Origin of the sequence: Rhodopirellula bahusiensis (genome assembly GCF_002727185.1) — a bacterium.
Lineage (GTDB): Bacteria > Planctomycetota > Planctomycetia > Pirellulales > Pirellulaceae > Rhodopirellula > Rhodopirellula bahusiensis.
In genome coordinates, this window is the sequence record NZ_NIZW01000030.1 from 1 (window position 1) to 57671 (window position 57671).

Sequence of the window (57671 nt, forward strand, 5' to 3'; positions counted from 1 at the left end):
AAGAATCAACGCCAAAAGCTCGGACAGCAATGCTCCCGACCACGCCACCAACAAAAAACAACGAGCTCACAGGCTTGGTGAATAATGCGGGATAACGGCTCCCAATGTCCATGGAGTGATTCGTGGCGAAGGTCGGATCACAGGAAATTTCACTCAGTCAGAAGTTGACTTTTTCGTGCAAATTTTGCAGGCCGGTCAGCTGCCAGCAAAGCTCGATCCTCAACCGATCTCGGAAACCAAAACGACCGCATCTTACAACTTTCTCGATTCGCTCTGACCTTGATTCAAAGAAACGCCACGGAGGCGCATTACGAGCGTTCAGTACGGGATCACGAATGGCGGCACGCGTCTTCAATTGACGACGCTTACTTCTTTTCTTCTGACTGAGTTTCTCCTATGGAATTTCTTCCTCTCATCATTCAACTCATCACCGGTGCAGGCGGTGGCAATGCAGCCGCAAAACTGGTCAAAAAGCTCGACCTTGGTATCGTCGGGAACTCCATTGCTGGCATCATCGGCGGAGGTCTCGGTGGACAACTGCTCAGCATGCTGGGAATCACCGCCGCACCAAGCGGAGCGATGGATTTGTCAGCCATTCTTGGAAGCGTGGCGTCAGGCGGTGTCGGTGGCGGCGCCTTGTTGGCCATCATAGGTGTGATCAAGAACGCATTGGCGTCGGGACAAACGCAACAGTCCGAAAGCTGAGACGAGTTCGGATTGCACATCAATCTCTGTCGCGGCCGGCGACGACTTTCCAAGCTGGTCGCGACACTTCGCTGCCAACACTCAACGGGGCAATGAGTGTTGGCAGTTTGCGTTTTCTGTGCATGCACTCAACATGCGTCGGTCCCGTCCACGCAAACGCGTCCGGTCCAGTATGCTGCCAGCCAAGCATAATGTCCTCGCTCGGCGCTTGCTTCATTCACCGACTCGCTCGCGCTTCCTCTGACCAAAGAAAACCCCATGCCTTTGCATAGCAAAGATGACATTCGCGAAATGTTGGACGACGAAGTTTACGCTTCTTCGGATCTTTCAAAGGCCTTGCCCAAATTCAAGTTCCCGTCCGAGGAACAGTCGTCGCAGCATATCTATGCGGCCGTTCGTGACGAATTGATGCTCGATGGCAACTCGCGTCAAAACTTGGCGACGTTTTGCCAGACATGGGCGGAGCCAGAAATCCGTCAATTGATGGACGACTGCATGGACAAGAACATCGTCGACAAGGATGAGTATCCCCAGACCGCCGAGATTGAATCTCGTTGCGTTCACATGCTGGCCAACCTTTGGAACGCACCGAATTCCGCGAACACGATTGGTTGTTCGACGACCGGTTCGAGCGAAGCGGCCATGCTTGGCGGGATGGCGATGAAGCGAGCTTGGGAAAAGCGACGCAAGGAAGCCGGTAAGCCGATCGACAAACCCAATTTGGTGACTGGTCCCGTCCAGGTTTGCTGGCACAAGTTCGCCCGCTACTGGGACATCGAACTTCGCGAGATCCCGATGGAGAACGACCGGTTGATCATGACGCCAGAGGAAGTCATCCAACGCTGCGATGAAAACACGATCGGCGTTGTGCCAACTTTAGGTGTCACGTTCACGTGCCAGTACGAACCAGTGTTGGCGGTATCGGATGCTCTGGATCAGTTCGAAAAAGAGACTGGCATCGACATCCGAATTCATGTCGATGGAGCAAGTGGCGGCTTCCTGGCTCCGTTTTGTGCACCGGACTTGGTGTGGGACTTCCAGCTTCCGCGAGTGAAGTCCATCAATGCATCAGGACACAAGTTCGGCTTGGCTCCTCTGGGTGTGGGATGGGTGATCTGGCGTGAGGAAGCGGATTTGCCCGAAGAAGAAATCTTTTGGGTGAACTACTTGGGCGGAAACATGCGAGACATCGCATTGAACTTTTCACGCCCCGGTGGGCAAGTCGTATGTCAGTATTACAACTTCTTGCGATTGGGCCGGGAAGGTTATCGCCGTACGCATGCCGCTTGCTATGAAACGGCAAACTACCTCGCCAGAGAAATCGAAAAATTGGGGCCATTCGAGATGATCTATGATGGCGACATGGCATCGGGAATCCCAGCCTTGTGCTGGAAGATGAAAGACGGTGCGAATCCGGGGTTCACTCTTTATGACTTTGCGGATCGATTGCGAGCGACCGGTTGGCAGGTGCCAGCGTATTCCCTCCCCGCGAATCGCGAAGAGTTGGTGATTCAGCGGATCTTGGTTCGTGACGGTGTCAGTCGTGACCTTGGCTCAATCTTGCTCAAAGACATGAAGCGGGCCATAAAGCACTTCGAAAAGCATCCCGAGCACGCCACGATGGATTCCAGCGAGGCGTCGGGTTTCAAACATTGATCGCAAAACGGAATCGTCGCGATCCGTTTTGAGTTCGTTACGTCAACGATGTGCCCCGCTTGACGATAGAAATGCACCCGGTGGCAATGCGTCGGAGGGTCGATGCTGGAAGCTTCTCCCATACTTGCTGGATGAATGCATGCAATCGCCTGTCAATGACCACGACAAGCCGCCTCTCGAAATCGAGACTGCGGGAGCGTGGCCGTTTGTTTCGCGACGAGTGCATACCATTGACGGCAGCCGACACGTTTGGAATTCGCGACCGCACCGCAAGGGACTGACGGCGGCTGCGGTGCCTCGCCTCAGCGAGATTCCCTCGCGGCGTTTGAACACTTCGATCGGAGTCATCTTCGCGATCGGCGCGTCGTGTTTTGCCATCGCGAGTTCGTTGAGCTTGCTTCCTAGCCACGCGGAGTGGCCTGGGTTCACGCGGCAAATCAACGCACTGTACTTCGTCGGTTCGATCCCGTTCACGGCCGCAGCCGGAATGCAACTGTTTCAAGCCGCGAACGCTCAATCGCGGCTTGATGGGGAGGCTCCCGGACGACGTCCCTGGTTTGGTTGGTATCCGACGGAGATCGGCTGGCTGAGTTGCGCGTTGCAATTCGCGGGGACATTGTTGTTCAACGCCAACACCTTGGATGCGATGTCGCCGTCATTGAATTGGTTGCAAACGGACGCGCTCGTTTGGGGGCCGGATTTCATTGGTTCCATTTTGTTCTTGGCGTCGGGGTACCTGGCGTTCATTGAAAATGGTCACGCGCACTGGACCTTTCGTCCCGGTAGTCTCTCGTGGTGGATCGTCTTCATCAATTTGCTGGGCTGCGTCGGCTTCATGGCCTCGGCTTGTTTTGCGTTCGTGTTGCCGGGGGAACCAGATCCCACAGCCATCACAGTGTCGACCGCCTTTACATTGCAGGGGGCGAATTGCTTTCTAGCCGGAGCGATGTTGATGCCCTTTGAGCCACGCGACACATCAGCCCGGTGAGTTGTTCGTCGTGGTTTTCTATGCCGCTGTGCTTTCCTATGCCCGGGCCAGTGATCAATTCACAAAGACGAGGTATCGAGCTGTTCCCGCCGGTGAACATGTTCTCGATCGATGTTTTCAGATTTGTGCGAGTGGGTTGCTCGAGTTTGATGGTTCGCGTCATGGGCGTTTGAGTGCCGGTGCATGAATATCGGTGTAGGTTCCGCACCATCAACTCGGAGCAAATCACGGAGACTGCGTGCGTGTGCGTTTTCGCGACGATATGATGGCATGGGATGATGACCGGCAGACTGCCCACGTCGATCTTGTCACTTGCTTGGCAGTTGTTGGGCGGCCATCGGATTCGCTGGCGGAAGGCGGGGCCGGTTTTCGGTCTGCTTGCATGTCGTTCATTCCTTTTCGCTATTCACTGACCTTTGAGAAAGAAGCCAAAGAGATGAACAAGTTTTGCGTTCTTGTGTTTGCATTTGGCTGTGCGACAGCGTGCTTTGGGCAGGAACCACCCAAATTTGATCGGTCAGTGCCGTTTGCCGAAAACATTGAAGCTGTTATCCCGCGTCCCGAGCAGGACAAGGCCGCGGAGGAAAGACTCGCCGCACTCAAAGCGAAGACGGGTCAAAGGCCGAACATCCTTTGGCTCGTGGTCGATGACATGGGCTTTGGCGATCCCGGTTGCTATGGCGGTGGAGGCCTGGCCGGTGCCTCGACACCGAACATTGACAGATTGGCCGCAGAAGGTCTCAAGCTTACTTCGTGCTACGCTCAGCAAACCTGCACACCAACCCGTTCGGCGATTCTGACCGGACGATTGCCAATACGCACGGGACTGACACGGCCGATTCTGGCTGGCGACAAAATCACGGCCAACCCTTGGGAAGACGAAGTCAGTCTGCCGAAGCTGCTCAGTGACGCCGGCTACTTCACCCTGCTTTCAGGCAAGTGGCATATCGGCGAGTCCGAAGGCATGCGTCCGCACGACGTCGGCTTTGATGAATTCTACGGCTACTACCCGGCTCAAAAAGAGATTTCTCAGCGTGTCGACGCCCGGCGTTTCCCGGGCCTCGTTCTCAATCCAGAACGTCTTGCCGCATTCGAGGCAGTGGGACCAACGGATTTCCTCACTCACGGTTTCAAGGGCGGACGCACGGAGGAACTGCAGCAGATTTTGTCGACGGAGGACATGAGCAAGGCGGATCAGGTGCTCACCGACTTCACTGTGAAGCGGATCGAGGAACTCGCGGCCTGCGAACAGCCGTTCTTTATTGAACATTGCTTCATGAAGGTCCACTGTGACAACTTTCCTCACCCAGACTATGCCGGCAAGAGTGAAGCGAAGTACCCCTACAAGGACAGCGTTCACGAGGTGGACGCCCAGATCGGTGAAATCATGAAGGCACTGGGTGACGCCGGTGTCTTGGAAAACACCCTGGTGTTTTTCACCTCGGACAATGGCCCGCAAATGGACGGCTGGCCAGATGCAGGGTACACGCCGTTCCGTGGTGCGAAGGGGACGACGTGGGAGGGCGGCGTCCGCGTGCCAGGCATCGCTTATTGGAAGGGCATGATTGCAACTGGGCGAACGAGCGACGGGCTGTTCGACCTGATGGATCTATTTGGAGTCAGTCTGAACCTCGCCGGTGTCGGAACCGACACGTTGCCGGAGGGAAGGTTCTATGATTTTGTAGACCAGACCTCGTTCCTGCTCACCGATGAGGGGCAATCGAAGCGTGAAGCTGTCTACTATTGGTGGGGCAAGGAACTGATGGCATGTCGCATGAAGGAGTACAAAGCCCACGTGAAGGTCGTGTTGGCCCAGGCCCCGCACATGCACATCGACCTCGCGACCGTTCAGGACGTCGGGCTGGCACCTTGGTTCTTCAATCTCTACCTGGATCCGAAGGAAGAAATGACCGTTGGACATCGCTTGGACCCTTGGATGGTGACTGTGCTTGGGAAACTGAAAGCACACGGTGCGACATTCAAAAAGTACCCCGCCAAGAACATTGGGCTGTAGCAAGCATTTTCCTTTGGTGAGCGGCGTTGCCGCGACCACGGGCTACCCTCAGACATTCCTACCAAGATGAAGACAGGCACGAATCCGGAGCGTGCGTTGAAGGTCCGCCGAATCATTTCAGAGCAACTTGGCGTGCCGTACGAACACATCCATCCAGAGCAAAGCTTTGTGGACGATTTGGACTGCTGTTGACCGACCGATCGTTCCCTCGCTTTCATGTCAAAGCCCTCATGCGTTGGCAGAACGCATCCACCAACTGCACATTCCAAGACCGAGATTCAACATGATGAAATGGCGATTGGTTTTCTTCATGACGCTTGCGGTGATGCCGGTTTCTGGGCTATCGCAGGACAGCGGATTTGGGAAGCGGCAGGTCAAGCAGATGCTGGCTGATCGACCGGACATGAAGAACGTCATCGGCCGGGAACATCCCATTCACGCGTGGGTGGTGGACGGTTTTGAAGGCAGGCTCGTCGGGCAACGAGTTTACTGGAATTCCAATTCACCAAGGACAGGTCGAGCTGCAGAACACGCGATTCCTTACGCCAACTACCCTCCGTACATTTCCATTTCTGGCGGTACCGAAACAACCGCCGTGGACAAATGGGGCGCCGTCGTTTTTGAGCTTTGCAATCTGCAGAACCACGAAAAATTCACGCAATTGGCGGTGGAGGCGAGAGCAGGAAAGCTCTCAGCGGAGCAATACGCAAGAAAGTGTGTGATGCTCGAATACGATGCGCAACTGCGAACGCACGAATTGTTCGCGAAGGATCCGCTCCCCGACAGTCCACATGGTCGCGACTGGTGGTACAACACTTGGGTGAAACCAGAGTTGCCGACCAAAGAGGCCTTTGAAGCTGAATATGCGGTCCCTGGAAGCACAAGGTCCAACTTCGACTACTTCTTCAACACGTTTCAAACCCAGTTCGCTCCATTCATCCAGCCTTCCGATGGAGACGATTCCTGAGTTCTGACCGCTATTGAGAGATCTCATGCGTTTTCGTTTCATGTCATTTCTGGTGGTCGTTTTCGGTGGCATTGGTTTGCATTCGGCGACCGCCCAGGAGATGCATCATGTTCTGGACCCGACGCCTGGCCAGACTCTGACAAGGGAGGAATCATTCTCAAAGATTGAGGTGGCCGATCCGTTTGCGATTGAATTGGTCGCGGCAGAACCACTCGTGATGGACCCGGTTGACTTCGATTGGGGAGCGGATGGCCGCTTGTGGGTCGTGGAGATGGCGGACTATCCGATTGGCGTTGATGGTCGCGGTGAACCGGGAGGACGCGTGCGCGTCTTGGAGGATCGAGACGGGGACGGGACTTATGATCACTCGACTCTGTTTGCCGACCAGCTCAGTACACCGAGCGGCGTTCTTGTTTGGCGAGAAGGAGTCTTGGTGACAGCCTGTCCCGATGTTCTGTACTTGAAGGACACGACTGGCGATGGTGTTGCGGATCAGATCGAGAAACTGTATTCGGGTTTTAGCGAAGGCAATCAGCAACATCGTGTCAACGGACTTCGTTGGGGACTGGACAATTGGGTCTATCTTGCCAACGGTGACAGTGGCGGAAGAGTCGTGTCCCATCGGACCGGGAAGTCGGTCAACATCAGCGGACGCGATTTGCGAATTCGTCCGGATACAGGCGAGATTGAAACGCAATCGGGGCAGACGCAGTTCGGCCGAAACCGCGACGACTGGGGGAACTGGTTTGGCTGCAACAATCCCAATCCAATCTTCCACTACGTTTTGCAGGAAGGCTATCTGAGCCGCAATCCCCACCTCGTGCCTCCATCGGTCCGACGTGACATACGAGTGGGCGACAACCAGGTGTTTCCGATCGGTCCGATCATCAGCCACTGCGATCCCGTTCATCGCCCGATTGGTGCAACGCCGATCTTCACATCGGCTTGCGGAACAATTGTTTACCGCGACACGCTATTTGGCCTGGACTACGAGGGAGCGACGTTCACCAGCGAACCGGTTTACAACATCGTTCATGCTCGCAAGTTGGTGCCCAAGGGAGTCACGTTTGAGAGCGTGAAGATTCATGACGATGGGCAAGAATTCTTTCGATCGGCTGATCCATGGTCTCGCCCCGCTGGGATGCACGTCGGGCCGGACGGCGCACTTTACATTGCCGACATGGTCCGCGAAGTCATCGAGCACCCGGAGTGGATTGCAGATGACCTGGAAGCTCAACTGGACCTTCGATCCGGGGCGGATTTGGGACGGATCTACCGAGTGGCCCCGAGAGATCGTGGCCGGCGAGACTTCCGTCGTTTCGATCAAGCGACACCGATGGAGTTGGTTGAATGGCTGGATTCACCGAGCGGTTGGCAGCGAGATTTGGTCCAGCGGATGTTGAGATGGAAGTGGCCGGATTTGGATGAGCAGAGTCAAAGGAAGACCAGAGACAAGCTTCATCGATTGCTGAAGAAAAGCGAAAACCCACTGGCTCGACTGCACGCGTTGGCGAGTTTAGCTGGCGTGAATGAAGTGTCCGGCGCAGATTTGAGGCTGGCCCTGCAGGACTCCCACCCCGGAATACGGCGTCATGCCATTCGGATTCTCGGTGAGCAGGTCGCTGATCAGCCTGGGCAGTGGAATGAATCGGATTGGAAGGAGTTGATCGAGCGATTGGTGTCGGACGATAATCCGACGATTCAATTGCAACTCGCTTACACGCTGGGCACCTTCAAAGCCGACTGGGCAGCCGATTGCCTTGCCGCGGTCGCGTTGAAATCGGGAGAAGACGTCTACATCCGAGCGGCTTTATTCAGCAGTTTGCACGCTGGCAACGTCGGTCGGGTGCTTTCGGCTCTGATTGAAAACGGACAACGGGAACCGAAGTGGATGGGAACTCTGGCCGGGCTGGCGATCAAGTTGAATGTTCCTGATGCCGCCTCAATGGTGCTGCGTGAATTGGAATCCGAAAGCCGTCCGAGTGATCCCGTTGCCACGTGGCGAGTCCTGTTGGCTTGGTACGACTCACTTGGCAACACCGCAAATGAAGTGGACCGAATGCTTGACGCGACGTCCTTGGGAATTCTGGACCGTTTGCACCAATCCCTGCGAGACTCGTTGCAGTCGTCTGAGCTTTCGACGGACGAACGTTTGATCGGGATGCAATTGTTGGGTAAGCGGCGGACACAATCGACTGACGACATCCATTTGCTGGCACACTTTCTTTCGCCTCAGTCGCCGCTGCAGATTCAGCAGGCGGCCGCCTCGAGATTGACAGGAATGAATGCCGACGATGTGCCCGAACTGTTGCTGTCTGGTTGGGACTCCCACGGCCCAGCGTTGCGGCAGCAAATTGTGTCGGATCTGGTCAGTCGCCCGGCTTGGACAGGGAAGCTGATTGAGTTGATCGAACAGGGGACGATCTCGGCCAATGCATTGAGCGGAGCGCTGCGTCATCAGCTTACACAGCATCCCGATTCGGAACTTCGAAAGCGTGCGGAGAAAGTTTTGGGCGTCATTGATCCGGATCGCGTTCAGGTGATCGAAGCCTATCGTCCGGCGATGGACTTGCTCGCGAATGGGCGGGCGGACGTGGGACGCGGTCGTGTGGTGTTTGCCGCGAACTGTGCGACTTGTCATCGATTGGAGGGGAAGGGAACTGCGGTCGGTCCTGATTTGACAACGCTGACCAATCGTTCGCCGGAAGCACTGCTGACCGCGATCATCGATCCCAGCCGTGCTGTCGAGGCAAAGTACCAGCAATACCAAGTTTTGCTCGACGACGGGCGAGCGTACTCAGGTGTGTTGGCCGAAGAAACCGCGACCAGCTTGAAGTTGAACACCGCCGACGGCAAAAGTCATTCGTTGTTGCGAAATGAAATTGAACGCTTGCAAGGCAGTTCGGTTTCGATGATGCCCGTTGGACTGGAGAAGGAGATCGGGACGCAACAGATGGCTGATTTGCTGTTGTATATTCAGAGCCAGTCTTCGTCCAACTGAACGCTCTCTCGATTCACAGCTCTGCAATGCAACCGACAATCATCGCCAAGCACCGCGTCACGATTCCTTTTGCGACGCTCGCCTTTCCATGGCTTGCGACTTGGTTCTTCGTGGTTGGTCTCAGCGTCCTTGCTTCGTCCAATACCAATCAGTTGATGGCGGACCAAAAGCTGCCCGAAGGATTGTTCATCGAAGGCTACACCGATCAGCTCAGTTACGTCGCGGGTGAGGAGATTGTGTTTCATCTGTCTGGCACCGGCGCCGTGTCGATGCAAATAGACCGGTTGGGGGCGGAACGCCAGCGTGTTCATCACCAAGATGGGATTGCAGTTTCGGCACAGCGGATTCCTGATCGGGCGTCGTCTCATGGGTGCGAGTGGCCAGCGGCGTTTCGGTTGACGGTCCCCGACGAATGGAAGTCAGGTTACTACGAAGTGACGCTGACGACTCGCGATCAAGGTGGTGCGTTCGTCGGTCGCAACCAGCGGACTGCGGTTGGCAGGCTTTTCTTTGTCGTTCGATCCAAGACACCGGGGGCAACGGCGCCAATTCTGATTCAGTTGGCGACCAACACGTACAACGCGTACACGAACTGGGGCGGACACAGCTTGTATGGCTACCACGATCGGGATGGCGTCCAGGGCAACCGCGTTTCATTTGATCGGCCGATCCAATCGCAGTTCGCGAAATGGGAATTGCCGTTCATTCAGTGGGCGGAAAGGTCGGGGTACGAATTGGAATACGCGGTCAACAGTGACTTGGAATTTCATCCAGAGATGTTGGCCAAGTATCGGTTGGTGTTGAGCGTTGGCCATGACGAGTATTGGTCGACTCCCATGCGAGACCACTTGGAAGCGTTTATCGCGGACGGTGGAAACGTCGCGTTCTTCAGCGGGAACACCTGTTGTTGGCAAGTTCGCAGCGAAGACCATTGACGAGCACTGACTTGCTACAAGCAGTTCTACAACATGGATCCGGAATTTCGCACAACGGACCATCAGCGACTGAGCACGGCTTGGGGGCATCATCTCGTCAATCGTCCTGAAAACCAATTGACGGGCGTTGGGTTCATGTGGGGTGGTTACCATCTCAGCCACGGCCAATTCATGGATGGTTCGGGAGCTTACGACGTGCATCGACCGGAACACTGGGTGTTCGAGGGGACGAATGTGAAGCAAGGCGACCAGATCGGCGGCGCCGACACGGTCGTTGGCTATGAGTGCGACGGGTGTGAGATGGAATGGCAAGACGGTTTGCCGTTTCCAACTGGGCGCGATGGGACTCCCGATTCCTTCACGATACTGGGGACCTGTTCAGCGCGTTGGCACCCCGGTGATTCCTACTGGTACGATCGTTTTCCAGCCGATCGAATCGGTTCGTCCGTGATGGGCGTCTATGAACAGGGGGGAACGGTCTTCACGGCAGGTTCGACAGATTGGGCACACGGATTGAGAGGGAATTCCCCTGTGATTGAACAGGCGACTCGAAACATCCTGGACCGTTTGTCAGCGGATTCATCGCAACGCTCTTCGGAGCATCAGTGATGACCTTTGGGAAGGCGAACGGCCATTGTCCGGAATGCGGTGCCAAGCAATACAATCGATGCTATGGCGCCCATCTTGTGGCTTGGTGGCCAGGACGCGATGGAGTCGTCGCGTGCTCGAACTGTCAAACTGCATTGCGATTCCAGCCGAATCGTTCTCCGCACCCGCCTCTCGCTGGCATTCTGGGGCTGGTTCCCCTGCTGTACCACACCTACGTTGTTGGTGTTCGAACGCACTCGCCCTTGCCTGCGGTCGGCCTTTCAATCGGGATCGTCGTCATCGTTTCCGTGCTGCGGTCTCGCATCAAGGGAAGCGTTGAATTTGCGTCCCGAGACGAGAAGATTCCCGCCAAGTCTGGTTAGGATTGGACGCATCGCTTTCGATTCCGAGTTGCACAGACATTTGACTTCAGCAGTCCATTCCAATCCGTTTTCAGTCGCATTGCATCGTGTCAAAACCACTTGTTGCTCACTCGATATCCTGGTGGCGGATGGCGATCGTGTTGTCGTTTCTTGTTTTCTTGCAGGGACTGGGAGCCTACTTGGCTGGACTGCCCGGTTTCGTGGCAGGGTTGCTGGTCTATCTGATTCTGAGGTTCGCTCCACGAAGGAATCGTCGGATCCAGCGTGCTGCGCTGAAGCTCATGGCTGAAGAGCGATATGCTGACGCGGCAAAGGTGTTTGAAAAGGGCTATCGGTTCTTTGACGAACATCGTTGGTATGATCGGAATCGAGCGTTCACCATGCTCGACTATTCCGGGATGGACTACCGTGAAATGATGTTGGCCAATTGGGCAACGAATCTGGCCTTGGCGGGAGACAAACAAAAAGCGAGGGAACTGTATCGCCAGTGCCTTGAGCTTTATCCAGAGAGTCGACTGGCGAAACCGGCGTTGCGATTTTTGGAACCGGAAAGCTCTGACGATGGATCCAGGAGGCAGGTTTGACCAATCCTTACCAAACACCGAATGAGGTTGCTCCCGACTCTGGCCGTCATGGATGGTGGATCGCCTGGGACGCAACATTGGTTGTTGCAGGAGCTGGCCTGTTATTCATCGCCGTTGACCTCTACGCCGGCCACGACGCTGAATGGCGACAAACAGGCAATCTTCGCGAGTTCCTCGCTGGCATTGCAAACGATTGGTCGATTGTTGCCGTCCTTGGGTTGTTTCTGGTTGGTTTGTCATCCGCACCGCTGCATCGCCGGCCAGGCTGGACACGTTTGATCGCAGGTGCCGTTTGTGCGCTGTTTGCTTTCGATTTCCCTTCGCTGCAGTTCGGGCCTTCCCACTTGACTTCCGGTTTTATCGCCGCGTTTTTTTTGGCACCGTTGCTGCTATTTGGGTGTGGGTTCCCGCATGCATGCCTGGGAATCTACCGGTGGTGGAAACGCGTTTCTTTCAAACAAGTGTGATTGAACTACGTGGGCGGGAACCCCAAGGAATTCCAAGCTGCGATTGAATCCGTGTTAGAATCGTCACGCCAGTGAACGACGAAGAGGGACAAACGCCGGTCAGTGGATGCCATTTGGATTGAGACTCGTGCGTGAACCACCGAACCTGTACCAAACAACCTTTGTTTGCCAAGAGAAAACTCGGGTTGTCAGTGGGATGGGGAAGTATCTGCTTGGTGACATTGCGTTGGTGTTTGGAGTCACCGCATCCGGAATTGGTTTGTTCGTGCGATCGACGAACCGCCGCGAATTTTTGGTCGCGGCAGTTTGTCGTTGATGTGACCATCGCCTGCGGTGAGCAGAGAGCCTGCCTCAGGCTTCTAGCAGACTATTCCGCGCTCACGTCATAGCAGAGCAGCAAGTCTTGGTCGCGAATGTAGAGTTTTCCGTTCGCGACAATCGGGTGAGCCCATGCGGGAACATCGGTGCGATCGGGTTGATCGAAGCGGCCTCGTTCGATGAACTCATCCGAGGATGGTTCCAGGAGCAGAATTTCACCCTCTTCACCTCGGAGGTACAGTCGACCATCGGCAAGCAACAAGGATCCCTTGGGCCCTTCGCGATCTCGCCATAGGGTCTCGCCTGTTTGGAAATCCATGCACGTCATGATCCCGCCGCCGTTTCCGCCATTGGCTCCGTAGAGGCAGCCATCGACCACGATCATGCCGCCGTGGTGATTCTGCATGCGAGGTGTGAAATAGGCTTCCTCGGCATTGATTTTACCGCTGGGATCCTTGGTCAGTTTCACCGCGCCACCTCCGGTCCCATACGCCGAAGCAGCGAACAGCAAACCGTCTTGAAAAATGGGTGTGGAGCAGTTGATTCCCATCGCGTTGGCAGGGGCGGCGTATTGCCAAAGGACTTCGCCATCGGTGGTTGAGACACCGATCAAGGCGTTGGCGGTGAATTGCACGTATTGGCGAATGCCTTCCCATTCGATGGCAATCGCGGAAGAGTAAGCGGCGCCTGGACGAGGGCCGCCGAAGCCGCCGAATCGCCCGCGTCCGCCCGATCTGCCGGGACGTCCGCCGGAACGGTTGATGAATCCAGGGCTGGTTCCTCCGCCGGTGAATCCTTGGTCTGCCAACCAGGTGTTTCCATCGGAGTCTTTGAAGGGGTTCGACTCTCCCGCTTTGACTCGGATGGTGTTGGATTGGTCCGCATCATGGCCCTGTGGAATGATCTCGATGGCCTTGATGGCGGGGCTTTGGACTTGTTGTTTAAAGGTAATATTCAGCTCGCCATCATCGACCACGGCGGGAACCGATTCGACGATTGCTTTGCGTGGACCGCCCGCCTTCTTCCAAATGTCGAAATCGGTTGTTTCGTGACCTTCCACATCGAAGGTGAAAACGCGTTGTCCCTCATCGGTGATGCCGTTGTAGGTTTCGGCGAAGTACAGATTGACCAGGTATTTCCCATCGGGAACCGCGTGTGAGAATGCTGTCATGCCCCAATGCTCACTGACAAACAATTCAGGATTCTTCGACCCGGTGATTGTCGGTGTCGAACCCTCGTCCGATTCTCGTGGTGGCGGTCCACGGCGTGGTTCGTCGTCAGAGCGACCTGTTGGAGTGCCTTCGGGGGCGGAAGCTGCGGTTGGTTGTTTTGTTTTCCAAATGGTTTCGCCCGTGCGTTTGTCCAGTGCGACCATCAATGCATCTGCCGCACCGGGAGTGCAGATAACTTGGTCACCATCGACGAGCGGCGATTCTCGAAAACTCCACATCGGAGCGACGCCGCCAAAATCGTCGATCAAACTTCGCTGCCAAATGATTCGTCCATCGCTCGCGTCCAGGCAAGCGATGCGTCCACTCATTCCGATCACGTAGAGCTGATTGTCATCAAAGGACGGGGTGCAACCGGGGCCTTCCTTGGATTGTGGTACCCGTTGGTCCGCCGCCTCACCCAGCGAGGTGGCCCACATCTCGTCGCCGTTGTTTTCCGATCGCGCCCAAACAATTTCTTGACCGTCGCGATTGCTCATCCCAAAGAGCTTGCCGGCCGCAACGGCGGGAGCACTGTCGCCGCCCCCGAGACCGTCAACTCGCCAAGCCAGTGGAGGTCCGGCTTCAGGCCATTGTTGCAGCAGTCCCGTTTCGCCGGATTTGGCGTTTCGTTCCGGGCCTTGCCACTGGGGCCAATCCGCGGCGCACGCCATTTCAGCGGACGCAAAGATCAACAAACCTAATAGGGACCATTTCATTTGGTTGTTTCCATTTCGGGGAGGGGTGAGAATCGTGACGGCCGGAAGGCGAACTTCGGCGGAGTGAGCGGAAGGATTTGTGTTAGTAAATGGTGTCGAAAACAGACTCAACTGAGCATCGCAGAATCCAACACGATCCAACGGAATGTGACCAGCGTGCAGACCATGCAAGTCCACCAAGATGCCAGTTGGGCTCCTTTGAACTTTCGAAGGAAGAACAGCAACGCAAGGGCAGATGCCAAGCTCACCACTTTAAACGCCGTCAGCGATGCGCCTTCGAGCAAGAAATGGTTTCCCACCGGATTCATTTCTTGAAAATGAACTTCCGTTGACATCGTGGTCGTCCAAAGGAGATCGACGCAGGAAAGCAAGCCTATCAGCACGAGCGATTCAATGACCGTCCGCGTCGCAATTGGTGATGCATCGATTTGTGTCCATCGTTGGCGGCGTGGTGGGTTTGCCGTCAACAGATGGCCAAAGCTGAGAGCCGCAAGCATCATGGCAATCACCGTGAACAGATACGAACTCCACTCGGCCTGTTTGGCAGTCGAAAGTTGCACGACAACTTCTGCATCGAGTCTGTCTGCTTCCGCTTCGTAGGCGTCGAGAGTCTTTCGAAGACGAGCGATGGTTGGTTCGGAGGGGGCTGTGTCTTCCATGAGTTCCTCCTTCAGTTCACTGCCTTGCGGTTGGCCAAGAATGAACGCGTCAAATCGAGCGACCTCAACGACCGTAGCGACACCATTTTGATCTTCATCAAGCCTCGGATGAACGAAACGAAGCGAGGCTGGCAACTCTGCTTCATCCAAACGGAGGTTCACGTCCTCGTCGTGATTCATGAATATCATATTCGATTGAGTGGGGGCCCAACGGAAACCGCTGTTGCCAAAGAATCGGTTCCCTGAAATGGGTCGACCACCCATGAACCCTTGGTCAGCCAGCCATTTCCGGCCGGTCGAGTCAATCTCAGTTGCTGCCCCACCCGCATTGATTCGGATGATCTCTTTCGGCGACGTCGCTTCTTTTTGCGGAATGATTTCTATCGCCTTGATCGTTGGGAAATCGACTACTTTCGAAAAGGTTACCCAGATGATGCCGGAATTGATTTCTACCGGAACCGATTCGACGTAGACGCGATTGCTCCCACCGGCTTCTTGCCAGATGTCAAAATCATTGAATTCAATTCCATTCACTCGAAATGAGAAAACTCGCTGGCCAGGGCCTGATATTCGAGGAAACGTCTCGGCGAAGTACAGATTCACTAAGTAGTTCCCGTCGGCAACGTCCTGTGCGAACGATCGCATCCCCCAGTGTTCGCTGTTGATGAGAAAGTCATCCAGTTTTGCTGTTGAGTCCAATTCATTGTCGACGACCGAAACAGCGGTTTTTGAATCGACTTGCGTATCCGCCTGTTCTGCGTCTGGTGATTGAAGGTCCTGTCCACGGATGGTGGTCGTGGCGATCAGCACGATGCAAAGGCACAAACTGAATGGTTTCATTTTCAACTCCAATGAGTCTGTCCGAATTCTAGCTGCCGCTGACGGAAGCTCGTTCGGCGGTTGGTACGCGACCGTCTTGTTTCGAGAAATGTTCCATTGGGCAATGCGAAAACCGTTTGGAACCGGGGCCAGAGAAATTCATCTGATGGATGGGATGGCCGAAAACGAGGGGAAGGCCGAGAAACAATGATTGACGAGGAGACTGATTTACCCGTCGATCGCTGCATCCGCGAAGCCTTGGAGCTTCTGAAACCGAGGGTCTGCGGCCGGGGTGTGCCCTTTAACGACGATGCTGGCTTCGCGGTGATGGATCAGAAATTCGATCCAGTCGATCCAGGGCATGAAGGGCGAGCCCTTGGATCGCTCGATGCTTTCATCCAGCAGCCGGTCCAGGAAGGCTTGTGACTCTTCGAAGGAATTGACGGCATCTTCGGCATTGCCCATCCGATGGTGAGCGATCGCAATCAGTGGTTTTGCGATCCCACGCCCAAACCAATTCGCATCATTGGATGCTTCCAATCGTTGAAGTGCCTGTTCGTGGTTGCCCGCTTTCAGGTGAGCCCAGCCAGCAATGTACAGGTTCACTCCATAGTAGATTTTGGCGTATCGTTGACGCTTGGTGAGCGATTCCGAATTCGCGTCCGAATCAACCGTCTTCGCCAGCACTTGTTCCATTTGCTCGGCCAGTTCAGTTGCACGGTCTGACGAGACGGAACCGACCAGTTGCCCTCGAGCTGCGACCGCGAATGGAACCTCGGCGTCCGACTGCCGGAGTCTCTGCTGAAGTGTTTCGTAAGCGTTGGACCGTCCGGCATAGAGCAATACCTGAGGAACACCGTTCAGCTCGGCTTGTTCGATTGGGAAGCCAATTTCGACCGCTTTGGAAAAGTCGTCTGCGGAGGCTTCCCAGCGGCCTAATTTTGCGTTGAGTCCACCTCGTTCCAGCCAGACCAGGAAAAATCGCGGCAGGACCTGAGTGGCTTCTGAGTAGGCTTCGTAGGCATCGGGCCACCTTTGAGCATCCGCATTGGCGCGTCCGGCGGCCAGCAAGACGGTGGTTGAATTGAGTCGGTCATTGAAGTTTTCTAGTTCCGATCTGGCTGCGTTTGCGGCAACTTCAGCTTCGCGTGCTTCCGCCAGTGCCACCTCTTTTTCGTCTCGTTCCCGGATGGCTTCGCGAGCCTGCCAAAGACTGGTTGCGGTTCCGAGAATCAACGCGATCGCAACGAGAGAGAAAGTCGAGATGGCGACTTTGTTTCTTCGTGCAAAAGTCGTGAATCGATACCAACTCGATGGCGGACGAGCCTCGACTGGTTGGTCCTGCAAGAAACGCAAGATGTCTTCCGCGAGTGCACCCGCCGTGGAATAGCGTCGGTTGCGATCTTTGTGCAAGGCCTTCATCACGATCCAGTCGAGATCGCGTTTCATCGCGGTGGATGGTGTGGTTGGTGGTCCCAAACGGTTGACGTTGCTGGTTCTTGTTTCGTCATCGTTCAGAGTGCTCAACCGCGTGCTCGGACGAGGCGGTTCCTCTTCACGTATGATGCGGCGCAATTCGTCAAAGCCGGCCGTTTGCAAGCGGTCCGGTGCGAATGGTGTGGATCCGGTCAGCAGTTCGTACAGCAAAACCCCCAGCGAATAGATATCACTCCGAGTGTCCACATCATCGGTGCTCATTGCCGCCTGCTCGGGACTCATGTACGCCGGAGTGCCGACCATCGATGTGAATCGGGTGTAGATCGTTTTGACGGTCAGGCTTTGACCAATTGCTTTGGCGACTCCGAAATCGATGACTTTTGCGAGTGGATGACCATCCTGAAGTGTCACAAGAATGTTGGATGGCTTGAGGTCTCGATGAATGATTCCTTTCTGGTGAGCATGCTGAACGGCATGGCAGATGGTCACAAAAAGTTGCAGTCGCTCTGGAATGCTCAGTCGATTGCTGTTGCAGAAATCAGTCAGGGGAACACCGCGAACCAATTCCATCACAAAGTAGGGTTGGGCGGATTCGGTCACGCCGGCGTCGAAGACTCGCGCGATGTTGGGGTGGTCCATCAGTGCGATGGCTTGTCGTTCCGCTTCAAATCGGGCGATGACTTCGCGAGATTCCATTCCCGGTTTGATGATTTTGAGAGCGGCGCGGCGCTGGACTGGCGACTGCTGCTGGGCCACGAACACCCATCCAAATCCTCCTTCGCCAATTCGTTCCATCAATTGGTAGGGGCCGACCATCGCACCGGGGGAAAACCGTGGGTCGGTGAGGTCGCCTGATTCGGTTGACAGCATTGTCGGAAGAATCGCCGCAGCGACGGGCCGGTCGATCGGATTCTCTTCCCGATCGTTTTCGCGAAGCAACGCAGAGACCGCCGCATGCAGTTGAGCATCGTCCTTGCATGCTTGCTGGACGAATTTGGTTCGTTCCTCGAGGCAAACAATCTCAAGTGCTTGGAAAAAGATCGTCTTTTCAGATGCAACAGTCATCGAAGCAGATCATTCCAGTGGCAAAGGGGGCGTCGCTGGTTCGGCCGGTCAGTTCAACCGATGGGAGCATGCGTTTGATCCCACAGAATGCAATGCGAAATCGAAGGCAATTCGGGGCCACTCGATTCACCGATCTTCTTCCACGTTCAGTTCGCGACCGAGCCATGCTCGAGCAAACGCCCAGTTGCGTTTGACCGTTCGAGGCGAGATGCCGAGAGCCTTGGCAGACTCGTCCACTGACAAACCGGCGAAGTACCGCAGTTCAACGAGCTTGGCCATTTCTGGTTCGATGTCTGCGAATTTGGTGAGGGCGTCGTTCAAGTCGAGTAGTTCTTCCGCGTTGTTGAAATCGATGATCGCGTCGTCTTCAGCGATTTCATACCTTTCGCGATCTCCACCACGCTTGAGACTATGACGCCGCCGGGCGTTCTCGATGAGTATTCGCCGCATCGCCTCGGCAGCAGCGGTGAAGAAGTGACCGCGGTTGTCCCATTGCGGAACGTCCTCGGTGCCAACGAGACGCATGTAGGCTTCGTGAACGAGCGCGGTGGGTTGAAGTGTCTGCCCGGCGGCCTCGCTCTTCATTTTGTGACGCGCCAAACGTCGCATCTCTTCATACACGAGCGGCAACAAATCGGATGCGGCGGCGACATCGCCAGATTGGATCTGATTCAAAATCTGCGTTACTTTGGCCACTCGGTTGATGCCCTCGACGGATGTTCATGGTGTGGAAACGATTGGCATTGCTGTGGCGGCACCAGCAACAAAAACAAAGAGCCATTTGGGTTGGTTCGTGGAACACATCCAGCGAGCGGGGCCCATCGAATGCGAAGAATGGAATCAACGTCAATCAAACGCGACACCGGAAACGAACTTGCAGTGCACTCATCGTAGTGCGAATGCAAGTTGGAGTCGATCAAGGTGAGTCCTGATCCATTGGACTCGCCCTTTACCTTTCCCCTTAAGATCCGTCCACTGTCAACTTTTCGTGGGCAGTTCCTGCTCACCAGAATGCTGTCAGGACGACTTTTGGTTTGACGTCCTGGCAGCCATGACGCTGCTGCAGCTTTTTGTTCCAACAAAGACACATCCGACCCCCGGTCGACAAACGAACCGACCGACGGTCGCATCGAAAAGAGGCTTTGAGGGAGAATCTGCAAATGAGCTGGCAAAGAGCTCGCCAACCAGGCCAAAAGGCGGAGCGTGTCGCGACCATTCTGGATGCTGCGGCCACGCTCTTTGACGAAAAAGAGTTCGCCGACATCTCGATGCGCGACGTCGCCTCGTCGGCGGGACTCGGCAAGGCAAGCCTGTATCACTACTTCAGCACGAAGGAGGAGGTATTCATTTGCCTCTACCGCGAAGAGCTGAACGATTGGTTCCTCGACGTCGAACGCCGACTCAAGCGGCTTCGTGCTCCCACGCCGAAACGAATCGCAAAGTCGCTCACCGATGCAATCCGGGACCGAGACCGCTTCTGTCGTTTGACGGTTGTCCTGGCGTCGGTGCTCGAACGAAATTTATCGACCGAGTTCATCCGTGAATTCAAACGATCACTGCTTCCTCCGCTCGAACAATGCGCGGCTGCCTTGCAATCGGTTCAACCAGACATGTCGCCTGCTGCCGTGCATGAGTTCCTCGTCCAGCATCACGCAGTCATTTCAGGACTTTGGCCGCTCGCTCGCCCATCCGAGGAAGTTTCAGCGGTCATGCAGGAAGAGGAATTTCGCGGATACCAAGTCGACTTCTATCGCTTGTTTGAATCGACGATCCGCCAATTGATGCAAGCCAACTGACACCCATCAAACGTCATCACAGACGACATTCGCGAAACCGGAGACTGAACAATGGCCACAACCGCCAGCCCTACAACTCGCCCAGCCCCGATGAGGACAGAGCAAAGCAAGGGCAGGGCCACAAGCAATCACGCAACACAGTCGCCCGCCTCCGCCATCGACAAACAAACCTGGAAAGAGACACAAGGCTGAGAATCGATTCGGGCACCATCACACGATGCAGATGGCCTAAAACTTGTCGGTGTTATACTAAACAGGTAGGCAGGAATGATCGGACAGAATCATGTGAGCCGTTTGGACGTCAGCCCCGGTTGTACGTGGGAATAGTGGCATTTGCCACAACAGTCCAAGATCCGAAAGACTCCTGCCGACCTGCTTGGCCCGTCACAGCCGCTTACCTGAACCGAGATCATCCTGATGTTCTTGAACATAACCCTGTTGATCGCAACGCTACTCTCGTCGCTTGTCGCTGGGTTTCTATTCGCTTTTGCGGTCGTTGCGATGCCTGGGATCTCGCGACTCGGTGACCGTGAATTCGTTCGCGCATTCCAAGTGATGGATGGCGTCATCCAAGACAACCAGCCCCTGTTTCTATTCGTCTGGGTTGGTTCCGCGGTCGCGATGTTGGCGGCAACCATTGCTGGCCTCATGCAGCTCGACGGGCTGAATCGCACAATGCTCCTATCGGCAGCGGCAGCCTATTTCCTCGGGGTCCACCTGCCGACCGCAACGATCAACATCCCACTCAACAACCGACTTCAAAAGCATAAGGTCGACGAGATGAATGACGACGAAGCATCGTCAGTTCGAAAAGGGTTTGAAAGCCGGTGGAATCGGTGGAACATCGTCAGAACGCTGATCGCGTTCTCCGTCGCAGGTGCGATGCATACACTCTTGCTTCGGTTGTAAAACAGCGAATGCGACTGAGACTGATTGCCCGCGAACGGAAACGGCAACCGCCATTCGTGAGCTTTCACACAATTCAACTGTCCAGTGATGCTGGGCATTAGAAACACATGGACCAAAGAATGGCACAGCCTGATTGGGACGAACGATACTCCAGGTCGGACTTCGCATACGGGACTCAAGCCAATGCGTTTCTCGAACAGAATGCGAATCTTCTCTCTGGCTCGATCCTTTCCATCGCAGAAGGCGAGGGACGCAACGCTGTGTTTCTCGCGACCCTCGGTCACCGTGTGCACGCGGTGGATGGATCCAGTATCGGGCTCGCCAAGGCGAACGAACTGGCACAACGAAACAATGTGAGCATCACTACCGAGGTCGCGAACCTGGAAGACTACCAACCACCAGAGTCGACATTCGATGCGGTTGTCTCGATCTACGCCCATCTGAGCAGTTCGACACGCTTGAACTTGTATCCATTGCTTGTTGAAGCACTGAAGCCTGGAGGCATCTGCATCCTCGAAGCCTACTCCGAAAAGCAACGCGATCGCGATACGGGCGGGCCGCGTGACTTGGATCAACTCATGACGTGCTCCAAGATTGAACGAGAGTTCGAAGGACTTGAAACAGTCTTGCTGAAGGAAGTTGACCGAGATGTCCGCGAAGGGAAATACCACACCGGCATGGCATCCGTCGTCCAGTACATCGGAAAGAAATCGGTGTGAGAGAATCTCGCACCGGAGTCGCTTTCGTTGCGTTCGCGTCAGGATCAGGGGCGTTCCGTGGAGTCGACTCTGTAGGTCGATTGCACGAATCCGCAGTCGAAGGCCTTCGTGTTTCGATGTGTCAATCGAATGTCGCTTGGTAGAGATCCAAAGAGCGGGATGCCATCGCCGATGAGGACCGGAATGACTGTGATGACCAATTCATCGATCAGTCCCGCTCGCAGGAACCGTTGGATTGTCAAACCGCCGTCGATGTAAAGCTTCTGGGCACCTTCTTTGGACAAACGACGGTGAAGTTCGACGGGCGTTTCCGCTGAATGAGTCACCCATGCTGGCATCTCATCCGGGAACTCAATCGGGTTTCGACTCAAGACGACCACTGGCGTTTCCCCATAGGGCCAAGCTCCGAAAGTGCGAACTTTCTCGTACGTGTTGCGTCCCATGACCAGCACGTCGACCGATTTCATGAACTCCGCATACCCGCAGTCTTCTCCCGGAGGCACCAGGGCATTCGCTTCGTCGAGCCAGTCAAGATTGCCATCCGATCGAGCGATGAATTGGTCAAGGCTCGTGGCGATGAATACACATGCTCTCGCTGACATTTTGACTCTTCGTTTGGGGGAATTGGAAACGGGTTTCCGTTCGACCTGATTGACACGCGGTTTTCTTAGCGGAAGCGTATCGCCCACGAAAGGCACGAAGTACACGAAGGAGAATGCACGAAGATGGTTTTCGTCTCGTTCGTTGCTTGTTGGCGAATGATGGGTGGTGACTGAGACGTGCCGAGGCTGAACCGGGCAACCACCATTCTGTTCGGCCATCCTGCCGCAAGGATGAAGGCTGGCGATGCAACGTAGGCCGGATCCGGCGAAGCGATGTTCCGGCAGCTTGTTTTGAGGGAAAGCCAGACCGGCGTCTCTTCATTCCTTGGTCCGGCCTACGTTGCTTTTCCACTATCATTTCAATTGCAGACATTCGGGTCGATCTGAAATCCTCTTCCTTTTGAAAGCGGTACTCACGCCATGATTTTCTCTCGCTTTTGCTGTGTCTCGCTGCTCACGGTTTGTTGGCTGACGACGTTTGTACAAGCTGATGATGGAGCGAACCACTCGGCACCTGGGACCTGGCCGATCAAACGGCTGAAGTCAGAGATACCGACCTACCGAGTCGAAGACCCGGCCGCAAAGATTCAATCACTGATTTACGAAGGCGAGAAGTTCCATGGTCATCCGACGGAAGTCTTTGCCTTTTATGCTTCACCGAAAACATTGGGCGTTGATGGGGACGGCGGCATCTATCCCGGAATCGTTCTGATTCATGGTGGCGGTGGCACCGCCTTCGCTGACTGGGTTTGGATGTGGGCGAACCGCGGCTATGCCGCAATCGCGATGGACCTTGGTGGCCGCCGTCCTCCGCCTCCTGAATTCGATGCGTCTGGGAAACTGAAGCCGCACACGGGACACAAACGAGAAACGCGTGTTCGACTTGAACTTGGCGGGCCGGTGGACGGTCACCCCGAAAAGTTCGACTGCATCGGGGGAAGCATCGACGACGATTGGCCCTACCACGCGGCGGCCAATGTCATGCGAGCTCATACACTGATCCGCAGTTTTCCTGAAGTCGACGCAAGCCGGACCGCCGTGACCGGAATCAGTTGGGGTGGCTACACGACTTGCTTGGTCGCTTCGCTGGATGATCGCTTCCAAGCGGCGGTGCCCGTCTACGGATGCGGATTCCTGCATGAAGGCGAGTCGGTTCAGAAACCTTCCATCGACGAACTTGGCGACCGTCGGGCGGCCTGGGTCGCCGCCTACGATCCCGGAAGTCACCTCCACCAATGCACGGTCCCCACTCTGTGGGTCAACGGAACGCACGACATCCACTATGTGCTGGACAGCTATGCCAAGTCCTACACGAAAGTGCGGGGGCCACGGACGATGCGTATCGAGCCGCGTATGCGACACGGTCATCAAGCGGGTTGGAACCCGCCAGAGATCCAGATTTTTGTTGACTCGATCTTGAAGAACACGACTCCATTGCCAACGGTTGGCCAGATGCATGTCAGCGACAACGGCACCGTCACGCTTCCATTCCAATCCACCACCAAGATCACGCAAGCCCGCTTGCACTACACGACAGAGACCGGCCTCCGATCCAAACGCAAATGGAAACACATCCAAGGCGTGATTGCCGATGGAGAAATCATGGCAAAGGGACTTCCAGCGGAAGCCAACACATGGCTCGTGACTTTAACCGATGATCGCGGTGCGTTGGTCTCCAGTGAAGTCGGGCTTCGCTGAGACGTGTGGAAAACAGCGCCGGGTGTTGTCAGTGCCTCTGGCTTCAAGAGTGCACTGGAACCCCGACATAAACATCTTGGATCGCGGTGGATGAGTGTTTCACCAGGACAAAGACGAAGCCAACAAGCTCAATAAAATGGCTTCAATCGTTCTTTGATTGGGTCGAAGCAGGTGGGCAGAAGTCTTTTGGCATTTGATCTGTTTTGACTCCCACGAACAACCGGGGCTAACGCCAAAACGATTCCTATGGTTGTGCCCGATCCTTCCTGCCGACCTGCCTGGATGACAATTGATGGGATGGGATTCTTGTCCTGGATCGTTTGGGACGGAGTGTCAGCTAAATGCAGGTGATGTATGGCGGTGACTGGGGTCGCTACAATGGGTGGCTGCTTGGTAGTGAGAATGCGTTGACGTAATTCGTCAATTGGCTCTTCCTCCTTCCACCGTCTTGCTTTGCTTGCTTGTATTGCGAGACCCACCGCTACGACGCTCGTTTCTCCGGAGCAATCAACATTCATGCCCAACGCCAGTCCCGAAGGTAGCATCGCGCTACTGATTGATGCTGACAACGCACCGTCCTCCAAGATCGACTTCATCATTTCCGAACTTGCCACCTACGGTGTCGTCAACATTCGAAAGGCATATGGGAACTGGACCAAACGAGGCCTGGAGGGTTGGATCAACGTACTGCATGAGTACGCGATTGCACCGACTCAATGTTTCGATCTGATAAAGGGAAAAAACGCAACCGACATGGCGTTGCTGATCGATGCGATGGACATTCTCTACACGCGACAGGTCAACACATTTGGTTTGGTTTCATCAGATTGCGACTTCACTCCGCTAGTCTGCCGCTTGCGGGAAGATGGCAAACAAGTCATCGGATTTGGACGCCAGAATTCGCCGGCGCCATTCGTCCTCGCCTGCAGCCATTTCATCTACTTGGATGAAGAACCCAATGACAAGACGCCGCCGAAGAGAAGGCGAGAAAGCTCGGTGTCGTCGCTGCAACAGAACACCAAGCTCATGAACACACTCCGAACCGCGGTGAAGGAAGCCGCCGATGACGATGGCTGGGCGGCGCTCGGACCAGTCGGAGCCCATATTTCGAACCAAGGTCCTTTCAGCCACCGCACCTACGGCTTCCCAAAACTCAGCGATATGTTCGAGGCGATCGATCTTTTCGAAGTTCAAAAGGACCGCCAAGCCGGACCGGGCTCCGTTCGAGTCCGGTTGAAAAAATAAGCGACACCACTTGCGACATCGTCTTACCAAGTCATGTCGAAACAAAGCCGATCCGGCGTCCCCTCGTTCTTCGACGCAGCGTCCTTCACCACTGAAATTGCCTCTCCGATTCATGTTTATTAGCGAAGATCAGTGTTCGTCTACACGTCTGCTGGAGAACACTAATCTTCCCTCGGTCTCCCGCTTGGTTGTTCGCGGAATCTTGAGCGTGATTGAATGTGTTGCCGCCCATAGCGGACAGACTGATCGAGCGAAGCGATCGTCGGGACGCGGCTTATGAGAACAGGAGGTTCGTTCGGTGAGCCCGCAAAGGGATCTGCCGGAAACCAAGAGTTCTCACAACCTTCGCGAATTCGACGTCAATCCCGATCACTATCTTCACGAATGTCGGAGTCGTTTTGCATCGAGCCTTCATCATCGATGATCAAATCAGCATCGATCCAGGTCCATGAAGCGATTGTTTGAGAGGTGCGGAGCATCTGCTCCGCTCAACCCAGCTTTTGAAGTTTCAAATAACGATCCTGAACTGCGTTCTGATCATTGTTTTTAAAACTGCTGTCGTGACCGGCGATGATTTGCCGCATTGGTCGAGTTCGTGCAAATGCGATTGCCTTCGAGTGTTAACAACGAAGCAGTGATGCCCGGCGAGATACAATTGAAAGAAGGCGAGCAAAGCATCGCAAATAAACAGGCAAACCGATCTGCAAACCCTTCTTTTAGAGGCGAGGTCCGGGAATCCAAGTCACTGCGAAGTGAGCTCGATCATTTCGCTCCGCCGCATCGATGTCTTCGATTCCAAAGCCGTAGTCGAAGCGTGCAATCAGCCGATCGCTAACCTGGAACCGCATCCCTACGCCGGTGCTCACGGCAAATGTATAGGCGTCTTCGCCTGCCAATGGCTGGTCGACGTATCCGTTTCCCACGTCAACAAAACCATAAGCACGCAATGTCTTTGGTTCCTCAACTGTACCGCAGCGATAGGTTTTGGGACCGAATTCGAAATTTGCAATCCAGCCATGATCGGCGTTGTAAGCGCGGCTGTCGGTGCCACGAATCGTGTCGTATCCACCCAATCCCAACGTTTCGCTGAACAGCAGCCTTTCCGAAGAAGCTTGTCCAGTTAGTCGTGTTGTCAACATCCATTCCCGTCGCGCAACATCGGCACGTTCGTAACGTAAACGACCATACACATAGTCAGGCGAAGCACCAGGACGGATGGTGTTGAAGGCATCCGAGGAGTGACTGCCCGTCATGCCGCCTCCCGGGCCAATGAACATATCCGCACGAAACAGTCGATATTGATCGACGTCAATTCGCTCAAAACTGTCGTAACCAAGACGCAACTGAAACAGGTCGGCAACTGAGCCGCTGACCTGGCTTCCCGCAAACTCCAAGTTATTGTTCGTTGACTTAAAATCGAAACCCGCTCTCAGGTTTCGACTATGAAATCGATCGCGGGACAGATGCCGGATCAGTTGCCCACCGAATTGATAGCCCTCACCGTCTTGGGCGAACCCGCTATCCATCATAGGAGTCACACCGGCCCAACTGCCGTACCCTTGCAACGAGAACTCGCGACTGAGCGGCTGATCCAAGCTAACTGAATGAGCACGCAGCAACGCAAACTCTTCATCGGTTGTGAACTGGTAACCCAAAATCCCACCGCGTCCAAGAAAGTTCCCGTATTGAAATCCAGCGAAGAACCGACCGTAGTTCAACGTCGACACACCGCTGTCATCTATCCCCATGTAACCTCGCACGGGGCACATGTCCTCGATTTCATAGATCACATCGGTGGTTCCCGCGGCGGAGCCCTTCTCAAAATCCACGCTGACTCGCCGAAACGGATTCTGATTCATCCAGAACAAATCGTTTTCAATGTGTGGTTCATACAGCCGATTTCCCCGGCGTGTTTGTTGAATCCACCGCGAAGTGGGTTGGCAATCAAAGTGTTGCCCGCCTTTGACCATCACACGCCCGATGAGAGTTTCGGTCACAACCAGATACAGCGTTCCGCCGGTGATCCGTTGCTCTGGTATCACAACATCCACGATCGGCTGCTTGCACTTTTGATATTGCTCAATGATGCCGCGCGAAAGTTCATTGATTCGTCGCAGTGTGATTGGCTTTCGGATCGCGTTTTGCACAATTCCACGCACTGCTTGCTTGTAGACCAGTGAGTCGGTCTCGTCGAAGTCGTAGTGGATTCCAACGAGGGAATCGATTGCGGACGACTGATCGATTTTGTCGCCATGATCGACTATCACAACCGCTTCCAACTCTCGAACCAGCACGCGGTCATCTTCAACAGGGGCTGGCAAGTCCGCTTTCGAGTCGACCTTTGGAATTTTGCCCGGGCGTACGGGAAGTTCCAGCGGCTTGTACGCTTCGTAGTTTTGTGCTTGGAGTTTGCTACCACAAGACAACCACACCAGCCCCAGAACACCGATCGCCATTGCGACCCGCACAGTCGTACGATTCATCACACCATCCCTGAATTGCCCCTCAGAAGGCAACTTGTCAGCTCGATCCTTCAAGCCAACGCCTCCCGTATTCATCAGCAACGATCGACTCAGCGGCAGAGAGAACTTGTGTGCTGAAGCAACGTGATTCGAATCACCCGCGGACCAGTGCGGAAATTGTTGGTTGTATTGACTGCAACCACTACACCGTGTGCCGTTTCACTTGAACATTTCTAGTTAAAAAACCTTCACCGATACAACCGGTGCAGTTCAGTGAACTTCGCTGATTTCACCTATCCGGCAGGAGCACCTAGATGACAAATCAAAAACATCGGGAACAGTTTATGAACTGAACCTTCTTGAAAAAGGAGGACTGGGGCACAAAATTCAAGGATCGAAAATGACTCTTCAAGGTCATCGGACAACGAACTCACGTTTCACACACGTCACTCTCTCTTGGAGCGGCAACCGAAAGCGAGCAGTTTTGTTCGCGGCGGTTTGTTCAATCGGCGTGACTGCCGGCACAGCATCCGCGCAGTTACCAACCGGGGCCGACGTCGTCGCTGGACAAGCCGCGATTTCACAAGCTGGATCCGTCATGAACGTGAATGCGGCTACCAACCGCGCGATCGTGAACTGGGACTCGTTCAACGTTGGCGCCGCCAACGCGGCCAACTTCAATCTTCCCGACGCCAGCTCATCCATCCTGAACCGAGTCACGACACCCAACATGCCGTCGACGATCGCCGGCACATTGAACTCCAATGGCAACGTGTTCCTGGTCAATCCGTCCGGCATCGTCGTGTCGGGTTCCGGCATGGTGAATACAAACGGATTCACCGCGTCGACATTTGATGTCACCAATCAAGATTTCATGAACGGCGGGGAACTCGCGTTCACACGCGGCGAGGGCTCGGGCGGAATTGTCAACAACGGTACGATCGTCACCGGGAGCGGTGGGGCTCATCTGATTGCCAGCGACATTGCCAACAACGGAACGATCGAAAGCCACGGTGGCAATATCACCTTGTCTTCCGGCGGTAGAGTGACGCTGGACAACGGTGTTACCTACAGCCAGCCATCCATGGCAACGCTTGAACGCGGAATCAGCCCAACAGCCGGGCTGATCCAGAACACGGGTTTGGTACGAGCCACCGGTGCGGCAACGAGTGGTGGCAACGTCTATCTGGTCAACCCGAATGGGAAGCTCCTGCACGACGGAACGATCGTCGCCCAACGTGCAACGTCGGCTAGCTCCAGCGGCTCACAAGGCGGACACGTTCAACTTGAAGCGGATGAAATTTCGCTGGCGGTCGATTCGACGATCGATGCCACCGGTACACACGGTGGCGGCGAAGTCCTTGTCGGTGGCGACTGGCAGGGTAGCGGCACAATGACGCAAGCCACCACGGTCACAATGGAAACCGGGGCAACGATCGATGCCTCCGCAACAGAGTCTGGTGACGGCGGCAAGATCGTTCTTTGGTCAGACATCCTCAATCCCGATTCCATCACCCGCGTTTCAGGAACGCTGCTAGCCAAAGCGGGACAACTGTTTGGGAACGGAGGCAACATCGAGACGTCCGGTGCGACCATTCAAACGGACCAAATTTCCGTCGACGCGAGTTCCCCCAATGGCAGCGGTGGCCTTTGGCTGATCGACCCATTCAACTACGTCATCGATGAGATTGCAGCTCTCAATATTGTCAGCTCCTTGGACTCGGGAACCAGTGTCACAGTCAATACCGCTGACAACAATGTATCAGTCGGCAGCGTTAGCAATGGCACCGATGAGGGCGACATCTCAATCGTCAGCGACATCATTACCGGCGCAATGGCTGGCGATGCGACGCTCACATTGGTTGCCGATCGTCACATTTCGCTTTCCACAGGCGTGGTCATTGATGCGAGTCAAAACGCGAACGCGAACCGATTGAACGTCAAATTCTGGGCCGACCAGGACAACTCCGGTGACGGAATCAATATCGTTGGCGGGTCAATCAACACCAATGGCGGCGATCTCACATTCGGCAACGGGAACACAGCAACCTTCAGTGATTCAGAAGTCCAGGTCGGCGGCGACTTGTACGTGAACGGCTTGGCAGCACAAACGTTGGAAACTGGCGGTGGCGACATCACCATCAACGGGGAAACCATTGTCGCCAATCCAAACGGTTTGACCGTCGACGCAGGCAGCGGCAACATTGAGTTCGGCGGCGTTGTCAATTCAGGGAACACTTACGAAGGTGTCAACAGCGTGGGTTCCTGGACCAATGCGGTCAGTGCCGCTGCGTCAGGCACCGGTGATCAGGCCGGCGACACCTACCTGGCCACCATCACGTCTCGATTGGAGAACGCGATCGCCGGATTCGCTGTCAACTATCAACAATCATGGCTGGGCGGACGGCGAGTCACTGGCATCGGAACCGACGATGCATGGCGATGGGTGACGGGCCCAGAAGGGCTGCAGGACGATGGGCAGGGATTGATTTATGCCTTGCAAAACGAGGCCGGGGGCGTCACGCCACAGAATGACCTCTTCAACAACTGGAATCCCGGCGAGCCCAATAATTGGACTGGAAGCGAAATCGGGGCGTCTAACACGGAAAACGAAAGCGCCCACCAGTTCACCGGCTCAGCAGGCAATTGGAACGACTTAAACAGAACGTCGAGTTCCTTGGATTGGTACGTCAAAGAATCCAACGCCGTCGCTTCGCCTCTGACCGTCACCACCACCGGCAACGTCGATTTTGGCGGCGGCATTGGGGGTAGCAAAGGACTCGCCTCGCTTGACGTGACTGGCAGCGTCATCTCGGTCAACGGCAACGCAATCGCAACCACCGGCGCTCAGAACTTTTCGTCCGACCTAACGGTCACCAGCGCATCCACCCTGCAAATCGATGCCACTTCATTGGCTGTCCAGGGCGCAATCGATTTTTCAGCAGCGTCCGGAAACGTCGACGTCACGACTCCGATCAGTGTCCTCGGCGACATCAGCATAGTGAGCGGCAACGACTTGAATCTGCACGGCGAAGTGACAAGAACCGGCAATGCGGACACAAGCACACTGCTGAAAGCCGATCGCCACGTCGTGCTCCACGAAGACGCAGATCTGACCACCACCAACGGTTCCCAATCCATCCAGTCGTGGGCTGATGCCGACAACTCAGGCGACGGGATCAATACGGTCTTCTCCGATGTCATCGCAACCAGTGGCGGCGCCGTGAGGTTCGGCAATGGCGAAACGCTCACGATCGGTGGCGAAACCGTCAAGGTTGGCGGCGACGTTTACCTGAGCAGCAACAACGCTCAATCGATCACCACCGATGGTGGCGACATCACGATCGACGGCGAAGCCATTCTCGCCAACCTCAATGAGGTGACTCTCGATTCAGGTGGCGGCGACATCGCTTTGAACGGATTGTTGAACTCGGGCAACGCCTACACTTACGTTGATGGACCGGACGGACAATCGAATGCGTGGGACTGGGCGAGAAACGATGCCAAGAATGGAACTGATGGAGGCGGCAATCTTGGCGACAGCTACCTGGTAACGATTACGTCGCGACTTGAAAACGCCATCGCCGGAATCTCAGCCGGCTATCGCGGTGCCTGGATTGGTGCCTATCGAGCCGCCCCAGCTAGTTCATACGCTTGGACCTGGGCGGACGGCCCCGAACAGGGCCAAGCGTTCTTTACCCAATCTAGCAGCGACGGCGGCAGCGCACTGCCAGGATGGTACTCGAACTTCGGCAGTGGCGAACCCAATGGCAACCTCGCTTCCAATGGTGAACGCTACGGTCAATTCTTTGGCACCGAGGGACTGTGGAACGACCTCTCCGCGACCACGTCTTTCGACGCAACACAAGTCAGTCAATACTCCGTTTTGGGCTACGTCCGCGAAACAAATCTGAATCCCACATCGCTCACCATCAATGCGGGACTCGGCAGTGTCACATTCGATGGAGCGGCCGGAACCAGCAAAGCTCTATCCGAACTGAGTGTCACCGCTGGTGGCGGCATCCGCATTAACGGTGGAGCCATCAACACCACCGGTATCCAAACTTATAACAGCCCGGTTGTGGTCGGTGCCCATACGAATTTTTCAACGATCCAAAACGACATCCTGTTCCATTCCACCGTTGATTCCGACAGCGCTGCGAATCAGTGGGATCTTACCGCCACGATCACGCCCAGCAACGTATATCACTGGGTCGATTGGACGACATGGGATTCCAACACCAACACAGCGACCGGCACGATCACCGTCGGTGCTGATGAGATCACGGTCACATACCACAACCCTCAGGGCATCTACGGAATCCAAACGTCGGGCGGGACCAACTACTGGACAGGGCGAAGTGGAGCCACCTTTGCAGGCGAATCCCCGTACGTAAGTTCCAGTGTTGCCAACGGACCATCAACCTCCGATCTCATTCAACTGCAATACGCAGGCTCTCAAACACTCACATTCAGCGAATCTGTTGAAAACCTTGCCTTCAGTATCGTGAGCATGAACGGCAATGGATACGGTTTCGATCAGGACTTCGCGATTGAATCCTACTCCGGACTCAACGGTGCCGGCCCCGGATTCTTTGGCGCCGGCACCATGACCAAGGCTATCGTGGGTGACACATTCCAGCTCAACGATGGTGGCGTGAACAGTGCATCCGATGGCAACAACAGCGAACCGCACGGGACGATTCGCTTTGGCAATGCATTCAACGAGCTGACCTGGAACAGCCTCAGCGATGAAACCTGGAACGCGTTTTCCGTCGGAGTCAGCGGAACAAGCTCAACGGCTGGCAGTGTGCAATTCGACGGAGCCGTCGGCAGCAACGCGGCACTCGGTGACATTTCCGTCAATGGGGCCATTGAAACTTCCGCCAGCATCACAGCATCTTCGTTCGACATCACCGGACTTGCGCACCTGGGTGACGACATCACAACGTCTGGCAATCAAACCTTCGGTAGTGCCATTACACTGGGCACCGCCCTCGCGCTGACCACCACAAACAGTGGCGACATCCAAGCGACCAGCACAATCGACGGAGCGCATGACCTGACGATTCAAACCGATACCACTGGCGACGTCACAATTGGCGGCAGTGTCGGCGGCAACAACGCGTTGACCAACCTGACCATTGACACTGATTCGCTCAACACACAAGCCATCGCGATCGCAACCGACGCGGTCCTAGACATCACGACTCGCGGGGCAAGCGAAATTGAGGGCGTGATCTCTGGCACCAATGCATCGCTCAACAAAGACGGCGACGGAACACTCGTACTTTCGGCAACGAACACGTACACCGGCACCACTTCCATTTCCGGCGGCAAGCTATCGATTGCCTCCGACGCCAACCTGGGCGCGGCACCGTCCAGTCCCACCGAATCGCAACTCACGCTCGACGGCGGAACGCTGCTAGTCACCGGCAACACGACGCTCAACAGCAATCGCGGCATCGAACTCGGTGACGATGACGGAGCGATCGAGGTCGCCACCGGCACGACAACTCAGTACGCTGGAATCATCAAGGGCAGCGGTGGTCTGACGAAATCAGGTTCCGGCAAACTCAGTCTATCCGGTGAAAACACTTACACCGGCGCGACAACCATCAATGGTGGCATGACGGAAACCAGCAATGCGTCTGCGCTCGGCAACGGCTCCGCCGTCACGCTCGCCAATGTCACCGGCACAAGCCTAAACCTGCTCTCCGACCTCACAATTGGTTCTCTCGCAGGCGGCGGCAACACGGGCGGCGACCTGTTCCTCAACACGTCAACTCTCACCACCGGTGGTAATGGCACAACCACCAACTTCGCCGGCAATATCTCCGGCACCGGCAATTTGGAAAAATTGAGCAACGGCACGTTCACCGCATCGGGCCTAGCCACCTACTCCGGCAACACCGCTGTGACAGGCGGCTCCATCATCTTCCAAAACAATACCGCTCCGCTAACCAGCGGTTTTTCCGGAACCGGAACCGTCACGATTGAACCTAGCGGCACTAGCTTCTCCAGTGACCTGAACAGCACCTACGGCTTCGCTAGCACACTTGGTGGTCTGACGCTCGGCAAGTCCAACAACACATCCGGAATCACCGTCAACAGTGCGACCAGCCTCGATGGCAACGTGATCATCCATGGCGGAAACGTCGCAATCAACCAAACGCTCGCGACGACTTCCGGCAACACCATCACGCTCGACGCCTCCGGCAACGCGACTCAAACCACTGCAATTGCGACCGACAACCTCGCCTTGCAAGGAACCGGCAACTTCACCCTTAGTAACGCGTCAAACTCCGTCGGCACCCTCGCCGGTGGTGAATCAGGCACTCTGCTGGGCAACGTGGATTTCGTCAACGCTGGAACCTTCACGGTGGGCGTCGTAGGATCGCAGACTGGCATCACCGCCAACGGAACGCTGAACCTAGCAACCCAGTCCGGCGATTTGACAATCGCGGAAGACATCACCACGACCAACGCCACCGATTCCGCGATCCGATTGAACGCCGGACGAGCCACGGCTGCTGGAACCGCGACAGGAGGCAACCTCGTCCTCAACAATTCACCGTCGATTTCCGTCGGCACGGACGGAAGAGCCACCCTGTACACCGGCAGCATCGACGACAGCCTGGGACTAACCGACCTGCTGACCAGCGGCAGTGGTCGCTTCCGATACAACAGCGACGAATCCGCCACGAACTACACATTGGCTCTTGGCACCGGTCTATTCGGAGTCTATCGCGAACAACCCTCCACCACCGTCGTCGCCGACACAGCGACGAGCACTTACGGCACCGCCCCCACATTGACGACCTCCATTCACTCGCAGAACGGCGACTCGGTTGCACAAGCTTTTAGCGTCGCACCATCTATCGCCATTGGCGGTGCCCAGTCGACCAGCGGCAACTACATCGCGGGCGACCACAGCTTGACTCCCTCGGGCGGGACCGACCAACTGGGCTATGCCATTGGCGGCTACACCAACGGAACCTTGACCGTCAACCAAAAAGTGATCTCCGTACCTATCGTCGTCGACAACAAGGTTTACGATGGCAACACCACAGCCCAAATGAACGCCACCGCTAGCGGAGTCGTGGCGAATGATTTGGTCACCATCGGCGGATCCGCCCTCTTCGCTGACAAGAATGTGGGCACGAACAAAACCGTCAACATCACCGGTCTGAACCTCACCGGTACCGACTCGGCAAACTACGTCCTCGCCAGCACAACGGATAATTCGTCGGCCGACATCACGCCTCTGGCCATCAACGTCATTGGCCTGACAGGCAACGACAAGATCTACGATGCGACCACCAAAGCAACACTCAGCGGCACGGCAACGGTCGCGGCCCTCGGTGCCGACGACGTGGAAGTGCAAGGCTCAGCCATCGCCAGCTTCGACGACAAGAACGTGGGTTCGTCCAAGTCCATCGTCGTCGATGGACTCACGCTAACTGGTGACGATGCCAACAACTACAGCATCAATCAACCAACCGGGCTGACTGCCGACATCACGCCAGCGCCTCTTACAATCACAGCGAACAACGATGCCAAATTCGTAACCAAGGACGACGTGGCGGGTTACGTTGGAGCCAGCTACTCTGGATTTGTCGCTGGCGAAGGCAGTTCCGAATTGACCGGTACGTTGTCGATTACACGAAGTGGAATGACAACCGAAGAATCAGCAGGAACCTACGCAGACGCCTTGACCGCCAGCGGTTTGAGTTCCACCAACTACGACATCACGTTCGACACCGGCGACTACACCATCGTCCCCGCTGATCAACTGCTCGTTCGGTTCGACAACAGCGATTCCACTTACGGCGACTTGCTTGGCCTGCAGCTGCTATCCGCCAGATACATGGACGACGGCAATACCATCCACACGCTGACTCCAACCTCCACCGCCAACGGTCGCTACGAATTCGATGACGGCGTCGGCGGCACCGCTGCATTCGACCTTGTTCTCGACGGTTCATCGCTCAGCACCTCGAATCACACCAATGTTGGTGCATTCGCGCTCGCCATGGAAAACATTGAGACTACCAGCGGAAACTTCTCTAATAATCTCAACATTGTCGGTAACCACACCGTCAATCGTGCCGCCATCAACGTCAGTGCCTCCGGCGTCACCAAAGCTTACGACAGCAACGACTTGATGACCAATATCTCGCTCGACCAAACTGGTAGCGTTGCGGGCGATTCATATACGCTGAACGGCCAAGGCAACTACGCCAGTCCCAACGCGGGCACCAGTCTCAATTACACCGTCGGCAACCTGGAACTCAGCGGCACCGACGCCAACAACTACTACCTATCCGGCGGCAGCACTTTCACCGCAAACGATGGCGTGATCACGCCCAAAAACGTGACCATCACCGCACCGTCTGTCACCAAGGTTTACGACGGCAACACGAACATCGAGGCCACTGCAACGCAACTTCAGGCGTTCACCGATGCACTTGGTATCGCCAGCGATAGCGTTGCCTCGATCACATTGACCTACGACGACAAAAACGTCGGCACGAACAAAACGCTCGCGGCATCCAACATCGCGATCAACGATGGCAATGGCGGCGGAAATTACAACATCACCTTCGCCGATGACACCACCAGCAGCATCACGCGTCTCGGCACAGTCACCTGGATCGGCGGAGTGACTGGCGATTGGAACGATCCATCGAACTGGGCGGGCGGAGCCATTCCGGACCTCGCCAACGTCGCCAACGTGATCATCCCGCAAGGCGTTACGCCTACGTTTGACAACACGGTCAACGGCCCAGTTGAGCTCGACTCGTTGCTTGGCGGCAACTTGCAAGTCGACAGCGGCACGCTGAATGTAGACGGCAGCCTTGATGTCGACACCTACACGCAAGACGGCGGAACAGTGACCGCCGGAAACTTCTCCGCCGATGACTTCACGCAACATGACGGCTCAATCAACGTCGACGACACATTCACCGTCCACAACAGCTTCACGCAAAGCACGACCGGCACGATCAACGCCCTCGGTGATGTCGACATCACCCAAACGACCGGCGACCTGACCGTCAACAACCTGTCCGGCGACAATGTCAAACTCGATAGCAAAACCGGAGACGTCAACCTGCATGATCTGACCGCCACCGGAAACCTCGACCTCGACGCCCTCGGCGACGTCACCCAATCCTCCACCGGCACCATTACCGTCGACCAAACAACCACAATCAACGCTGGCGGCAACATCAACCTAGCGGGAACCAACAACGACTTCGTCGGCCCCGTCAACGCCACCGGCCACGATATCAACATCGTCGACGGCCACGGTGGACTTACATTCGGCAACGTTGACGCCGGTGGTGACTTCACGGCAACCTCCACCGACGGCGACATGACTCAACATCCTGGCACCACCATCCAAGTCGACGGCGAAACGACGGTTGCTGCCAACGGCGATGTAATCTTCGACAACGAAGGCAACATTTTTGCCGGAATCGTCAATCTCCTCGCCGACAACGGCACCATCCGTCAATCCGTCGGCGACCTGCTGTTCGGCAATGTGCAAACCACCGGCGACTTCACCGCCACCGCCATTAACGGCAGCATCGGCCAATCGCCAAGTTCATCGGTCGAAGTGGACGGCAACAGCAGCTTCACCGCAAGAACTGACATCGAGTTGACCAATGCAGGCAACCGCCTTGGCCAACAAACCACGGTCAACGCCCCACGCTACGACCTCCACTCGCTCGACCCGCTCGATATTGTCCGGACCGGAGCCGCTCTCGGCGACTCCACGCTCAGCCAAACCGTCTCCCAAACCACTAACGACACGTTCACTCGTCCCGCCTCGGCAAGCGAATCCGACTCACAAGGCTCGTCCCAATCCAACACCGCCATGAATCCCAACGGTTGGTTTGAGAAGTTCAAAATGTTTGTTTCTAGCCTGGTGACCAGTGGCTCCGCAAACCCTACCAACAATCAAGGATCGCAGCTCAACGCTGAACAAACCGACGACGATACTTTCCTCCGCCGCAACGGACCCGCGTAACAATCGACAGTGCACCAACTTCAACTTATTCTTTTCGCAGTTCCAAATGACCGCCAATCCGGACCAAACACTACGCGCGTCGGGTTGAAAGATAGTCCACGCCACTTGCAACACTGTCATACCAGGTCATGTCGAAACACGGCCGATCCGGCGCACTTTCGTTCGTCGACGCAGCGTCCTTCGCCACTGAAATTGCCTCTCTGACCAATGGTCTGTCGCGACTTATTTTCAGGGTAGTGGACGAGGCCACTACGATTAACCTTAACTTTCATCTGTGACAAACCACTGGTGTTCATTAGCGAAGATCAATGTTCCCCCAAAGGTCTTCTGAAGAACGCGAATCTTCACTCATCAGAAACTAATCTTTCCTGGTTCTCCCGCTTCTTTTCTCTCTGAATCTTGAGCGAGATCGAATTTCCTGCAGCAGAAAGCTGGTGGACTCAGCGAATTGATGCTCTGGCATCTTGCGATAGATCGCTACCGGAGCGGCGATCTTTGTTTCCAAAGCTGACTTGTCTGGCAGCTTGAACAACTCCTCAGCTCAGTGTTCTTGGATCCGCGGGGAGCGGACAGCACCGAGCCGAACGCGTAACTCTCGCTGGCTTGAGATGGGCTGAAACGCCGAAAGGGGCGGCGGAAGCGAATCGGCACGCCCCCGATTCGCGGATAGGTGAGTCGGATCAGAGCCGATGCCTTTGGGAACACTCGAAACAAGTGCCGCGATCTCCATGTGTTGAACCGATGGTGGTGTACGCAATTTCTGTTTTGGCGTCCTTGCGGTCTTGACGCTGCATTGTCATTTTGTTCGGATGACTGCACACGCGACCGACGGTCGACTAACACTCGACCGACGGTCGATTCTATCAATGTCAATGAAGGAGGATCTGCCGATGAGCTGGCAAAGGGCTCGACAACCAGGCCAGAAGGCGGAGCGTGTAGCCACCATCCTGGAGGCCGCGGCCACGCTCTTTGATGAAAAGGATCTCGCGGACATCTCGATGCGAGACGTCGCTGCGACAGCGGGACTCGGCAAAGCAAGCCTGTACCACTACTTCAGCACGAAGGAGGAGGTTTTCATTTGCCTCTACCGCGCGGAACTCCACGATTGGTTGCTCGACGTCGAAAGCCGCCTGAAGCGACTTCGTTCTCCCACGCCAAAACGAATCGCGAAATCGCTGACCGAGGCGATTCGCAACCGCAACCGTTTCTGTCGGTTGACGGTCGTTCTGGCCTCCGTGCTGGAACGCAATTTGACAACCGACTTTCTCCGCGAATTCAAGCTATCACTCCTTGGACCGCTCGAACGATGTTCGGCGGCTTTGCAATCCGTGCGGCCAGAAATGTCGGCTGCTGCCGTTCAAGAATTCATCATTCAGCATCACGCGGTGATCGCCGGACTTTGGCCGCTTGCTCACCCTTCAGAGGAAGTCTCCACGCTCATGAAAGAAGATGAATTCCGTGGCCACCAAGTCGACTTTTATCGCACGTTTGAATCAACGATTCGCCAGTTGATGCAGCCTCAATAGCCACCTTCAAACACCTTTTCAACGTCGCGCATCAAAACAGAGACCAAACAATGACCACTGCAAAACAATTTGGCCCTCAAGGCTGGACTCCCGAGCGACTCGGCTCGCTCCAAGGCAAAACCTATGTCATCACCGGTGCCAACGCAGGTGCGGGATTCGAGGCGGCTCGGACTCTGCTGACCAAGGGTGCGAAAGTCGTGATGATGAACCGAAACGCGGACAAGTCAGCCGCAGCCATCGAGACCTTGAAACAGGAATTCGGCAGCGACGTCGAGGTTACCTTCGTGCGTTTGGACTTGGCGGTGCTGGATTCCGTGCGAGAAGCGGCATCGGAACTACTCGACACGGTTCCTCAAATCGATGCACTCATCTGCAATGCTGCGATCGCGCAAGTGGCCAAGCAAGAACTCACCGTGGACGGCTTTGAAAGCCAACTCGGGGTGAACCACTTCGGTCATTTCCTGCTGTGCGGTTTGCTGTTCGGCCGCATCGAAGAATCGCGTGGCCGCATCGTGGTCGTCGGCAGCAACGCGTACAAAATGGGGCTGAAGAAAATTCAATTCGAAGATCTGAACTTCGACCAAAACTACACCGCTTGGAACGCCTACGCACAGAGCAAGCTGGCGCAAATGATGTTCGCCTATGAGCTTCAGCGACGCGTGGAAGCGGCCGGCAAGCACGTTCAGGTTCGGGTTTGTCATCCCGGTGCATCGCGAACCAACTTGCTCAACGACACCGCCAGCTTGCCGATGAAGTTGCTGTGGAAATTGATCTCACCCTTCATCGCCCAATCCGCCGAGAGAGGCTCGTGGCCCGAAGTCATGTGCGCCACCGAAGAAGGTCTGAAACCTCAAGCATTGTACGGCCCAACCAAAAGAGCCGAAACAGTCGGCCCCGTCGGGGAATGCCCGCTCGAACCTCTCGCCCTGAACCAAGAAGCTGCCACCCAACTCTGGCCACTCTCCGAGCAGAAAACCTGCTTCTCCTGGTCCCCATAGTGTGGCATAGGCTTCCAACCTGTGATTCCCACCCACCGCCTTCAAACGTTTGGTGCATTGCAAACCACAGCGTCGCTACCAACGGTAGACCATGCTACCACTGGCAACGTGCAAGTCCAGGCGCTCGTTCAGTTGCAAATCGTAGCCCGCGTACACGGACCAGTGCTGGCCTCGGTTGCCGCTGAATCCAACATTGACCAATGCCCAGTCGCGGCCGAAATCGGAAGCCTGTGACGCAAACGCGGTTCCGTCGCTGACCCCTGAAACGACCGCGTTAATATCCAGGTACTCATGCATCCAATCCACTCGAACCGTTGGCGCAATCGTCCAATGTTCGCGCCACTTCCAACGTCGATCGGGAGTGAGGCCGCCGCCAACACTCACTACCAGATGCAGCGTGCTCTCCTTTTGAATGCTGTAGTCCGACAAGGTCCTTCCATCCTCCAACAGCTTGCCAGCAAAAAACAGTTGCTGCTGAGCGGGGGAATGCCCTCCTTGTCTTGAATCTTTGCCTTCACGTTCTCGATGGAATCACTGGGCTCAACGTCCAGCGTGATTGACTTTCCAGCCAGCGTTTTGACGAAGATCTGCATCGCCGCAGCGGGCGATACGATTCCGAGCGACAGGATCACCACACAGGTGATTCTGCAAAACCAATGCGGCATGATGTCGGCAGTGCTCGTCGGTGGAGGGTATTTCAGAATCTTTGGTGCCCCAGCATGCGTGTGCGATTGGCTGGACCGGACGTTTTCATGGAACTCATCGTCGCAATGTTTCTGGCATATTGAGCACAGCCCCTGTGAACAGACGAACAGACACAACCGGCACCACTTACCAGCCTTCCTGGAAGGATTGTGCACAAACAAGCGGAAAATCAGTGGCATCGCCTTCCAGCCTGTGATGGCGCGGAACACGACCACGCAATGTTTCTTGGCGGTTGGCTCAGCTTAAACGGTGAGATGGGCAAAGGAGGCTGGGGACGCACCGGGCTAAAGGACATCTTGCCGTCACTTGCCTCGACATTGAGGACCTTCGGGAGAGCACCGAAGGCTTCACCGGATCAACCGTCGCCACGGAGCATCCGATCCTCGCCAACGTGGACCTCGAGACCATGCCTCCGATCCTTGGTTACAACATTGTCAAACCGCGAGAAAACTGCGAGGTCCTTGCGACATGGAACGGGACGAACGATCCCTTGCTGGCGGTCGGACTATTCGGTCAGGGAAAAGTATTGGCGTATACTTCCGACCCTGCGCCGCACTGGGGATGCAACTTCGTCTACTGGGAAGACTACCAACGGTTCTGGTCGCAGGCGGTTGACTGGTTGGTCACCAACTCGCCCTCTGTTCACACATCCAACTTGAAATCCGCTGCCAAAGAGTTTTGAACGATGAATCGAATGACGTTGACTAGAAATCCGGCTTGGTTGGTGGTGTCGTTGGTGTGCCTGTTCGCACCCGTGCTGCATACGGCAGCTCAGTCGCCACACACACCCGCCAACACGAAGCCCAACATTGTTTTGGTGATGGCCGACGACCAAGGCTGGGGCGACGTCGGATACAACGGGCATCCGTTTGTCCAAACGCCCGAGATCGATGCGATGGCGAAAGCCGGGTTTGTTTTCGACCGATTCTACGCGGCCGCACCGGTATGCTCACCGACTCGAGCCAGCGTCATGACTGGCCGCAACCCGATCCGTTCCAAGGTCCCCAATCACGGACGCTACCTGCGGCCTCAGGAACAAACCATTGCTGAATCGCTGAAGGCCGCCGGGTACGCGACCGGGATCTTTGGCAAAGTCCACTTGGGTTCGGGACAGCCGGGCTCGCCGTGCAACCCCAGCGGGATGGGATTCGATGAATGGTGCGTCGGTTTGAATTTCTACGACAACGATCCCTATCTCAGTCGCAACGGAAAGATCGAACACCGCCAGGGCAAGGGCTCGGTCCTGGCCATGGACGACGCAATCGACTTCGTCACCAAACATAGCGCCAGCGATCAGCCGTTTTTCCTGACCGTTTGGTTTCCGTCGCCGCATGACCCGCACCAAGAAGTCCCCGACGGACCGCCGCTCTACACGGGTGAGAAGCAGGCGGGCTACTATCGAGAAATCACGCTGCTCGACCAACAACTCGGTCGCCTGCGGAAACAGCTTCGCGACCTGAAAATCGAAGACAACACGATCCTTTGGTACTGCAGCGACAACGGTGGGCTGAACGTGGAGACGTCAGGCGGCCGCGAGAAAAAAGGCAGCATCTACGAGGGTGGGCTGCGGGTTCCAGGGATCATCGAATGGCCCGCTCGTGATCTGCGCGGCCGAACCGACGTGCCTGCTTGGACGTGCGACATCTACCCCACCCTGCTGTCGATGGCAGGCGTTGATCCAGATTCCACCACCGGGCCCACTCTGCCGCTCGACGGAATCGACATCACCCCAATCATCGCCGGTGAGTCCACGTCACGTGATCAGCCGATGGGTTTCTGGCATCAGTTCCAACAAGGCCAACTGACCTACAGCGACCGAATTTTGAAAGCCATCATGGAAAAGCAGCAGGCAGGTGCACCGCTGCCGCACAATGCTCATCGAATGCAAAAGGATGTCGATGAGTTCCCACAGTTCGCCGAAACAAAAACGACCGGGCACGCCGCCTGGAACGATTGGCCTTGGAAGCTTCACCGCATCAACGGCAAGAAGTTCGAGCTATACAACTTGGTCGATGATCCGATGGAGGAGCATGACCTGTCCGGCGATCCGAAGCAGCGGGACCGACTGGTTCGCATGCAGAAGGAACTGGATCAATGGATGCGATCAGTCGTTCGCAGCATCAACGGTGAAGACTATCAAGCGGCGCCGAAGCCAGTCATCGTACCAACGCCCGTGTCGATGCAACTCAATTCGACCGCTGAAGCCGGCATGTTTGATGCAAATTCTCGCATCTTGGTGCGACCGAGTGAGGCTCACTCATCGTTGCTGCTTTCCCATGGCAACGTCGTCGCGAGCGAACTGGAGATTCTGACGAGTTTGCGTCTGCCGGTGATCTCGAGTACGGACAAAGCCAAACGCAACGACATTGTGTTGTCCTGTTCAGCCACGGGCGGCAATGATTCGGAAGGCAATGACACTGACCGCGATGGCTCGAGCAACGCCCCAACGAAAGAAGACGTGGCGGAGAACTACAGACTCACCGCCGGAGGCAATGGAATCGTGATCGCGGCGGAATCGTTTGTCGGAATCACGCACGGAACATCGTCGCTGTTGCAACTGATTGATGCTGACACGCTGTCAGTTCCCTCGGTCACGATCGAAGATCACCCCACCGCCTCCTACCGCGCGTTGATGGTCGACGTGGCGCGAACGCCTCATTCGCTCGGCGTGATCAAGGATGCCGTGCGTCTTTGCAGGCTTTACAAGATGCGTTACTTGCAACTGCACCTGACCGACAACCAACACTTCACATTTCCCTTTGCACCGATCAGGGACAATCTGAAAGGCAACCACCACTACACGACGAGTGAACTTAAAGACTTGGTCGGCTACGCGGATGCTCGCGGCGTCACGATCATCCCCGAGCTTGATCTGCCCGGGCATTCCAGTCGTTTGCGTGAATCAGGCTACTTGTCGCGGGGGAAAAACGACGCCGATGTCGCTTCGCCGGAGAACTACGACAAGATCGGCAAACTGATCGATGCGATGATTGATGTCTTCCAAAGTTCGCCCTATTTTCATATTGGCGGCGATGAATCGGGAGCGGGCCGTAAACTGGTTCCGTTTCTCGCCGAGGTCAACAAACGGGTTCGCGCCCGAGGCCGACGTCTGCTCGTTTGGGAAGGTTTCCACGGAGCCCCGACCGATCTCATTCCGGCCACCGGTGACGACCGAGTGATCGTGATGGCTTGGGAGAGTTCTTACAACGCACCATGGGACCTGCTCAATAACGGTTACCAAATCATCAACGCTTCGTGGAAACCGACGTACCTGACGGGCGGCTACGGTGGCCTGATTCACCCCGGTTCAACCGGTGGCAAGCGTTTTGCATTGAAAGACATTTACCGTTGGAACAAAGACATCTTCATGCACTGGGAACCGGGACGCCCCGTGTTCGAAGATCGCGGACCGATGGATCCGAACCTGGACGACGGTGAGTGGAGTGCCGAATGGATCGGGAAAACCGACCAGATCCTCGGCGGTCAAATGCTGTACTGGGAACAGTACGAATGCAGCGTGCTGCACTTTCTGATGCCGCGGATTCCAATCCTCGCCGAGCGTTTGTGGAACCCCGAGTCAGACCACTCGTTCGCCGAATTTCAAGACCGAGTCGCGGTGGCACAGCAGAAGACGCTTCCGGTTTTGCAGCCGATTGAAATCTCGCCCGTCGCGAAAGATCCGTCGCATCCGGTGGTCAGCCTGTACCAACCCTATGAAGGCGAGCAGATCAAATTCACGCTCCGAAACCGGACCAAGCTCGACGGACAGATTCGATACAGCACGGGTCGTTGGTCGGGGCAACTGAACTCGCCCAACTTCCATCCGGTTCCCAATCCCGACACGATGTACGATGGTCCCTTGACCGCCCGTGGTCCCTTCAGTGTGCGAGCCGAACTGGTTCGTGGCGATTCCGAACCAGTCGATGGACACTCGTGGCAGTTCTACAACAATTGGCCCAATCGCGTTGAAGTGACCGAGTACAACATCGGGCGTCGGACGCCGCGAAAGGTGCCCGACTTGGCGACGCTACCGGACTCGAAGTTGCTTCGCAAATACGAAATGCCGTACCTGCGAGGTCTAATGCAAAACGTCGCCGTTCGCGGCCAATTGACTCGGACCGACCTCATCGCACCGGCATCCGGCAAACACACCTTGGAGTTACGCACTCAAAGTGGCCACGCGACGTTGTACTTTGACCAAAACCAAAACGGTGAGTTCGAAGACAGCGAGATTCTGATCCAAGACAGCCCAAATGATGAGTCCGGTCAAAAGGCGGAAGTCATACTGAAGCAAGGCGAGCGATACCGAATCCGAGTCGATCATGCGACCGGAATGCCTCGGCCCGTCCTGATCCTTTCGATCGCCGGCCCAGACGGCAAGCGAACTGAAATCAGCAAGTACCTGCAACTGCCGCGTTGAACAACAATCGAAGCCCGTCGGCTTCGTTTAGCCGGTGTCAAAGGCGTCGAATGCCAACGCCTACCGGCAACGCGACGCACTGCCAACGACTACCGTAGTGGACGAGCCAACGAGTCCCTCTCGATTTTGCGATTACGGGGGACTCCTGCCATCGTCCACTAAGACGCCAATTGGGGTTGGGATGGGGCAGTGGTCGGCGACGTTTCCGGAGGATGTGATTCGATTGCCATCAGGTTCGGCAGCGACAAGTACACGGAGTACAGCACCGGCACGAGTAACAGGACCAGGATCGTCGCAAAAATTTCTCCGAACGCCACACTGGTCGCCATCGGGATCAGCATCTGAGCTTGGAACGAGGTTTCCAACAGGATCGGTGTCAGCCCGCCGACCGTGGTCAGCGTCGTCAACATCACTGGCCGAAACCGTCGTTGCCCAGCCTGCAAGAGAGCTTCCTTGTCGCTGACGCCGGACTCGCGAAGCTGATTGATGAAGTCCACCAGCACGATCGAATCGTTGATGATGATCCCCGTCAGCGCGACCAGTCCAAAGATGCTGAAGATCGTGATCGGCAGTCCCAGCAATGCGTGCCCGGCGATCGCACCGACCAAGCCAAACGGGATGATCGCCAGGATGATCAACGGTTGCATGTAAGATTTGAACTCAAACGCCAGCAACACAAACATCGCCATCAACGCGATCCCAAACCCGGCCACCATGCTTTGGAACGAATCCGCCTGCTGTTCCTGTTGGCCGCCCCAACGAACTCGCAAACCAGGGTGCTCGGCCAACAACTCCGGCAGAAAGCCGCTCTTCAAATCGCTCACGATCTCGCGAGCGTTGCCTGTCGTTTCTTCCACGTCCGCCGAGATCGTGATGCAGCGTTGCTGGTCAATTCGTTCGATCTTGGAATAGCCACGCACCACGTTGACCTGTGCCAAATCACGCAGCGGTCGCTCGCTTCCATCGTCGCTGCGAATTCGCAAGTCATCGAAATTGGCCAGCGATTGACGATCCTCTTTCGGGTACCGCACCATCAGCTTCACCTCGTGACGCCCTCGCTGCAAACGCATCACCTCTTGGCCGTAATAGGTTGCACGCACCGTTTCCGCCAGATCCGCCGCCTTCACTCCGGTGGCCACCGCGTTGTCTTTGACTCGCAAACGAAACTCCCACTTGCCGGGGGAAGAGTCATCGGCAACATCAAACACGCCCGGATACGCCGCAAGCTTTTCCTTGCACCGCTCAACGGCCTCGTCCAAATGCTCAATGCCTTCGCGATTCGCCGTCAGGCGAAATTCGATCGGCGTGCCACCAGGGCCAGAAAAACTGGCGCCGAATGTCAACGAGTCGATCCCCGGTATATCACTGACCTCGTCACGCCATGCAGATGATATCTCGTCGCTCGTGTAGGACCGGAACGAAGGGTCGACCAGTTCCACTTCGACGCTGCCGAGGTGACTATTGCCGGTGGTCGACGACGACGATTGCCCGGGTGGCCCGTCACCAGTTTGCGAGCCGACGGTGATGTACGACATCTGCGCCACGCTGCCTTGATCGGACTGCATGCGATCAGCCGCTCTCCAGAACGCTGCCTCGACATCATGCACCGCTTTGGCAGTCACGGATTCAGGAGTGCCATCGGGAAACGTCACCGACGCCCGGATCGATGTGCTGTCAAGCTTGGGAAAGAAAATGAACGGCGCACGCCCCGAACTGACCAATCCGATCGCGAGAATCCAGGCCGATGCACAACCGGCCAGGAAAATCACCCGGTGGTGCATCACCCAGTGGAGTGCGGGCCGATACAGGTGAACGATTACGAACTGCATCGCCGCCGACGCGAATCGATTCAACCACATCAGCGGGTACATCATCCACCTCACGGCATAAAACACACGCCGCATCAAATGGAAGATCACGCTGTCAACGTGCGACAAGTGACACGGCAGAATCGTCATGCACTCGATCAGCGAAACGACCAGCATCGCGATCACGACCGTCGGCAAGACGTAGATGATCTTGCCCAGCATCCCCGACACAAACAGCAGCGGCATGAACGCAATCACCGTGGTCGACACCGACGCCATCACCGAAGGGACGACTTCGACCGCACCGTCAATCGCAGCCTGCAGCGTTGACTTTCCCATTTGCCGGTGCGCGTAAATGTTTTCACCCACCACGATCGCGTCATCGACCACAATCCCCAACGCCATCACGAACGCAAACATGGAAATCATGTTGAGCGTTTGGCCGGTCAACAGCATCCATGCGGCACTGGCAAGCAAAGAAAACGGGATCCCCATCGCGATCCAAAACGCAAGTCGCAGTTCTAGGAACGCGGCCAGCACCAGGAACACAACAATCAATCCCTGCCAGCTGTTCTTGACCAACAGATCGATCCGGCCGCGGACCTCGATCGAGCGATCACCCCAGGTTTGCAAACGAAAGCCAGGCGGCAGATTTGTGCTTTCGACATACTCGTAGACCTTGTCGACCATCCCGAGCAGGTCTTCATTCGGATTCCGCATCACCGACAGCACCAACACGGGATGCCCGTCGACTTCACTGACGGCCGTCGTGTCGGAAAATCCGTCGCGAACCGTGCACAGATCGCCGACCGTCAGCACGGCTCCGTCCGGCTGGGTGACCAGCGGATGCGAAGCAATTTCCTCCCCCGTCAATCGCCGGTTGTGACCACGCAGCAGAACTTCTTGTGACTTCGATCGGATGGTGCCACCAGGCGTGTCATTGTTCTCTCGCCGAACCGCCTCAGCGATCTGCTGGATCGTCAGCCCGTACGCTTGCAAAGCATCTTCGGATACCTCAATGTCGATCTGATAGTCCTTGTCTCCGGAAAGATTGACCTCCGAAACGCTGGGAAGTTGCAGCAAATCCTCACGAACATCTTCGGCGACCTTTCGCAACGACAAGTGAGCCTGTTCGCTATCGTCCTTCGGTCCCAAGACGCCAACCTTGATCACTTGCTCGCTTCGTTCGGCCAGTTTGACCTCGGGGTCTTCGGCAAGTTCCGGCATGGTCGAGATTCGGTCCACCGCCGAGCGGACGTCGTTCAGAATGCGATCTCGATCCGAGACGTCGGTGCGAAGTTCGATCGAAACCGAACCAACGCCTTCGGATGCCGTTGAGGTGACCTTTTGAATGCCGGAAACCGACCGGACCGATTCTTCGATCTTTTGACAGATCCCTTCCTCGACTTCCTCCGGTGCAGCACCAGGGTAGGCCACCGACACGGAGATCACGTCGGTCTCGAATTCAGGAAATGTCTCGCGGTTCAACGTTTGAAAGCAAACCGCGCCCACCAACATCACAGCGATCATCACGATGTTCATGGCTGGGCCATTGGAGATCGCCCACTGAATGAATGACTTCATCGCGAGCCTCCGTGGTTGACGGCGATCCCCTCGACCGGCGATGCCAGCGGTGAGACAACGACACGGTCACCGGCCCGCAACGATTCGCTCTCGTAGACAATCACTTGATCGTCCTTCGATTGGGCAACACGGACGTTGACACGTTTCAGCGTGCCTTGCTGTTGAATCCCCTGTTTCTCCGTGTCGTCGGTCGATTCTGTCGTTTGTTCGCTGAAACTCGTGGGCTTCACCTGAGTGTCCGCGGACGAAACCTCCGCCGGGGCGACTTTCCAAACCTGGCTGCCTGGGTAGAGGGCCGTTTCAGGCAGTTCGAGTAGTTTGTTTTGCGGTTTGGCGTGAATCTCAAGCTCGACGAACATCCCCGTCATCAACGAGATTCTCGAGTCATGTCTCGCCCCCGTGATCGTTTGCGATTGACCTTCGGGGTCGTGAACATAGACACGGCACGCCACCATGCGTGTCAAACGATCCACTTCGGCTCCGTCGAAGTATCGGAGGCTGCCCTTCCATGAGTATTCACTTCCGTCGACATCAAATTTGACCGTGACGGGTGTTTCCGGAATGCGATAGATGTCAGCATCGGATTGCGACTTCACCTCGCTTGGGTCAGCCGTGCTTGAATCGGCGGTTTGATTTGGGTTGCTGCCCCACAACCAGTTCATCTGTCGCATGTTCAGGCTGCAGCGGATTTCCATGGTCGACACGTCCTGCACAGTGGCAACGGTCGCGCCTTGTTGCAAATAGACCCCTTCTTCGGCAGGTTCCTGAGTGATGATGCCAGCGATCGGTGCGCGGACGGTGCATCGTTCCTGGTCAACGATCGCACGTTCCAGTTGCACCTGCGACAAGTCCCTGGCGCTCTGCAATCGAGTTCGCGTGGCTCGTGCAACTTTGAGATTGTCCGTTTCCGTTTCCAAACTGTTGTCGGCTTGCAATTCCAACAAACGAGTTGCGTCGACTTCGGACGTGGACGCAGCGTTGCGCTCGCTCAATTGCCTCATGCGATCCGTTTCTCGCCGGCGAATCTGCAACGTCTGTTTCGCCATCTCGATTTGCCGTTCCCGCGATGCGATATCGAGATCCAACTCCACCAAGCTCGCTTCGGCTTGCTTCAGTTGCTCTCGGATGCGACGAACTTCCAAGTCGTATTCCTTGGCATCGATCTGAACCAGCATCTCTCCCTTGGCAACGTATCGACCGATCCGACAATTCTCGGATCGGGATTCCACTCGTCCAGAAACCTCGACAGGGACTTCGAGTCGCTTGAACGGGATGACAACGCCATCGACCGCGAAGTCAATCCCATCATCGCTAGGTTTCACGATGGCGGTCTCGACGACAGGAATCACCGCCTTGCGTACTTGGGGAACGGGCACCGCACGAGTCGCGTTCATGTAGACGAACAACGCGATGCTGCCGCCCAAGATGGCGATCGAAACAAACGAATTGACTACGACCGGGATGATCCGCCCCGCGATCCCGCCACCCGATTTGGTTTGCGTAGGATTCGTGACGTCTTGGTCTCCAAGATCGGACTGAACGGCAGTCGGTTTGTCCTGCGAAGCGGGCAAAGCAGGCGGGTTCTCGGTCCTCAGGCTCGGGTCTTGCATTTTCGGCATGAAACTTTCCTGGGTCGAGGCCTTGGAGGATCGTGCCGGTCAAACCGACGTGTTTAATACGTTCGTATTAAAACACTACTCCGGTTCTTTTTTTCATACAAGCGTATTAAAATGGAGTTTGCCTGAAAAATGGCATGTCGCCCTACCACAGCAGAATCTCACGTGACCACCAGCGAACGTCTCATCGAAGCCGCCACCGCCGAATTTGCCGACAAGGGGCTGAAGGATGCCAATCTGCGTGACATCTGTGCCTTGGCGGACGTCAACTTGAACGCGGTCCGCTACCACTTCGGCGGAAAAGAAGCGTTATACGTCGCAGCGGTGAAGCACGCCCATCGTTCTGTGATGGGTGACATTCGACCTCCATCGGACGAGTCAACGTCACCGGAAGATCGGTTGCGCGAGATCATCTCAATGCTGTTGAACTTGGCACTTGGTCAACAAAGACCGCTGACAGCGGAACACAAATTGATGCATCGGGAGTTTTCCGATCCCACTGAAGCGACGGTGCAAGTCGCTCGGGCATTCGCCAAGCCGATGTTCATGGCGCTCCGATCCGCGATCAGCGAAATGCTTCCGGCGGATACTTCGGCCATCGAACGCAACATGCTGACGACCAGCGTGATCGGGCAATGCATGCACTTCAAATTCGGTCGCCAGATCGACGAGCTGATCATTCCGAAAAGCGAATTTCGCAAGTTCACGATGAAGCGATTGACCGACCACATCTACCGAGTCACGCTAGCAGCGATCCGTGACTATTCCGCCTGATTGGCGAAAGACGAAAGCGTAGTCTCTCGTTTGATTGATCGCGAACGATCGTTCAATCGGAGTCTCCTTGGCGAACGATCAGCAGCAATTCATCCAAGTCAGTGATTAGGTCTCGCATCGTTTGATAGCGACTCGCCGTTTGTTTGGCGATCGCTTTCAAAACGATTTGATCGGCTTCCTTGGGGATCTGTTGCTTGGGGGAGCGTTCGCTTGGCGGAGTTGGCTGACGCATGCAGATGTTGTCAAACGTTTCCTCTTGGTCTTTGCCTCGAAATGGCTCCGCGATCGCCATCGCTTCGTACAAACACACTCCCGTCGAAAACACATCGCTTCGTTCGTCGATGTCTCGGTTGGAAATCTGTTCAGGCGACATGTAGGTCGGTGTTCCAAGCAACTGATTCGCGGGCGTCAAGGTCGGCATCTTCTCGTACTCCGCTTGATGGTTGACTGCCTTCGGTTCATCAGCCTGCTCATCCTCGACCACCCTTCGTCGCACCGGTGACGTCATGTACCGGCCATCATCCATCACCGATTCGCCCCAAACCTTGGCCGCCCCCCAGTCCAACAGAGTGACTTCACCAAAGTTGCCCACCCAAATGTTTTCCGGTTTGACATCGCGGTGGATTACACCCGATGCGTGTGCAAACACCAAGGTTTGGCAGGTGTCCCGGATGATTTCGATTCGCCGATGCAGCGGGAACGCCGCGGTCACCTTCTCGTCACCTTTTGCGAATTGTCGTAACACGGAGAAGAAATTCTCTCCGGAAATTCGCTTCATCACGTAGTAGATTCCGAACTCTTCGTCTTCGCCAATCTCGTGCACCGGGACCGTCCCCGGGTGTTCCAATTGTGCCGTCACCCGTGCTTCACGGAGCAGACGACGGCGATACCCACGGTCCAGCCGATACTCCGGCAGCAGCATCTTGATCACTACGGTCCGCCCAACGATTTGGTCGTGGGCCACATACAACACTCCGTTGCCACCACGAGCCATCTCGGTCAGATCGCTGTATTTGGCCAACCCCTGCGGTCGCGGAGAAGGAAGCTGGATGTCGGTGCTGGAAAGTGAAAGCATCATTCGTCATCGTAGCCTGCTTGAAGGTACAGTCGGGCAGCTTCTTGAGAGGGTCGGTCCCATCCAAGTTCTTGTAGCAGATCGCGTCTTTTCTTGAGGTACCATTTCGGTTCGATCGCGTTCCGGTTGGCCTCCAACAATTCGAGTGCTCGCCCCTTCTTGCCGGATCGCCGAAACATTCGGTCTTGCAACAAAATGAATTCGCGACGGTCGCCATTAGTCTGCTCCGACAGTCGCTGAAAAATGGCCTGCAATTCCGATTCGTATCTCTCCGGATCAGATATCGGCCAAGCCTCTCGAACCTCAGGCAATTCACGATACGCGAGCGCTCGACCGAGCCGATAACGCGTGTACGCGAGCACCCAATCCACCGAAGTCTCCAGCGATCGCTCATCCGACGACAATTGTTCAACCAGCTCCGCTTCCAATCGGCTGGCAAGCTTGATGGTTGTTTTCAGGTGCTCTTTGCGTTCGTCGTCTGTATCGACCGACACCAAGCGTTCCTGCAAGGCAACCATAGATCGCCAAGCGTCTACATCGACCGACTTGGGTCGTTCCAAATTCTTCAGCAACGGCTCCTCGACCAACCTCGATTCGTCTGGAGCACCCACCGGTGCGGATGGCATTTTTCCTGGTTCCCAACGGCGGAGCCACGCTTGCCTGGCCTCGTACTCCAGACGTTCGTCCTTCGACTCTGCCTTATCAACCTTCGCTGCAATTGCCACCAACTGTTCGCTTCGCCAACGTTTGGCATCGATCAAGTTTGGCTCGTCCGCGACGGAACGAACCGTCAACGACAACAGAAGCATCAACGCAAGGCATGCACGCACGGGAAAACCTGAGCGACCTGAAAATCGTAGTTTGAAGAGGCATTCAATCATATTGATCTCATTGTACCGGGAGCCGGAAGCGATGGAGACCCACGCAACTGTTGAGACACGCGAGCTGCCAGTTCGCTGTGTTGCTCTGTTCAGGTTTCGACATTTCTCGTCTGAAACGCTGGCTTGGCGGGTGGGGCATCGGAGACGTGGCGAGACCAATCGATTAGCTTCGCTTGGTCTCTCGGGTTGCCCCGACTTTTGATGCGTTGACGCCGCACTTCGTCATCACAGGTGAGAAACCAAATAGTTGGCTCCACGCCAAAACGCTCGAAGATCTGTTTGGGCCAACTGGAATCACCGAGCTCACGAGTGAACGGCCCCACGACCACGACGCTGATGTGATCCAAGTTGTCGCTGGCCGTCTGATACAGGCATTCATAAACAGCGTTGCGAAAAAGTCGCTTGTATTCCGGACTGTCGCGGTCAGTCGGTTCCAATCCAGCAGCGGCCAGTCCGGCTCGAACAACCGGTTCCGTGACAGTATCACTGTCCAGCAGGACTCCGGACAACTTGCTCGCCAATTCTCTGCCGAAGGTGGTCTTACCAACCCCGGCCGCCCCGGTAACGATGTGAAGTGGATGCTTGGTCATGCTTGGTTCATCGAGAGGATCTCGGACATTGAGTGTCACTCGGTAGATTTTGCCCAACATCAACGTAGTGGGCGTGTGACGAATTCGGCAACTGCACCACGCACTGCATCTCACTTTCGTGCAAATTGCCATGCCTTGAACTTTGCCGCATCAAGTGAGACGATCGCCCCCAAACCCCACCATCTTTTCTCGATCAGATACCGATTTGCGATCGCAAGCCGCGACTCATCCCATCAAGAAATCCACGCATGAGTGAACTCTATCGCTACGAAAGTCGACAGCGTTGGACGTCGATGACGTTGGTGCTGAACATGGTCGTTTTGTTAGTGTTGTACTTCGCCGCAAGTCATCTCATTGCCCCGTCCGAGGAGCGTGAGCAACTTTTCTTTTGGGCCAGAATCATCGGTGGATTGGTTGAGCTTTGCTTGCTACTCGCCGCCATCTATTTTTGGATCCAAAATGGAAACTTCCGTATGGTGGTGGACTCGGAACGTTTTGAGATTTCCGACCCACTCTCTGAGTCCGCCTCGTTCTCGATTCCGTTGAACGAGATTGTCGCAATCGACCAGACTCATCAAAAGCAATCCAATTCCAATTCGATCGTGTCGCACACCACATCCGGCGAACGGATGCGACTCACGCAAACGTACCACTACAACCGAACCAAGCTTTACGCCGCGCTGGCGAAGGCCAATCCAGACATTCGCTTGCCCAAAAATGCAAGGCGATTCAAGCAAGTCTGAGTATCCAGCCGCGTCAGCAAGAATCGGGTTCGGTCCATAGCGGCGCGCCTTGAAACTCGAACGTGCTGATATGCACAGGTAGCCAAGTGAAATCTCGCACGAACGAGTGCGACCTTGGATGGTCCAGCGATTGCGACTTGTCCCGATCGTTCGCGTGCCGCCGAGGCACGAAACCGTGACCTTGCCGACCATGATGCAACCATGAGCACGATGGCCTCGAACCCGCCCGTTCCAAAGCCGAGCCAATCATTGGTTCCGCACGCTCAAACGGATACCGAAATACGCGAGCGGTTGGCAACGTCGACTGAACTTGGGTTGAGTCACAAGGAGGCAACGCGGCGATTGGAACAATACGGACCAAATTCCATTCAGACGATCGGTTCCGTCCGCTGGTACGAGGTGCTGTGGCGTCAGTTCACCGATATCCTGATTTTGATCCTGGTCGCCGCGGGCCTGGTTTCTTTTCTGGTCGGCGAACCTTCCGATGCAATTGCAATTTTCGCGATCGTGCTACTCAACGGCGTTCTTGGATTTGTACAGGATTGGAAGGCCGAGCGTTCCCTTTCGGCTCTTCGCGAAATGCTTGCACCACGATGCCATGTGATTCGCGATGGCGATGAATTGGAAATCGACGCGACGAACGTTGTGCCCGGGGACTTGGTGCAGATCGAAACCGGCGACCGAGTGCCAGCGGACTTGCGTGTGACGCGTTGCATGAATTTGGAACTTGACGAGTCCGCTTTGACTGGCGAGTCCGTTTCGTCGCAGAAATCAACGGATCCCATTGACGCTGACTCGGAGCTGGCGGATCGAACCAACATGGCCTGGATGGGGACCGCGGCAACCGGAGGACGTGGTCTGGGAATCGTCGTGGCGACCTGACTTTATGGAACGCGTTGTCTGTGGCACCGATCGCAATCAACGCGTTCTCAACAACCTTGTCTACCTCGATGCAGACATTTCGATCGCCTGATCCACCGATTGGTTTTGCTATCCAACGCTCGCTCGTTCAAATGCTCGCCGAACTCGGTTTGCCTTCACGCAGGTGAGCGGTCAGGGCGGCGATGTAGGCCGTTCGCTCTTCGTCGCTGGTGAATTCGAGCGGGCGCTGCATTTGGAGATCTCGCAGTGTTTGCATCTCGTGCTTTTCCATGAACGATACCAACCCCTCGAGCATCGTTTGAATCACTCCTGCGCCTTCTCGATAGATCGCCGAAGTGACCATCGCAACATCCGCCCCAGCCAGCAGCACCTTGGTCAATTGATCGGCGTTGCCAACTCCGCCGCTAGCCGCCAGCGACATCGCGGGGCAATGGCTGTGAACCTGCATCAAAGTGTCAAGCGAATCGAGTTCTTCATCCGCTCCCGTGATTCGCCAGCGACTAGCCAACCTCAACGTGTCCAAGCAGATATCGACTTTGGGTGCGCGACCGTGCAGCACCATTCCCTGAGCACCGGACAACAGTTGACGAGCAATGTGCGGCAGGCTCGTGAAGTTGCTGCCCAGCTTCACAAACAACGGAACCGTGATCGCAGAATTGATGTCGCGGATCGCATCCAAAATGGTCATCTCGATTTCGGCTGAACTGACATACTCCCGAGCCCGTGAATGGTGCACGTTCAGTTCGATCGCTCCGGCTCCGGCTTCCTCCAACTCACCCGCGAAATCCATCCAGCCACCCGCCGTGTATCCGTTCAGACTGGCAATGATCGGGATGTCTTGCAATGAGCTGGCTCGATTGACCAGTGCCAAATACGAATCCGCATCTGGGCACGCCCAGTGATGTTTCGTTCGATCCGACTGTTCCAGAATGCCCCGCTCGCGAACCGTGAGCTTTCGCCCATTGTTCCAGCTCCAATCGATCACCTGCTCTTCAAACAACGATGGCAGCACGATCGCCCCCGCACCAGATTGCTGCATCTCCAACCGTGTGTTCTCATTCATCGACAAGGGCGAAGCACCGACGATCACCGGCGACCTCAACGAGAGTCCGCCGAATTGAGTGTTGAGACGAGATGTCATGGCTTCGCATCCAATGAAAGAGAAAAGTACGGCTCAGAAGACTTCTGCCATCTCAACCACGTCTGGAACGTTCACCACCAGAGCTCGCTCCGATTCCGAAAGTGGTTCGTGATACGCAAGCTGATGCCCCAGAACGGTCAGGTCCGCATCGGAAGCATCTTCGTTTCGCGCCCAGCGGTCCGAAACTCGTTGTCGCAGCGTTTGAACGTCGGTGTGACAATCCAAGATTCCAAACGGAACACCAGCTCGCATCGCGACCTCGTGAAATCGGCCGCGTTGGAATCGCTTCAGAAACGTCGCGTCCACAATCACGCTGTACCCGCTCGACAGGACTTGCCTCGCCAATTCTGCCAGTCGCCGATAGGTCTTCTCGCTAGCGTCGCCCTCGTACACCGTCGCGATCTGATCGGGACCAGGACGATCGGTACGTGACAGCCCAAACAATCTCTTCCGTTCCACGTCGCTTCGCAGTCGAATGGCATCGTGTCGTTGAACGACTGCTTCGCTCAAAGTCGTTTTCCCACTGCCGCTGACACCGTGGGTGATCCAAAGTCGCGGGGTTTCTTGCTGTGTGAATCGATAGGCAAGATCAAGATGTTCGCTCACGTCTTCATCGTCACCACGCATCGAGGCAGTCAGAGCCCGAACCAAGGCCCGATACGTCAGAAAGAACCTCAACAGACCCAACGATTCATAGTCTCCCGTCCGCTCCAGGTAGGCGTTGAGAAACGATCGACATAGATCATGGCGGCCACGCGCGGACAAATCCATCGCCAAGAAAGCGGCGTCACTCAAAACATCGATCCACCGCAAATGATCATTGAATTCGATGCCATCAAAGGGAACCAGCTTGTTTCGCCAGTACACCACATTGTCCGCATGCAGATCGCCGTGACAGGCGCGGATGAATCCCGCGTTGATTCGATTGGTAAGCCGATGCGTATTCAG

The 57671-nt window shown here is 55.7% G+C and carries 36 protein-coding genes and 2 pseudogenes (1 of these 38 running past the window's edge); 23 read left to right on the forward strand and 15 right to left on the reverse strand.

Annotation, left to right across the window (positions count from 1 at the left end):
• Positions 1-396 precede the first annotated feature (396 nt).
• The 10 genes and pseudogenes from CEE69_RS26860 (at position 397) to CEE69_RS26915 (ending at position 12604) form a co-directional block, all read left to right on the forward strand.
• Positions 397-705 (forward strand): hypothetical protein, encoded by a 309-nt coding sequence (locus CEE69_RS26860; RefSeq protein WP_099263664.1) that lies wholly within the window; start codon positions 397-399, stop codon positions 703-705.
• Between the two features lie 258 nt (positions 706-963).
• Positions 964-2361 carry a glutamate decarboxylase gene (locus tag CEE69_RS26865; RefSeq protein ID WP_099263665.1) on the forward strand — a complete coding sequence of 466 codons (1398 nt, stop codon included), beginning with the start codon at positions 964-966 and terminating at the stop codon, positions 2359-2361.
• A gap of 139 nt (positions 2362-2500) precedes the next feature.
• Positions 2501-3349 (forward strand): hypothetical protein, encoded by an 849-nt coding sequence (locus CEE69_RS26870; protein WP_099263666.1) that lies wholly within the window; start codon positions 2501-2503, stop codon positions 3347-3349.
• Positions 3350-3785: 436 nt separating this feature from the next.
• Positions 3786-5363 carry an arylsulfatase gene (locus tag CEE69_RS26880; RefSeq protein ID WP_390180005.1) on the forward strand — a complete coding sequence of 526 codons (1578 nt, stop codon included), beginning with the start codon at positions 3786-3788 and terminating at the stop codon, positions 5361-5363.
• Between the two features lie 283 nt (positions 5364-5646).
• The gene (locus CEE69_RS26885) at positions 5647-6330 is read left to right on the forward strand and encodes a hypothetical protein (protein WP_143549342.1); all 684 of its coding nucleotides are present in this window, start codon (positions 5647-5649) and stop codon (positions 6328-6330) included.
• Between the two features lie 25 nt (positions 6331-6355).
• Positions 6356-9331, forward strand: a complete 2976-nt coding sequence (locus tag CEE69_RS26890) for a PVC-type heme-binding CxxCH protein (protein WP_099263669.1) — start codon at positions 6356-6358, stop codon at positions 9329-9331.
• Between the two features lie 269 nt (positions 9332-9600).
• Positions 9601-10875, forward strand: a pseudogene (locus tag CEE69_RS33575) (N,N-dimethylformamidase beta subunit family domain-containing protein).
• 499 nt (positions 10876-11374) lie between these two features.
• The gene (locus tag CEE69_RS26905; protein ID WP_158231082.1) at positions 11375-11821 is read left to right on the forward strand and encodes a hypothetical protein; all 447 of its coding nucleotides are present in this window, start codon (positions 11375-11377) and stop codon (positions 11819-11821) included.
• Positions 11818-12288: a hypothetical protein gene (locus tag CEE69_RS26910; protein ID WP_099263672.1), complete on the forward strand. Its 471-nt coding sequence runs from the start codon at positions 11818-11820 to the stop codon at positions 12286-12288. Before CEE69_RS26905 ends, CEE69_RS26910 begins: the two co-directional genes overlap by 4 nt.
• A gap of 127 nt (positions 12289-12415) precedes the next feature.
• Positions 12416-12604: a hypothetical protein gene (locus CEE69_RS26915; RefSeq protein WP_143549344.1), complete on the forward strand. Its 189-nt coding sequence runs from the start codon at positions 12416-12418 to the stop codon at positions 12602-12604.
• 51 nt (positions 12605-12655) lie between these two features.
• Here the strand turns inward: CEE69_RS26915 and CEE69_RS26920 are convergent, their stop codons facing one another.
• The 4 genes from CEE69_RS26920 to CEE69_RS26935 all read right to left on the reverse strand — a co-directional run bounded on the left by CEE69_RS26920 (position 12656) and on the right by CEE69_RS26935 (position 19209).
• Positions 12656-14533 carry an outer membrane protein assembly factor BamB family protein gene (locus CEE69_RS26920; protein WP_199169961.1) on the reverse strand — a complete coding sequence of 626 codons (1878 nt, stop codon included), beginning with the start codon at positions 14531-14533 and terminating at the stop codon, positions 12656-12658.
• 107 nt (positions 14534-14640) lie between these two features.
• On the reverse strand, positions 14641-16032 hold the full coding sequence (locus CEE69_RS26925) for a malectin (RefSeq protein ID WP_099263709.1): 1392 nt from the start codon (positions 16030-16032) through the stop codon (positions 14641-14643).
• Between the two features lie 207 nt (positions 16033-16239).
• Entirely contained in the window at positions 16240-18513 is a 2274-nt protein-coding gene (locus CEE69_RS26930) for a serine/threonine protein kinase (protein ID WP_099263675.1), read from the reverse strand.
• 126 nt (positions 18514-18639) lie between these two features.
• Positions 18640-19209: an ECF-type sigma factor gene (locus CEE69_RS26935; protein ID WP_099263676.1), complete on the reverse strand. Its 570-nt coding sequence runs from the start codon at positions 19207-19209 to the stop codon at positions 18640-18642.
• A gap of 464 nt (positions 19210-19673) precedes the next feature.
• Here CEE69_RS26935 and CEE69_RS26945 point away from each other — a divergent pair, with 464 nt between their 5' ends.
• The 3 genes from CEE69_RS26945 (at position 19674) to CEE69_RS26955 (ending at position 21937) form a co-directional block, all read left to right on the forward strand.
• The gene (locus CEE69_RS26945) at positions 19674-20309 is read left to right on the forward strand and encodes a TetR/AcrR family transcriptional regulator (protein ID WP_099263678.1); all 636 of its coding nucleotides are present in this window, start codon (positions 19674-19676) and stop codon (positions 20307-20309) included.
• A 417-nt stretch (positions 20310-20726) separates the two neighbouring features.
• A complete protein-coding gene (locus CEE69_RS26950) occupies positions 20727-21218 on the forward strand; it encodes an anthrone oxygenase family protein (RefSeq protein ID WP_099263679.1) in 492 nt (163 codons plus the stop codon).
• A gap of 119 nt (positions 21219-21337) precedes the next feature.
• Positions 21338-21937, forward strand: a complete 600-nt coding sequence (locus CEE69_RS26955) for a class I SAM-dependent methyltransferase (RefSeq protein ID WP_099263710.1) — start codon at positions 21338-21340, stop codon at positions 21935-21937.
• Between the two features lie 44 nt (positions 21938-21981).
• Here CEE69_RS26955 and CEE69_RS26960 read toward each other — a convergent pair whose 3' ends face one another.
• Positions 21982-22539: a dihydrofolate reductase family protein gene (locus CEE69_RS26960; RefSeq protein ID WP_099263711.1), complete on the reverse strand. Its 558-nt coding sequence runs from the start codon at positions 22537-22539 to the stop codon at positions 21982-21984.
• Between the two features lie 420 nt (positions 22540-22959).
• Between CEE69_RS26960 and CEE69_RS26965 the strand changes: the two genes are divergently transcribed.
• Positions 22960-24237 (forward strand): alpha/beta hydrolase family protein, encoded by a 1278-nt coding sequence (locus tag CEE69_RS26965; protein ID WP_099263680.1) that lies wholly within the window; start codon positions 22960-22962, stop codon positions 24235-24237.
• A 516-nt stretch (positions 24238-24753) separates the two neighbouring features.
• Complete coding sequence (locus CEE69_RS26975; RefSeq protein WP_099263682.1) at positions 24754-25482, forward strand: NYN domain-containing protein; 729 nt, start codon at positions 24754-24756, stop codon at positions 25480-25482.
• Positions 25483-26198: 716 nt separating this feature from the next.
• Here the strand turns inward: CEE69_RS26975 and CEE69_RS26980 are convergent.
• Positions 26199-27965: a ShlB/FhaC/HecB family hemolysin secretion/activation protein gene (locus CEE69_RS26980; RefSeq protein WP_099263712.1), complete on the reverse strand. Its 1767-nt coding sequence runs from the start codon at positions 27963-27965 to the stop codon at positions 26199-26201.
• A gap of 379 nt (positions 27966-28344) precedes the next feature.
• On the opposite strand from CEE69_RS26980, the gene CEE69_RS26985 reads away from it, so the two are divergent.
• The 3 genes from CEE69_RS26985 (at position 28345) to CEE69_RS26995 (ending at position 40504) form a co-directional block, all read left to right on the forward strand.
• Positions 28345-37980: a YDG domain-containing protein gene (locus CEE69_RS26985; RefSeq protein WP_099263683.1), complete on the forward strand. Its 9636-nt coding sequence runs from the start codon at positions 28345-28347 to the stop codon at positions 37978-37980.
• Between the two features lie 890 nt (positions 37981-38870).
• A complete protein-coding gene (locus tag CEE69_RS26990) occupies positions 38871-39506 on the forward strand; it encodes a TetR/AcrR family transcriptional regulator (protein WP_099263713.1) in 636 nt (211 codons plus the stop codon).
• Between the two features lie 50 nt (positions 39507-39556).
• Positions 39557-40504, forward strand: a complete 948-nt coding sequence (locus CEE69_RS26995; protein ID WP_099263684.1) for an SDR family oxidoreductase — start codon at positions 39557-39559, stop codon at positions 40502-40504.
• Positions 40505-40579: 75 nt separating this feature from the next.
• Here CEE69_RS26995 and CEE69_RS32605 read toward each other — a convergent pair whose 3' ends face one another.
• Together CEE69_RS32605 and CEE69_RS33765 are read right to left on the reverse strand one after the other, a co-directional pair.
• Positions 40580-40933, reverse strand: coding sequence for an autotransporter domain-containing protein (locus tag CEE69_RS32605; protein ID WP_199169962.1), 354 nt, complete (start codon positions 40931-40933; stop codon positions 40580-40582).
• A 9-nt stretch (positions 40934-40942) separates the two neighbouring features.
• Positions 40943-41388: pseudogene (locus CEE69_RS33765) on the reverse strand (ubiquitin-like protein); the annotation flags it as partial.
• A 137-nt stretch (positions 41389-41525) separates the two neighbouring features.
• On the opposite strand from CEE69_RS33765, the gene CEE69_RS27005 reads away from it, so the two are divergent.
• Both CEE69_RS27005 and CEE69_RS27010 read left to right on the forward strand, forming a co-directional pair.
• On the forward strand, positions 41526-41891 hold the full coding sequence (locus CEE69_RS27005; RefSeq protein ID WP_233215692.1) for a glutamine amidotransferase: 366 nt from the start codon (positions 41526-41528) through the stop codon (positions 41889-41891).
• A gap of 12 nt (positions 41892-41903) precedes the next feature.
• Positions 41904-45629, forward strand: coding sequence for a sulfatase-like hydrolase/transferase (locus CEE69_RS27010; protein WP_233215686.1), 3726 nt, complete (start codon positions 41904-41906; stop codon positions 45627-45629).
• 158 nt (positions 45630-45787) lie between these two features.
• Here CEE69_RS27010 and CEE69_RS27015 read toward each other — a convergent pair whose 3' ends face one another.
• Positions 45788-49021, reverse strand: a complete 3234-nt coding sequence (locus CEE69_RS27015; RefSeq protein WP_099263687.1) for an efflux RND transporter permease subunit — start codon at positions 49019-49021, stop codon at positions 45788-45790.
• Positions 49018-50640: an efflux RND transporter periplasmic adaptor subunit gene (locus CEE69_RS27020; protein WP_099263688.1), complete on the reverse strand. Its 1623-nt coding sequence runs from the start codon at positions 50638-50640 to the stop codon at positions 49018-49020. Before CEE69_RS27020 ends, CEE69_RS27015 begins: the two co-directional genes overlap by 4 nt.
• 129 nt (positions 50641-50769) lie before the next feature.
• Here CEE69_RS27020 and CEE69_RS27025 point away from each other — a divergent pair, with 129 nt between their 5' ends.
• A complete protein-coding gene (locus CEE69_RS27025) occupies positions 50770-51411 on the forward strand; it encodes a CerR family C-terminal domain-containing protein (protein WP_099263689.1) in 642 nt (213 codons plus the stop codon).
• A gap of 52 nt (positions 51412-51463) precedes the next feature.
• Here CEE69_RS27025 and CEE69_RS27030 read toward each other — a convergent pair whose 3' ends face one another.
• From CEE69_RS27030 to CEE69_RS27040, 3 genes are all read right to left on the reverse strand, one after another.
• Positions 51464-52489, reverse strand: coding sequence for a serine/threonine protein kinase (locus CEE69_RS27030; RefSeq protein ID WP_099263690.1), 1026 nt, complete (start codon positions 52487-52489; stop codon positions 51464-51466).
• Positions 52486-53316, reverse strand: coding sequence for a hypothetical protein (locus CEE69_RS27035; RefSeq protein WP_233215687.1), 831 nt, complete (start codon positions 53314-53316; stop codon positions 52486-52488). The genes CEE69_RS27030 and CEE69_RS27035 overlap by 4 nt, the downstream gene beginning before the upstream one ends.
• A gap of 140 nt (positions 53317-53456) precedes the next feature.
• Positions 53457-53957: an AAA family ATPase gene (locus CEE69_RS27040; protein ID WP_099263714.1), complete on the reverse strand. Its 501-nt coding sequence runs from the start codon at positions 53955-53957 to the stop codon at positions 53457-53459.
• A 248-nt stretch (positions 53958-54205) separates the two neighbouring features.
• Between CEE69_RS27040 and CEE69_RS27045 the strand changes: the two genes are divergently transcribed.
• Both CEE69_RS27045 and CEE69_RS27050 read left to right on the forward strand, forming a co-directional pair.
• The gene (locus CEE69_RS27045; protein WP_099263692.1) at positions 54206-54700 is read left to right on the forward strand and encodes a hypothetical protein; all 495 of its coding nucleotides are present in this window, start codon (positions 54206-54208) and stop codon (positions 54698-54700) included.
• 201 nt (positions 54701-54901) lie between these two features.
• Positions 54902-55582 (forward strand): HAD-IC family P-type ATPase, encoded by a 681-nt coding sequence (locus tag CEE69_RS27050; protein ID WP_099263715.1) that lies wholly within the window; start codon positions 54902-54904, stop codon positions 55580-55582.
• A 127-nt stretch (positions 55583-55709) separates the two neighbouring features.
• On the opposite strand, the gene CEE69_RS27055 is transcribed toward CEE69_RS27050, so the two are convergent.
• Together CEE69_RS27055 and CEE69_RS27060 are read right to left on the reverse strand one after the other, a co-directional pair.
• Entirely contained in the window at positions 55710-56723 is a 1014-nt protein-coding gene (locus CEE69_RS27055) for a dihydroorotate dehydrogenase-like protein (RefSeq protein ID WP_099263693.1), read from the reverse strand.
• A gap of 33 nt (positions 56724-56756) precedes the next feature.
• Positions 56757-57671, reverse strand: partial view of a bifunctional aminoglycoside phosphotransferase/ATP-binding protein gene (locus CEE69_RS27060; RefSeq protein ID WP_233215688.1) — the 3' portion only. It continues 579 nt past the right edge of the window; 915 of the gene's 1494 nt are visible here — the last part of the coding sequence; the start codon falls outside the window, past its right edge — the gene reads right to left on this strand; the stop codon is at positions 56757-56759.

Bases quoted from the DNA above. Each gene is read 5' to 3' on its own strand.
- CEE69_RS26860 (WP_099263664.1), top strand. From the start codon at position 397: ATGGAATTTCTTCCTCTCATCATTCAACTCATCACCGGTGCAGGCGGT.
- CEE69_RS26965 (WP_099263680.1), top strand. From the start codon at position 22,960: ATGATTTTCTCTCGCTTTTGCTGTGTCTCGCTGCTCACGGTTTGTTGG.
- CEE69_RS26950 (WP_099263679.1), top strand. From the start codon at position 20,727: ATGTTCTTGAACATAACCCTGTTGATCGCAACGCTACTCTCGTCGCTT.
- CEE69_RS26945 (WP_099263678.1), top strand. From the start codon at position 19,674: ATGAGCTGGCAAAGAGCTCGCCAACCAGGCCAAAAGGCGGAGCGTGTC.
- CEE69_RS27055 (WP_099263693.1), bottom strand. From the start codon at position 56,723: ATGACATCTCGTCTCAACACTCAATTCGGCGGACTCTCGTTGAGGTCG.
- CEE69_RS27020 (WP_099263688.1), bottom strand. From the start codon at position 50,640: ATGCCGAAAATGCAAGACCCGAGCCTGAGGACCGAGAACCCGCCTGCT.
- CEE69_RS26995 (WP_099263684.1), top strand. From the start codon at position 39,557: ATGACCACTGCAAAACAATTTGGCCCTCAAGGCTGGACTCCCGAGCGA.
- CEE69_RS26880 (WP_390180005.1), top strand. From the start codon at position 3,786: ATGAACAAGTTTTGCGTTCTTGTGTTTGCATTTGGCTGTGCGACAGCG.
- CEE69_RS26955 (WP_099263710.1), top strand. From the start codon at position 21,338: ATGGCACAGCCTGATTGGGACGAACGATACTCCAGGTCGGACTTCGCA.
- CEE69_RS27010 (WP_233215686.1), top strand. From the start codon at position 41,904: ATGACGTTGACTAGAAATCCGGCTTGGTTGGTGGTGTCGTTGGTGTGC.
- CEE69_RS26925 (WP_099263709.1), bottom strand. From the start codon at position 16,032: ATGAAACCATTCAGTTTGTGCCTTTGCATCGTGCTGATCGCCACGACC.
- CEE69_RS26960 (WP_099263711.1), bottom strand. From the start codon at position 22,539: ATGTCAGCGAGAGCATGTGTATTCATCGCCACGAGCCTTGACCAATTC.
- CEE69_RS26870 (WP_099263666.1), top strand. From the start codon at position 2,501: ATGCAATCGCCTGTCAATGACCACGACAAGCCGCCTCTCGAAATCGAG.
- CEE69_RS26930 (WP_099263675.1), bottom strand. From the start codon at position 18,513: ATGACTGTTGCATCTGAAAAGACGATCTTTTTCCAAGCACTTGAGATT.
- CEE69_RS26985 (WP_099263683.1), top strand. From the start codon at position 28,345: ATGACTCTTCAAGGTCATCGGACAACGAACTCACGTTTCACACACGTC.
- CEE69_RS27050 (WP_099263715.1), top strand. From the start codon at position 54,902: ATGAGCACGATGGCCTCGAACCCGCCCGTTCCAAAGCCGAGCCAATCA.
- CEE69_RS27015 (WP_099263687.1), bottom strand. From the start codon at position 49,021: ATGAAGTCATTCATTCAGTGGGCGATCTCCAATGGCCCAGCCATGAAC.
- CEE69_RS27030 (WP_099263690.1), bottom strand. From the start codon at position 52,489: ATGATGCTTTCACTTTCCAGCACCGACATCCAGCTTCCTTCTCCGCGA.
- CEE69_RS27045 (WP_099263692.1), top strand. From the start codon at position 54,206: ATGAGTGAACTCTATCGCTACGAAAGTCGACAGCGTTGGACGTCGATG.
- CEE69_RS26980 (WP_099263712.1), bottom strand. From the start codon at position 27,965: ATGAATCGTACGACTGTGCGGGTCGCAATGGCGATCGGTGTTCTGGGG.
- CEE69_RS26920 (WP_199169961.1), bottom strand. From the start codon at position 14,533: ATGAAATGGTCCCTATTAGGTTTGTTGATCTTTGCGTCCGCTGAAATG.
- CEE69_RS26990 (WP_099263713.1), top strand. From the start codon at position 38,871: ATGAGCTGGCAAAGGGCTCGACAACCAGGCCAGAAGGCGGAGCGTGTA.
- CEE69_RS26975 (WP_099263682.1), top strand. From the start codon at position 24,754: ATGCCCAACGCCAGTCCCGAAGGTAGCATCGCGCTACTGATTGATGCT.
- CEE69_RS27025 (WP_099263689.1), top strand. From the start codon at position 50,770: ATGGCATGTCGCCCTACCACAGCAGAATCTCACGTGACCACCAGCGAA.
- CEE69_RS26890 (WP_099263669.1), top strand. From the start codon at position 6,356: ATGCGTTTTCGTTTCATGTCATTTCTGGTGGTCGTTTTCGGTGGCATT.
- CEE69_RS27040 (WP_099263714.1), bottom strand. From the start codon at position 53,957: ATGACCAAGCATCCACTTCACATCGTTACCGGGGCGGCCGGGGTTGGT.
- CEE69_RS26885 (WP_143549342.1), top strand. From the start codon at position 5,647: ATGATGAAATGGCGATTGGTTTTCTTCATGACGCTTGCGGTGATGCCG.
- CEE69_RS26865 (WP_099263665.1), top strand. From the start codon at position 964: ATGCCTTTGCATAGCAAAGATGACATTCGCGAAATGTTGGACGACGAA.